Genomic DNA, 57,671 nt, shown 5'->3' on the forward strand with positions numbered 1-57,671 from the left:
CTGTCGATCGGCCGGCCGGTGTCGAACACCACGATGTACGTCGTCGATGCGGCCGGCCAGTTGTGCGCGCCGGGCCTGCTCGGCGAAATCTGGATCGGCGGCGCCGGCGTGGCCCAGGGCTACGTCAACCGGCCCGAGCTGACCGCGCAGCAGTTCCTGGACGACCCCTGGCGCGCCGGCGAGCGCGTCTACCGCACCGGCGACCACGGCCGCTGGCTGGACGACGGCCGGATCGAGTTCATCGGCCGTCGCGACCGCCAGATCAAGCTGCGCGGGTTCCGCATCGAACTGGGCGAGATCGAGAACCGCCTGCGCGAACACGCCGGCGTGCGCGACGCCGCGGTGCTGGCGCCGGGCGAGGGCGCCGACCGCCGCCTGCTGGCCTGGGTGGTCCGCCACGAGGACGCGCGCGCGCAACCGCAGGCCGAGTTCCTGGCCGAACTGCGCGAACAGCTGCGCCGCGCGCTGCCCGACTACATGCTGCCGCAGGCGACGATGGAACTGGCGCAGCTGCCGCTGACCGGCAACGGCAAGCTCGACGCCAAGGCGCTGCCGCTGCCGGAGACCGACGCGGGCGGGCGGGGCGAGTACATCGCCCCGCGCGATGGGATCGAAACCGCCATCGCCGAGGTCTGGGCTGCGGTGCTCAAGCTGCCGGCCAGCGGGATCAGCGCCGATGCCGATTTCTTCGCCATCGGCGGCCAATCGTTGCTGGCCATGCAACTGGCGCGGCGGCTCGCGGCCGAGTTCGGCTGCGAACTGCGCACCGGTGATGTGTTCGCGGCGCCGACGCTGCTGCAGCAGGCCGAACGCATTCGCTGCGGCGAGATCGGTCGCGAGCGCTTCGTGTCGTTGCAGACGCAAGGACTGCTGGGCGACGATTTTCCCGCCGCGCCGGAGTGGCTGGCAGCGCAATCGACGGATGCGAGGCCCCGCGCGAATCCGCGCGACGCCGCGGATGCGGCGATCCTGTTGACCGGAGCGACCGGATTCATCGGCCGCTTCCTGCTTCGCCGCTTGCTCGACAGCACGCCCGCGAAGGTGTTCTGTCTGGTTCGCGGCGGCAGCGAAGCCGAGGCTGCGCAGCGCTTGCGTACGACAATGCAGCGCTGGCGGCTGTGGAGACCCGAGGACGAGTCCCGCATCGTCGTCTGCCCCGGCGATCTGGCCAGCCCATCGCTGGGGCTGTCGGCGCGGCACCGGGCGAGGATCGGCGCCGAGGTCGGCACGGTGTTCCACAACGGAACCAGCATGAACCATCTCGAACATTACGCCAGCGCCAAACCGGCGAATGTCGACGGTGTGCGCGCGTTGCTGCGGCTGGCGATGCAGGGCCGGGCAAAGACGTTCCAGTATGTGTCCACGCTCGGCGTCTTCAGCCGCGCGACGCCCCGGCCGGCGCATGCACGGATAGACGAACACGCATCGATCGAGAACGAACGGCATCCGCAGGCGGAGGGCTACGCCGCCAGCAAGTGGGTCGCAGAGCGGCTGGTGATGCTGGCCGGCAGGCGCGGCCTGCCTTGCGGCATCTTTCGCTTGGGCCTGGTCGCTGGCGACTGCGACGAAGGTCGCTTCGATGAAAAGCAAGGGCTGCACCGCTTGATGCTCAGCGCCTTGGCGATGAAGGCGGGTTACTTCGACGACGGGGCTGGGGTCGCGCTGCTGCCGGTCGATTACGTCGCCAAGGCAATCGTCGCGCTCGCGCAGGCGCACCCGCACGGCGTTTTCCATCTCGCATCCGCCCGGCCGGTTGCGGTCGAGCGATTGTTCCGGGCGCACGCGACGGCGTTCGGCGAACCGATGGAACTGCTCGCCCATGCGCAATGGCTGCGCCGCGTTGCCGAATTCCGCGAGGCCGGCGTCTGTTTGCCGATCCTGCCCCTGGTTCAGGAAGCGATCGACGGGGCCGCACTACCGAAGAAAAACGGTGCCCCGGAATCGCGCGACTGCGACTTGCAGTTCGATTCCAGCGACACCGAAGCCGCGCTGGCCGCGTTGGGACTCGCCGCGCCGACGCTCGACGACGCGACGCTGGCGATCTACTGGCGCGGTCTGCGCAAGTGGAGCTAGCCGATCATCGAGCGGACGGCCTTATCGTTCCGGCCGGTGGAAGGCCGACGATTCCGACGCTGAACTGCGACCGCGCTCACACCATGTTGCGCGGCTTCGCGACAGGCGATTCATCAAAGCGATCCATCTGAAGATCCATTGCCTGGGCGCACCAGTCCGTCGGCACGAAGCCGGCCAGCACGACCGCGCGGATGGCTCGCGCCGCATCGGCGGCGAGGACGCGTCGAGCCGGCGTCGCGCGATCGCGGCACCGGGTCTCACTTTCTGAGAGCCCGATGGGGGCATGCTATGGCGACCGCAGGAGTTCAGTAGTCTCGTCCAGGATCAGGATGAACCCGTTACCCCTCGCTTTTCCCCCGCATACCTCCGCCGTACCCGGCAACGCCCATCGCGAAATCCCAGGCGCAGGCCCGGACGTGGCTTCGCTCCCGCGCATCGCACGCCGACAGACGCTCGTGTGCGAATGCCGAGCCATAGCGCGATGAGCACCGCAGCCGGAAGCCTCAGCGGCGCCCTGCAGGTGGCCCGCGTCCTCAGGCGTTTGCAGGCGCAGGTGCAGCCCGGCGAGCTGGGCGCGGAAAGCGTCGAGCAATTCGTGCGCCGCTACTCGCGCGTGCGTGCGCCCGAGCTGGACCTGAACTTGCGCAGCGGCTGCGATCCGACCTGGCCGCAGGCGTTCGCCGACGAAAAGCGGCGGTTGCTGGAGGCGCTGGCCGGCGAGGACGTGGCCGGCATCGAGCACATCGGCAGCACCTCGATCCCGCAGCTGGCCAGCAAGGACATCCTGGACATCGTGGTGGCGATGCGCGATCCGGCCGCGGTCGAGCGCGTGGCCCGCACGCTGGCCGCACTGGGCTACCAGGCCCATGGCGAAAGCCCGATCGACGCCGGGTTCTCGTGGCATTGGCGGATCGGGCGCGACGGCGGCCGGTCGTTCGTGGTGCACACCTGCGCCGCCGACAACCCGCGCTTGGCCGAGGTCAAGAACTTCCGCGACTTCCTGTGCGCCTTTGCCCAGGAGCGGCAACGCTACGTGGAGCTCAAGCGCGCGCTGGCGGCAACGCCGGGCCAGACCTGGCTGGAATACAGCGCGTTGAAGAAGGTCCTGGTGCTGCGCATCACCGCGCAGGCCAACGCCTGGCGCGCGGCCGGCGGCGGGGCCTGAGGCCGCATGCCGCGCCATTGCGACGGGGCCGGGTACGCCAAGGCATGACCGTCTCGACCGATCTGATCGCGCTGCACAGCATCGTGCGCCGCGAAGTCTCGCGCATCCTGCGGCTGTGGCTGCAGACGCTGGTGCCGCCTGCGGTCTCCACGGCGCTGTACTTCGCGATCTTCGGCAAGATCGTCGGCGACCGCATCGGCAGCGTCGACGGCGGATCGAGCTATCTGCAGTTCATCGCGCCGGGGCTGGTGATGATGTGCATCATCACCAGCAGCTACGGCACCGCCTCCAGCTCGTTCTTCTTCGTGCGCTTCAATCGCGCGGTGGAGGAGATGCTGGCGTCGCCGATGCGCAACTGGACCATCCTGCTCGGCTACGTCGTCGGCGCCGTGGTGCGCAGCCTGATGGCGGGCGCGATCGTGGTCGCCATCGCGCTGGCATTGTCGCCGTCGCTGCCGCTGGCGCACCCGTGGGTCGCCGGCCTGTCGGCGTTGCTGGCCGCGACGATCTTCTCGCTGCTTGGCTTCATCAACGCGCTGTACGCGAAGACGCTCGACGACATCGGCCACGTCACCCACTTCGTGCTCACCCCGCTGGCCTACCTGGGCGGCGTGTTCTTTCCGGTCGCCCTGCTGCAGGCGCCGTGGCGGCAGGTCGCGCAAGTCAATCCGCTGGCGCACATGATCGGCGCGTTCCGTTACGGCGTGCTCGGCACCGGCGCGCCCGGCGTCGGCGTGTCCATGGCGGTGATGCTCGGCCTGGCGCTGGGCCTGGCCGCGCTCGCGCTGTTCCTGCTCGGCCGCGGCGTGGGGACGCGTTCGTGACGCTCGCCGGCGCCGCGCTCGACCCGGCCCTGGTCGCTGCCGCCTACGCGCGGCCGGTGTACCGCGACGACCGCCACGACGTGCGCGTCGGCGACGTGATCGCCGCGCTCCAGGGCGCGGGCATGCGCGTGTTCATCGTCGGCGGCACCCCGCGCGACTGGCTGCTCGGCCAGCCGGCGAACGACATCGACCTGTGCGTGGATGGGGCCGTCGACGCGGCCCTGCAGCGGCTGCGCGAAGCGTATCCGGCCGTCGACGGCGTGCGCATGCACAACGAGCGCTTCGGCGTGTTGCGCTGGGGCGACGAAGCCTGCGGCGGCGTGGAGATCAACATACTGCGCAGCTGGAGGGACATCCGCAACGACGATATGTGGAGCACCACGTTCGTTCCGCGCGCCGATCTGGTCGAGGATGCGCAAATGCGCGACTTCTCGGTCAACGCGTTCTACTACGACTGCCAGAGCGGCGTACTGCTCGATCCGCTGGGTTGCGGCGCCGACGACGTGCGGACCCGCGCGCTGCGGCTGATCGCCCACCGTCGCGTGCTCGACACCGGCTACCGCATCAGCTTCCGTATTCTTCAATTCCTCAGCCGCGGTTACGTCGCCACCGAGGGCGTGCGCGCGTATCTGGACGAGCGCGCGGACCACGACATCCAGGGCATGGGCGCGCGCATCCAGACCTGGGTGTCCAACCATTTCCCCCGCGAAGACGCGCAACGCGCCGAGTTCCGGCGACGGCTCTACGCCCATGCGCGCCAGCCGGCATCGCGCGCAGTGCTGGACCGTTATTTCCAGGAGGGCGCGGGCCTGGATGCAACGGCCGCGACCACGCCTGCCGGGTTCCGCCGGGTCTTCCGCGCCGGCCAGCGCGATGCTGAAGGTCATGTCCTGGGCGGCACCGAGGTCCTGCACCTGGTGCCGCACCGCGGGCGATTGTTCGCCTCGCTGTCGTACAAGTTGAACGACTATCGGCCGGACGACCCGCACAACGGCGCGCAGATCGCCGTGCTGGACCGCGCGGACGGCGACTGGCGGCTCGCCCATGGCTATGAGCGCGTGCATTGGCGCGCGACGCTGGACTCGGTGACCTTCACCCGCGACACCCAGGGGCGCGGGCTCGACGCGCCGGTCGCGCTGCTGCTCGCCGCGCCCTCGGACAGCCGCGGGCATGTCTATGTCGACAGCTACGACGACGGCAGCGGCCTGTGGACGCGTACCCATCTGGGCAGCGGTTCCGGCGCGGCCAGCACCCGCAGTTTCTGCGTCCATCGCGATGCGGTGACCGGCCAGGAGCGCGTGTTCGCCGGCACCGCGCCGACCGGCATCTTCAGCGGCGTCTACGATCCGGACGCACCTGGCCGCATCCGCTGGGACGCCGCCGCGGAGCTGTCGGGCTATACCCGCCGGCCGATGTCGTTCACCGAGTGCAACGGCCAGTTGTACGCCAGCATCAAGCCCGACCTCTACCGGCGCATCGACGGCCCGGCGCCGCGTTGGGAAAAGGTCCACACCATCGCCCTGCCGCTGGTCGTCCCCAGCAGCGGCTTCCGCGGGCTGACGACCGTGCCAGATCCGGCCGGCCGCGGCGAAGTGCTGTTGGCCGCGCTGGAAGGCGACCTGTGCCGGGTGGTGCGCATCGACCCGAACGACGGCTTCCGCGAGACCCTCGAACTGGACGTCATCGATTTCCTGGCGGCGCACTGGGGCGAGCGTCCGACCTATGCCGTGGCCGCTTACGACGACTTCACTCCGGTGGCCGATCCGCGCGGCGGCGCGACGCGGCTGCTGTGCGGGCTAGGCGCCACCTACAGCACGCAACTCGATACCCACCCGGCGGACGCGTGGGTGCGCGATGCGTGGTATCTCGTTCGCCATGCCGACGAGGCGCGCTACACGCTGGGGCGGATCGACGATCCGGACGCGTCCGGCGCCGCCGATCTCGTCGCCGCACGAACGTTCGCTGCGTCGCCGTTCGCGCCGGGCACGCTGTATATCGGCGGCTACGATCCCAACGCCAGGCGGTGCCGGCAGACCGCCTGGATGTTTTCGGCCTCGATCGAAACCGTACTCGCTGAACGCACGCGATAACGATCACGCATCGGCCGATCCGCCGGTTCACAGCGAACGGATTCTCGCTCGGCGAGACCTGTTCGGCCTACGTTGTCGACAACAACGAATCGTTGCGTGCGTCTTCGGGGTTTCGTGATGCAAGCCCTTATCCACGGTGATCGCGATTAGACAGGTGTATTGAATTCCCAGGTTTTCGGTGCCTATAGTCATCACGCATCCACAACAAATCGAAGCGCGTCCATCGGCATGCAGGCCAACGGACGCGTCCGCTTTCGATCGATGCGCACATGCGTTGGCCGCCCTCGCGGCCGATGGAATTGCTTCTCGACACGGACGTCCATGAATCCCGATTTGCTAGCTCGCCAGCCAGCGCTTTCGGGCGCGGGGCCTGCTTCGTCAGACTCGCGCCCCAGCCCGGTCGAGACCGCACCGTCGCAGCGGCTCGCCGACTACCTGGCCTTGCAGGGCTCGACCACCTTCTTCCTACAGACCTTCTGCGGCCATCCGGTCGAAGTCGAAGTCCTGCACCAGTGCGTGCAGGCCCACCCCGGCCGCGGCGACGTCCTGCATCGTCATTCGCGCCTGTACGTGCAGCATGCGCGCAACATCATCCTGGTCGCGGAATCGCAGATCGCGCTGTCGCGGCTCGATCCCGGCCAGCGGCGCAAACTCATCGATGGCACGCACGGCATCGGCAAGCTGCTCGATCCGGGCAACCGCGGCCTGCTCGAAAAGGGCGACATCGAAGTCTCGCGCGTGCCGGCGCCGCGCAGCCTGCAGACCGCGTCCGACTGGGCCGTCTCGCGCTATTTCGCGCTGAAGCTCAACGGCGAGCGCTGCGGCGAGATCCGCGAAATCCTCAACAACGAATCGCTGGAGCGGGCCCGATGAACGCGGTCGAGCAAGCGACGCGGGGCGGCCGCGACTGGACGCAGGCGCTCGCCGGCAGCGGCAGCGCGATCCACCTGGGCGGGGACTCGGTTTCGGTACAGGCGTTGCTGGCGCGCGGCCGCGCGGGCTGGCAGGCGCATGCGGCAGTGCGGTTTCCCGCGCTGCGCGGGATCGGCGACTTCGACATGCTGGCGCTGCTGCTGGCCGCGATCGTGGACCGGCGCCCGGCGCTGCTGTGCGCTGCGGACGCGACCCCGCCGGCTGCGTGCGACGGTGCGATCGGCGCGGCGCTCGAGGCGCGTGCAGCGGATGCGGCCGACGAACGCGCGCCTGCCTCGGGGGAGAGCGAGCGCGGTCCGAGCGGGCTGGCGGTGCAGTCCTCGGGCACGCTGGGCACTCCGAAAACGATCTGGCACGACCCCCGCGACGTGCTCGCGACCGCGGCGCTGGTGATGCAGCGGCTGGGCCTGGGCGCGGACGACCGCGTACTGATCACCGTACCGCTCCACCACATGTACGGCCTCGGCGCGGCGTTGATTCCCGCGCTGCTGGCGGGCGCGCAGGTGCATCTGCTGCCGAAGGCCAACCTGCTCAGCTTCAACGGCGCGCTGCGCGCCGCCACGCCGACCTGGGTGTACTCGACGCCGCATCTGCTGCGCACGCTGGTGCAGCGCAAGCGCGACCCGCTGTCGCCGAGCTGCAGCCTGGTGCTGGCGGGCGACGGCATTCCCGAGCCGCTGCGCGCGCAGGCGCAGCAGGTGTTCGCGCGCGTGTTCGATCTCTACGGAAGTTCCGAACTGGGCGTGATCGCGATTTCCGGCGCCAACCAGCCGCAGGCGCTGGATCCGCTCGACGGCGTGCGCGCCTTCCCGGCCGAAGCGGGCGCCGGACAGGCCCGGCTGGTCGTGCGCCATCCGCACGCGGCCACGCACATCGCCCACGCGGGCGCCGCCGTCGCCCTGTCGCAGGCGTGGGATACGGGCGATATCGCGATCTTCCGCGACCAAGGCCGCTTCGCGATCCAGGGGCGGGCGGATCTGAGCCTCAATCGCGCCGGAAAGCTGCTGGTGCTGGCCGACCTGGAGCGCGCGATCATGGCCTGGCCCGGCGTCGAACTCGCCGTGGCGATCGCGCTCGACGAGGACACCGCGGCCGGCAAGGCCATCGCCGTGGTGATCCAGCCGTCGTCGCCGGCGCTCAGCCTCGACACCCTCAAACAGCATGCGGCCAGCACGTTGCCGGTCTTCGCGCGACCCGATCGCTACGCGCTCGCCGCCGAACTCCCGCGCCTGGGCAGCGGCAAGCCCGACCGCAACACCATCACCAAGGACTACCGCCATGGATAAATCCCAGGTCATCGACATCCTCAAGCAGATCATCGCCGAGGATCTCGACCTCAACATCGGCTACGACCAGGTCGACGACGCGGCCTCGTTCCTGGAGGACGGCCTGGCGCTGGATTCGATCAGCATGGCCGAGTTCATCAACCTTCTCGAAGGGCGGTTCCAGATCCGCATCCTGGACGAGGACCTGGAGACGGCGACGTTCCAGTCGCTCGACAGCGTGGCCGCGCTGGTCCAGAAACGCATGAACGAACGCGCCTGCGAGGTCGATGCGTGATGGAACCGCTCAAGATCGCGCTGCTCGACGCCGCGCCGCCGCCGCAGGCCGAAGCGCCGGCGGACTATCGCGGCGAAGCGCCCAACCGCAACGGATTCGTCGTGGCGTGGCCGCCGCAACGCTATTGGAAGTCCGCGAGCGAGACCGACCTGTCGTCCGAGAAGCCGCTGCACCTGTACTTCCATATTCCGTACTGCCTGCAGCGCTGCCGTTACTGCTTCTACAAGATCGAGATCCTGTCCGAATCCTCGCATGCGCAGCGCGAGCGCTACGTCAGCGCGCTGTGCCGCGAGATCGAACTGGTCGCCGACGCGCACCGCTTGCGCGGGCGCGCGGTGCGCTCGATCTATTTCGGCGGCGGCACGCCCAGCGTGATCCCGCCGGAGCAACTGGCGCGGATCAAGCGCACCATCGAGGAATGCTTCCGCCTGGACGATCCCGAGTTCGTGTTCGAGATCGAGCCGATCACGCTCAACAACCGGATGATCGACGGGCTCGCCAACCTCGGCGTCAACCGCATCAGCTTCGGCATCCAGTCCTTCGACGACCGCGTCGTCGCGCTGACCGGCCGCCACGACACCGACGAGAAGAACTCGCGCGCGATCGAGCGCGCGCTGCAGACCGGCGCGGTGGTCAACGTCGACCTGCTGGCCGGGCTCGAAGGCGAAACGATGGGCAGCTGGCAGCACTCGATCGACCGCGCCATCGCGCTGGGGGTCCATGCGGTCACCGTCTACAAGATGGAGCTGTATTCCAACGCGCACTACATGAGCGAGATCCGCCAGGGCAAGCTGTCGCTGCCGAGCGAGGACGAGGAGATGGCGTTCGCGCGCTGGGGCCTGGACCGCCTGCGCGACAACGGCTATTCGCCGTCGACCTATTTCACCTTCACCCGCGAAGGCAAGTATCCGCAGCACCACATCATCAGCCGTTGGCGCGGCGAGGACCTGTACGGTTTCGGCGCCTCCGCGTTCGGCACCGTCGCCGGGCAGGCGCGGCAGAACGTCAGCGAGATCGGGGTCTACCTCGAACGCGTCGAGAGCGGCCGCATTCCGACCCAGCGCGTGCTCGAACTGAGCAGCGCCGACCACATGATGCGCGACCTGGTCATGGGCCTGAAGACGACCTTGATCGATCTCGACGAGTACCGACGCCGGCACGGCCTGCGCCTGGACCACGTGCTGGCCGACGACATCGCGCATCTCTCGCGCGAGGGGCTGGTCGCCGTCGAGGACGGGCGTCTTCGCCTCACCGACGAAGGCATCGTCTACGGGGACTACAGCGGGCGCTACCTCGGCGCCGGCCTGCGGCGCGTCTTCACCGGCGACGCCAGGCCGCTCAGGGCCTGACCGATGTTGATCACTCCGGATTTCGTCTTCATCCACATGCCGAAGACGGGCGGCACCTTCATCGCCAGGATGCTGCAGAAGGTCTACGGCGAGGCGGCCGTGGAAACCGGCCGCAAGCACGCCACCTGCGACGAGATCCCCGCGGCCGAGCGCGGCAAGCCGATCGTGTCGGTGATGCGCTCGCCGTTCGACCGCTACGTGTCGCAGTACCACTACGGCTGGTGGCGTACGCAGCCGCAGGAGTATTGCGATCCCGCCGTGATCCGCGCGGATTTTCCTCAGTATCCGGACGTGGGCTTCGCCGATTTCGTGAAGATCGCCAATCGGTTCTTCGTCAACGTCCATCGCGGCGTCGCCAACGGTTACGAAACGCCGCGCCTGCCGCCGGCGCTCGCGCCGGGCTGGCATACCGAGCAGTTCGTCCGCTTCTTCTGTCGCGACTCCCGCCAGGCCTTCGCCAGCCTCACCGAGCCGGCCCTGCAGGCCGGCCGCGCGGAACCGTACGAGTATCCGGTCGAGTTTTTGCGGACGCAAACGCTCAACGACGACCTGGCCGACGTGCTCGCCCGCGTCGGCGTCGATGCCGCGCTCGTGGACGCGGTGCGCACGCACGCGCGGGTCCTGCCCGAGCAGGCGCACGAAGCGCGCGAGGGCGCGGACGCCGACGATTATTTCGACGAGCCGTTGCGCGACTTCGTCCTGCGCAAGGAAGCCTTCCTGTTCAATCGCTTCCCCGAGTACCGGGCGGTGACGGCATGAGCGGCGCCAGCGACGACACGCGCGTGGCCCTGGTCACCGGCGGCAATCGCGGCATCGGCCTGGCCGTGTGCGAAGGCTTCGCGCGGCGCGGCGTGCAGGTGTACATGGGCTGTCGCGACATCGACGAAGGGCGGGCGGCGGTCAAGCGCCGCGAACTCGTCGGCGTCGAGCCGATCGGGTTGGACGTGTGCAGCGAAGCCTCGATGACGGCGGCGGTCGACGCCATCGCCGCGGCGCATGGCCATCTCGACCTGCTGGTCAACAATGCCGGCGTGTCGGTGGGCGTGCGCGACAAACCCAGCGAGGAAAGCCTGGCGCAGGCCCGCGCGACCTTCGACGTCAATTTCTTCGGCCCTTGGCGCCTGAGCCAGCTCGCGCTGCCCCTGATGCGCGGCCGGCCGCAGGCCCACATCATCAATGTCTCCAGCGGGCACGGCAGCTCGACCCGGATCGAGGGCAACAACCTGGGCTATCGCAGCTCGAAGTCTGCATTGAACGTGCTGACCCAGTCGATGGCGCTGGAGCTGGCCGACAGCGGCATCCGGGTCAACTGCATGACGCCGGGCTGGGTGCGCACGAAACTGGGCGGCATCGCCGCGCCGCGTTCGCCCGAGGAAGGCGCCGATACGATCCTGTGGCTGGCGCTCGACGGCGGCGGCGAGACCGGGCGGTTCTACAAGGACAAGGCGGCGTTCCCGTGGTGAAGGCGCCCAACCTCTTCGTCGTGGGCGCGCCGCGCTGCGGAACGACCTCGCTGTTCGCCGCGCTGAAGCAGCACCCGGACGTCTATGCCTCGGTGCTGAAGGAGCCGCATTTCCACGCGCCGGACCTGCCCGCGCAACCGCATACGGTGTCCGATCCGGACGACTATGCGCGCCTGTTCGCCGCGGCCGGCGACCAGCGGATTCGCGCCGAGGCCTCGGTCTGGTACCTGTACAGCCAGCAAGCGCCGGTGCGGATCGCGCAGGCGCATCCGGACGCCCGCATCGTGGTGCTGTTGCGCAATCCGGTGGAGATGGCGATCAGCCTGTACGAGCTGTATCTGCGGACCGGCAACGAAGCCGAGACCGATCCGGAATCGGCGTTGTTGCGCACCCGGCAGACGCGCTTCGACACGAGCTATTTCCCGTTCGGCCTGCATTATCTGCACTTGCTCGACTTCGCCACGCCGCTGGCGCGCTGGCGCGAGCGCTTCCCCGGCGAGCGCATGCGCGTGGTGCTGTTCGACGAGTTCTATCGCGCGCCGGAAGCCGGTTTTCGCGCGCTCGGGCAATGGCTGGGGATCGATCCGCAGGCTCCGGTCAGCTTCGACGCCCGCCAGGCGCGCGAGGCGGTGCGGATGACGGCGATGAAGCAGCTGCGCGACCTGCCCGAACACCTGCGCCGCAAGCTCAATCCCAACGCGTCGCGGCTGCACGCCGGCAAGGCGTCGACGGCGATTCCGGCGACGCTGCGCGCGCGGCTGCGCGACCATGCCCGCGAGGTCAATGCCGGCTTCGCCGCGGCGGCCGCACGGCCCTGGCCCGAGGCCTGGTGACGGCCGGCCATCGCGCCCGTCCCCGCCGGTAACCGCGCAGCGGCCTCGAAGACGGGCGATGCGCCAGGACGCCGGGACATCGCCGTTCGTACCCAGGCTGTCCCGATTGGCCCTTTCGCTTTCGTCCACGCTGCGACCCGCACGGATGCCGCAAGCGCGCCTGCGGCAGAGCCGGCCATCCCCGCCGGAACAGCGTCCGGCGGGGACGGGGACTGCGGTCAGTAGAGAACGAGTTCCTCGCGGATCAGGCGCGGCGAAGCGCTCTTGACGCCGGCGATGGCGGACAGCTTCTGCATCGCCTGCAACGCCTGCGCGACGCTGGCGTACTCGATCACGCCGTTGCCGCCGAGCGCGGAGGAGTACTTCAACTTGCCGCCGGTGTCGCGCACCGCCTCATTCAGGGCGCCGATGTGGCTGACATAGACATCCAGCGACGAGGTCACCACGACCGGTACGCCGCTGTCGGACATCGCCACGGCCATGCGCGCATCGCCGCCGTCGGCCGCGGCCGACTTCGCCGTTCCCAGCTTGACGGCGTACTTGCCGATCACCGCCTGCTGGCGCGTGCCGGCCTTGCCGGTGGCCGGTTCGAGCACGGCGTCGGGCACGACGCGGAACCGCATCTGTCCGATGGTGAACGATTCGCCGGTAGCCGATTGCTGCAGAGCCTTCGCGGCCGGCCCGACCTGGGCCATGGCCGGAGCGGCCAGCATCGCGCCCAACAACGACAGATAAAGGATGGAGTTCTTCATGATCAATGCCCCAGGACGCGGATTTTGAAGGATTGCAGCGCACCCTTGGAGGCCGCGCCGGCGAGCGGAACGTCCGCGACCTCCAGGGTCCAGACCCCTTGCCCCGGCTCGTCGAGGAAGGCGTTGGTCGCGATGAACGGGATCGAATAGCCCGGCGAGAACAGATCGCCGGCGCCGTAGCTCATGGCCGGCATCACGTAGCTGCGGGTCCCGCTCGGCGAGATCAGCACGAACTGCAGGGGCAGCGGCGCGCCGCCGGTGATGGCGTAGTCGGTCGTCCAACCCAGCTGGATGCTCTCCACCTTGCGCACCGCGCTGTCGATGGAAATCTTCAGCGTCGCCGGCGCCGCGGGCGAGCCGATGGCGGGCGCGCTGGCCGGCTTCACCTGCTGCCAGCCGCTGTCGACGAGCGCGGGCAGGGGCTTGGATGCGCCCGCCTTGGTCACCGCGGCGGTCGCGTCCACCAGGCCATAGCCGTACCAGTTGCTGAAGGGATGTCCCGCCGCGTTGGTGACCCAGCCCGGAACCAGCAAGGTGCCGTTGGGATGCTTGACCGCGGGCTGGCCCGGATCGATCTTGCGCGCGGTGGCCGCCAGGATGTACTTCACATCGCGGAAGCTCAGCTTGGGGTTGGCCTGCAGCACCAGCGCGGTCACGCCGGCGACGGTGGGCGAGGCGGCCGAAGTGCCGTTCATCATGCCGGTGTAGTTGCAGCTGTCGTCGATGGTCGACTGCGCCGAATCCAGATCGTTGACCCGTTCCAGGTTCCACACGCTCTTGGGCAAGTAGTTGTTGAAGCCCTTGGCGCAGCCGGTCAGGTCGGTGGTGACGATGGCCGGATCGAAGCGGGTCGCCCCGGCGACGTTGGAGTACTTGCGTTGGTGGCCGTACTCGCCGCCGAGCCCAGACACCCACAGCGCGGCGCCGGGCGACGAGTAGCTGGAGCGCTTGCCGGCCGCGTTGACCGCGGCCACGGTCATCACATTGAACAGGTTGTTGCGCTGGTCCAGGCCGGTCTGGCTGCATCCGACGTTGTAGTCGATGACGTCCTGGCCGCATACGTTGAATCCGAGGAAGGACACGGTGGCATAGCCGTTGCCCGCGGCCTTGACGTAGACCGTGCCCAATCCGTTGCGGGTGGCCGACATCGGCCGCTCGTACGCCGCGACCTGGTCCTGGGTGAGGCCGAGCACGAACACCGGCGAGGCGCCCCAGCTGTTGTTGGACACGGCCACGTCCTTGGATTCGGCGCCGTCCCACCACGAATAGACGATCTTGTCGTCCGACAGGCCGCCGGATTCGCCGAAGCCGTTGAAGCTCTTGAGCCTCGCCGCCGGCGCCACGCCGCGCACGCCGATGCCGTTCCAGCCGACCGCGCCGATGATGCCGGCCACGGCGGTGCCGTGCCCGCTGCCGGGACTGGTCGGGGTCGGGTCGTGCGGCGGGCGGCCCGGATCGAAGTTCTTGGAACCGTTCGGCACCACGTTGGCCGCGAGGTCCGGATGGGCGATCTCCACGCCTTCATCGAGAACCCCGACGATCACGCCCTTGCCGCGGATGTTGTAGTCGTGCAGGTCGTCGATGCCCAGGTCGACCGCGAAGGCCGGCTTGCTGTCGCCCAGCACGCTCTGGCCGTAGTTCATCAGGTGCCACTGATACCGGTACAGCGGATCCGTCTGCTGCGCCGCGGCCGCGCCGCTGCAGGCGATGGCCAACACGCTCAGGCCGACGATCGCTCTCTTGTTCGAATGCTGTCGCATACCACCCGCTCCTTGTCTTGTTTGGGCATGCGCCGGCACGTCCGGGCGAAGCTCGCGCTTCGGCCGGCGGGCCGACGCCATGCCGCGAGGAATCACTGGTAGATCATGGTGAAGGTGACGCTGCTGTTCGCCGCGCCGGCGGTCGCGGCGGCGGTGGCGAAGTACTGCGCGTAGTAGCGCAGCGCGGCGCCGCCGGTATCGACCGAAACCTGCTGGCTGTTCTGCAGGCCCAGCGGATTGCCGAGCAGCACCTGCGAGTAATCGGCGTTGAGCACCTGCAGCTCGACGTTGCCGGCGCTGCCGGTGCCGCCCTGCAGGGTCAGGTTGTTGCTGCTGGTGTTGATGGTCGGCCCCGGCTCGAAGAACGTCTGGACCTGGGTGGTGCTGGCGTCGCAGTCGGCGACGCGGATGATGAAGGGCGTGCGGCCGGCGACCTCGCCGGCGGCCGACAGCGCCGACACCGCGACCGCGGGCAGCTTGACCCGGATGTCGGCCGGCGACGGCCCGTTGGTGAGCACGCAGGTCGGCGCGATCACCGAGCCTTCGAAGTGGATCGTACCGTCGCGCGCCGCCGCTGCCGAAGAGGCCGCCAGCAGCGCAATGCCGGCGAGCACATGGACCAATTTCATCGAATGATCTCCGTTTCCAGTGAATGTGAATGGTTCACGCCTGAAGGAATCCGCTTCCTTCTCGCTTACAAACGCGCTGCATCGATGCCACCCCAGCTTTCGCGTGTACTTATCGGTTGTGCAATTTGCGTTCCGTGCATTCACCCGTATGCGACGTCATGTACGCATACGAACTGACGATTAGGCACAGATTCTGTTCGTGCCCCGACGGCGCCGGTCGCAGCGCGCTTATCGCGGAGCACGCTTGCGTCCGCTTCATGAAATTCAGCGTCGACAGCGCGATCCCCGTCGCCGCCTCGCGACACTGCGCGGCCGGGTCTTCATGACGTAGGTGGACGGGAGCGAGCGGATGCGGTCTCGCTCGCTGCACCGGAGATCCGCGTTTGTGCGAGGAACGAACGAAACCGCGAAGGCGACGAAGGCGTCTGCCTGAGGTGCGGGCCTGCCGCGCCGGGGCTCACCGGTCTTCCGCCGCCGCAGGAACCAGGCCCGGCGAATGTCTGCGGCCGTCATGCGCTACGCGCGGCCGGATCCGGGCCGGATCGGATGGTGCAAGCGGCCATGGCAAAGCCGGTCAGGCCATGCCGGCTGCGCAAGCGCAGCGTCCGGTGCCGATGGCGGTTACAGCTGGAACTCCAGCAAAGTCTGCGGCGGCACCGGACGCCACGCTCGCGCGGGGGCCAGGGCGGGAACCACTTCGGACGCGATCACCCGCAGGCCTTCGCCGACGAACTCCTGCATGGTGAAGTAACGCGGCCAGTTATCGCCCGGCGAGCGCCAATGGACGAGATAGGCGCGCCCTTGCCTGACCGCGATGGCATTGCCCGAGTTCGCGCCGGGTTCCGGAATCGAACGCAGCCGTTGCATCGTGGTCTCGCGGTCCAGTTCGTCGGCGCCGGCGGGAATGAGGTAGTCGAAGTATTCGGCGGAATCGAACACCGAGCGCGCCAGGCCCAGGGCTTTGTGGACGGTGGGCTGGCTGCCGTTGTGCATGAAATGCCAGTCGTCCGCGGCGCGTTGCAGCGGATGGGTGAAGCGCAGGCCGACATTGTGCGCCGGCATGGCCCGGCGCACGTGCACGGCCAGGAAGTCGGTGCGGACCTCGCACAACGGCGAAGCCAGGGCGGTATCGGCGGCGGGGCGCGGATCGCGCAGGACGCGAATGCCGGTCGGCGATGCCGGGTCGCGCCACAGCGCGCCCCAGCCGTTGGGGTGTTCGCAGAACGCGCCGTCGTGGTCGGCGGTCTGGCCGGTCGCCATCGCGACCGCAGCCGCAACGATGCTGCGTACCTGGAAATGGCCGTGGGCGACGATCATCCGGCACATGGCATCAGGCTCGCGCGGAAACGGCGGGCGTTGCCGCGGCTTGCGCGGATCCGTCCTGGCGGCCCGGCGCCCGCGAGTGCGCGTCGCCTGGCCGCGTACGCAGCGCGTCTGCGTTGGCATGCACGCGGGCGAACGCTTCGGCGATATCGGCCATGTCGGATTCCTCGCCCAGCAGCGCACTGTGATGGAACACCACAGTGCGGCGCGCCGCGCGTTCGGCTTCGGGCAGGCGGAACCGGCGCGGGTCGAGCCTGTCCAGGTGCGCGGGATCGATATGGAAACGCCGCCGGGTCGATGGCGCGTACAAGACGTTGCGATGCAGGGGCGCGTAGATCGGACGGACCGGCAGTCCCAATTCGGCGCCGACCGCTTGCGCGAAGAGGGCCGGATCGATGTCGGCGAGTGCTTCCGGCAGCGCGACCGCATAGCCGAAGTAGGTCCGCTCGCTGGTTCCGGCCGCGGTTTGCTGGGGCGCGAACCCGATCTGCCGCAGGCGCGCGTCGAGCCAGGCCGCGTTGCGGCGCCGCACCGCGTTCTGCGCATCGAGCTGGGTGAGCTGTTCGATCAGCAAGGCCGACTGGAACTCCGACAGGGCGCGGTTGCTGCCCATCAGCTCGTTGCATTCCAGCAGTTCGGGCTGGCCGCGCGCGGGCGCGAGGTCGAGGTAACGGCGACCGTCGGCGCGCAAGTACTGCAGGCGCCGCGCCAACTCGGGGTCGGCGGTGATCGCCGCGCCGCCCTCGCCGCTGGTCAGGACCTTGGTGTGGTGCATGCTGAAGGCGCCGACCCGGCCGAACGTGCCGACCTTCCGGCCCTCGTACGCGGCGCCATGCGCCTGGGAGCAGTCTTCGATCAGCGCGATGCCGTAGCGCTCGGCCAGCGCCGCCAGCCCGCGCAGATCGGCCAGCGCCGAATACAGGTGCACGACCACGATCGCCCGCGTCGCCGGCGTGATCGAGCCCTCCGCCGAGGCGATGCTCATGCACAAGGTGTCGGGATCGATGTCGGCGAAGACCGGAATGGCGTTGACGCCGGCGATGGTCGAGGCCGAGGCCACCCACGACAGCGCCGGCGTCACGACTTCGTCGCCGGCGCCGATGCCGCAGGCTTCCAGCGCCATCATCAGGCTGGCGGTGCCGCTGGCCGCCGGTACGCAGTGGGCGATCCGGTGGTAGTCGGCGAAGCGGCGGGCGAAGCGGCGGTCGGCGCTGTCCGCGCCCTGGTACGGCCCGCTGATGGACCATCGTCCCGACCGCAGGACCTCGCGCAGCGCCGCTTCGGCGCCCGGCGCCGGTTGCGGCCAGGTCGGCCAGTCCCGCGTCCTTACTGCGGGCCCTCCGTGGATCGCCAGGCGGGCGGTCATGGCATGTCGCTCCTTGCTGGTGGACGGTGTGTACGCCGAAGCGGTTGCGGCGGGGGCGGCCGCGTGGGCGCCCATCGCGGCGTCGCGCTCATGCGTCGAGCAGTTTCAACAGCGGTTCGCGATAGCGCGCGCCCGCCGCCGCATCGGGCGGAAACGCGCCGTCCAGATCGGCCAATTCGTCGGCGGACAGCGTCACCTGGAGTGCGGCGAGATTCTCTTCCAGCGCGCGCACCCGCTTGGTGCCCGGAATGGGAACGACATGCGCGCCGCGCGCCAGCACCCAGGCCAGCGCCAATTGAGCGGTGGTGACCGCTTCGCCGCGATCGCGCTTGGCCTGGGCCAGCGCCTGCAGCCGGCTCACCAGCGCCAGGTTGCGGTCGAAGTTCTCGCCCTGGAAGCGCGGGCTGTCGCGACGATAGTCGTCGGCGGCGAAATCGGTCGGGCGCTCGATCGCGCCGGTCAGGAAGCCGCGGCCGAGCGGGCTGTAAGGCACGAACGCCACGCCCAATCGCGCGCATGCGTCCAGCTGGCCGTGCCGCTCGGGATCGCGCGACCACAGCGAGTACTCGGTCTGCAGCGCCGCGATGGGGTGGACGGCGTGCGCGCGCTCCAGCGTCGCTACCGAAACCTCCGACAAGCCCAGGCAACGGACCTTGCCTTCGCGCACCAACTCGGCCATGGCGCCGACCGTGTCCTCGATCGGTACGTCGCGGTCGAGGCGATGCAGGTAATACAGGTCGATGCGCTCGATGCCCAAGCGCCTGAGGCTGTTCTCGCAGCACTGCCGCACTCTTTGCGGGCGCGCGTCCACGCCGCGCGGCGCGCTGTCGCCGACCTCGCGGACCAGACCGAACTTGGTCGCCACGAACGCCAGCTCGCGCCGCCCGCGGATGGCGCGGCCGACCAGCGTCTCGTTGCTGTGCGGCCCGTAGACGTCGGCGGTATCGAGCAGGTTGACTCCCAACTCGAGCGCGCGCTGGATCGTCGCGACCGATCCGGCATCGTCGCGTTCGCCGTAGTAGTCGCTCATGCCCATGCAGCCCAGACCCAGCGCGGATACCGCGGGGCCGTGCGCTCCCAGGTTCCGATAGTCCATCATCGTCTCCGCTTCGCCGCGCCCCCGGCGCGGTCGCGATCAGTGCGCCCCGAGAAAATCCTCCAGGCCGACTTCGACGCCGTTGTTGCGAAGGATCAGGTACGCGGTCGAGATCTGGAAATAGAAGTTGGGCACGACGTAGTGCAGGAGGTAGTCCTGGCCGCTGTCGAAGTGCGAGGTGCCGTGGCGGGTCTTCGACACCACCGGCCGGTTCTCGCTGCCGTCGATCTGCTCGGGCTTGAAGGTGTTGAGGTAGTCGATGGTCTTGTCGATGCGCGCGAACAGCTCTTCCATCGTGGCGTCGTTGTCCTCGTAGACCGGCGGCTCGAAGCCGGACAGGCGCGCCGCGCAGCCCTTGGCCATGTCGGTGGCGACCTGGACGCGCCGGCGCAGCGGATACATGTCCGGGGCCAGGCGCCCGTTGAGCAGGACGGTTTCGTCGAACTTGCGCGCTTCGGCGGAGGCGATGCCTTTGTGCAGGATGCCCTTGAGGTGGCCGAGCATGCGGATCATGACCGGGACGGAGGATTGATACATCGAGATGTGCATGACCTCTCCTTGGTGGCGACGATGGAGTGCGTTGCGAGCCGATGCCGCGCCGCATCGCGCGGCTGAATCGCTCACTGCAAAACGGGTGAATCGTTCACTGCGGACGAGGCCGGATGCGGCAGGCATGCGATGCGATCGCCATCGATCCGTTCCGACGCGCCGTTTCGCTCCGCCGGAACTTTCGTCTTGTCGAAACGCAAATTCTCGGCCTGAAGTTCCAGAATTCGATATCGATCGGCGCTATCGGACGAGCGTCGACGAACGGAAAACGAGTTCGCGATCGCGTCGAGCGGAAGCGATCGGGCGAGACGAAAGGCGCTCGCTCCATTCACGTCGATGCGCGCGTTTTCGATGGTCAATCTAATCGGACGACAATCACGATCGACCTGTCGAAGTCGGTGTCGAATGCGAAGCGCGCGGATCCGAGTGATCGATTCGTTGACGCGCGACGCAGATTAACAATCGTCGCTGCGTAGTCTTGCGCTTCATTCTCGACGCGGCGGATTCAAGCGCGTCGATGCAAGGAACAGGTCTATTCTTCGGTGCGCCGCATCGCGCGGGCATCGCAAAGACAAGGACGTTCTCATGCGAACCGTCAGCCTATCCAATACGCATCGCGCCGCGAGCCGCGGGCCGATCGATTGCCCAGCGGCGCAGCGAAAGACGCAGGGGCCCGGCCGCTTTTCCGTTTCGATCCGAAGTTGCGGCGACGCCGAGGCGGCGCCGGCATAGGCGCATGGCCGGCGAGCGCGGTCGGGTCGACGCGCTCGCGGCCGGGTCCATCCGTGGTTCGACAACGCGTATCCCGCGGCGCAAGCCCGTGCGGGCGAGGAGGTCGTCCCTGAAAGCATCCGACATAGCAACTCCGTCGCGCTGAATCCGCGTCGTCGCGGTCGGCGCTTGTCGCCAACAACAACGGCACTCGTGGTGCGCCGCCGGCGCGCCGACGGGCGAGGCTTGGCATCGGATCGCGCTGCGGTCCACGGGCGCGCTCGGCCGTCACTTCATTCAGAGGCAGCGTCATGTCCGACAATTGGGATCGTGTGGTGTATCAGGCAGATGGTTCGGTCATCGGGTCGCAACCCTTGCGCGGATTGATCGACGGCGACTACCCGGTCGTGCTGTTGAAGGGGTTGCTGTCCGAGGAGCTGCTGTCCAGCGGGCGCGAGAAGATCTCGCAGCTCTACGACAGCGCGCTGATCACGCCCTACGTCAACGGTTCGCTGACCTTGATCGGGACGTTCCTGGTCAAGTACCTGCACAACGTCAACGAGTATTTCAGCGCCGCCAAGGGCGCCGAAGACCGCGCCCAGGCCGTCGGCTTCGACCTGGCCCGGCAGGCCCGGTCCAAGCTGCAGCACGCGCTCGGGCTCAAGCGGTTCGAGGTCGCCAGCGAAACCGACGGGCGCCAGTACGCCAGCTCCAACGTGCGCATCTGCAAGAACGACATCGACACCCCGCTGCACAACGACAACATCATGCGCGACGGGGCCTCGTCGCAACTGGTGCTGGCCAAGCTCAGGCACCAGCTCAGCTGCGTGGTCTGCGTGCAGGGCACCGGCGACGGCGGCGAACTGAGCATCTACCGCAAGCCGTGGTCGCCGGCCGACGAGGCCTACAAGGTCTCCAACGGCCTGGGCTACGACCTGGGCGTGGTCAAGGACGTGCCGGTGCATCGCTTCCGTCCCCAGACCGGCGACGTCTATCTGCTCAATCCGACCTACCACCATGCGGTCGAGCGCGTGCGCGGCATCGACCGCATCACGCTGGGGTTCTTCTTCGGCTTCTTCGACGACCGGCTCGAGGAAGGCGTCACCTGGGTCTGAGCGCGGCGCCCGCCGGGCGCGCCTCGGGTATCGGCTTGTACGCGCAACATTTCGGCAAGGACGATCGCTATGGATTCCTCGTTCGATGCAGGCGCCACCGTGCTGCGGGAGATCCGCTTCGGCGAGGTGCGCTACGACTTCTACGTGAGCGCCGGCGACGGCGCCTGGGACGAACTGCGGCGGCGGCTGTCGCTGCTGGACTGCGACCGCTTCATCGTGGTCGCCGACCAGGGGCTGCCGGCGGCGGTGGTGAACAAGGTCGAATCGGTGTTCGCCTCGGTCGCGCCGACCGTGGCGCTGGCCGCGACGCCGAGCGAGAAGGCCAAGAACATCGCCGCCATCGACGAGCTGGCCGAGCAGGCCATCCGCGCCGGCGCGACCCGGCGCTCGTGCGTGGTGGCGTTGGGCGGCGGCGTGGTCGGCAACGTCGCCGGCCTGCTCGCCGGCCTGCTGTATCGCGGCGTTCGCCTCATCCACGTGCCCACCACGCTGTTGAGCATGTCCGACTCGGTGCTGTCGCTCAAGCAGGCGGTGAACTCGCGCTTGGGCAAGAACCACCTGGGCGTGTTCCATCCGCCGACGCTGGTCTGGAACCAGCTGGAATTCCTGGATTCGCTGCCGGTCGAGGAGATCAAGTCGGCGCTGTGCGAGACGGTCAAGAACGTACTGGCGATATGTCCGGAGCGCTACGACTGGCTGGCCGCCAACCTGCGCGCCGACGGGCGCTACTCGCATGCGGCGATCGCCGGTTTCATCGATCTGTGCGTCGACGCCAAGACCCGGGTGATGGTCGACGACCGGCTCGAAAAGCAGGGCGGGCTGATCCTGGAATACGGCCACACCATCGGCCACGCCGCCGAACTGCTCAGCGGCGGCCGGCTCCGCCACGGCATCGCGATCGGCATCGGCATGCTGGCCGCCGCGCGCATCTCGCGCCTGCTGGGCTACCTGAGCGCGGCCGACGAAACGGCGCACATCGAGCTGCTGGCGCGCAACGGCGTGCCGATGGCCTATCCCGACGACATCGACGCGGCGGCGATCCTGCAGAAGGTCCGCTTCGACAACAAGCGCGGCTATGTCCGCGCGCGCGCGGACTGCTGCGATTTCATCCTGCTCGACGGGTTGGGCAAGCCGCACCTCAACGACGGCAGCCTGATCAGCCAGGTGGGCACCGACATCGTATGGGCGGGCCTGGAGGCGGTCGCCGCCACGGCCACATTGGAAGGAGCGGCGTGATGGGCACGGTAGTCAGCGGGCAGCGGCGTCCCTTCGGGCCGATCGCCAACACCATCGACGGCCTCGCCGTCACCCACAGCCAGATCGGCGGAAAGGGCATCTGCCGCTGGAAGATGCTCATGAACGGCATGCACCTGGAAGGCCGGTGGAACTGCGTGGAGTACGTGGTGATCGAGCCGGGCGGCGCGGTCGGCGAGCACGTGCATACGCGCACCGAGGAGATCTACTACATCATCGGCGGCGAAGCGGTCATGACCGTCAACGGCGCCGAACTGCACTGCGCCGCCGGCGACTTGATCACCACGCCGATCGGCACCTCGCACGCCATCGAGAACCGCTCCGGCCGCGACATGCAGTTCTTCGTCGTCGAGGTGTTCCCGGGCGAAGGCGCCGCGGCCGAGCCGATGCGCGTGCGCATTCCCGAGTGCGCGCGCAACGCCGCGGACGGTTCGGTCGAGGTCGATCTGCAGCCGCATTTCACCGGCGACTGGCGGCGCTTTCGCTGGATCGAGATCGCCGGCGCCGGCGCGCAGCGGGACACGCCGGCCGATTCGCAGGTGATCCACGTGCTCGAAGGCGAGGCGGAGATCGAGGTGGACGGCGCGTCGCGCTACCACGGCGGCCCGGGCCTGTCCGTTGCCGTGCCGCCGAAGCTGTCGCGGCGGATACGCAATACCGATCCGGCCCGGCCGCTGCGCGCGATCATCACCGAAGTGGGGGCCGCGTGAATCTCAACCTGCAAGGTCGGGTGGTGGTCGTCACCGGCGCGGCCAGCGGCATCGGCGCCGAGACCGCGCGGTGCTTCGCCGCCGAAGGCGCGGCGCTGGCGTTGGTGGATCGCGACGGCGACCGGCTGGCGCAGTTGCAGCAGGAGCTGCGCGCGCAGGCGCGGGTGTACAGCGTGGTCGCCGATCTCTCCAGCGCCGCCCAGGTGGAAGCGGCGATGGCGACGGTGCTGCGCGAGTACGACGGCGAGATCGACGTACTGGTCAACAACGTCGGCCAATGCCTGGCGCGCAGCTTCGACGAGCTGAGCGATGCGGACTGGCTGGCGACCTTCGAGATCAACTTCCTCAGCGCAGTCAGGGCCGCGCGGCATCTGTTGCCGGTCATGCGCCGGCGCGGCGCCGGCGCCATCGTCACCAACGCCTCCGATCTGGCCCGCCAGCCGGAGGCCAGTCCGCCCGACTACCAGGTATCCAAAGTAGCGCTGGTGAGCCTGACCAAAAGCCTGGCGCTGGCCGAAGGCCCGGCCGTACGCGTCAACGCGGTCGCGCCAGGGCCGGTGTGGACGCCGTTGTGGACGCGCCCGGGCGGCTTCGCCGACACCCTCGGCCATCTGCACGGCCGCGACGCCAAGGCCGCGGTCGAGTACGAACTGAGCAAGCGCCAGCTGCCGCTCGGGCGCATGGGCGAGCCGCGCGAGATCGCGGCGGTGATCGCCTTCCTCGCATCGGACGCCGCGTCCTTCGTCACCGGCAGCGTCTGGGGCGTGGACGGCGGCAGCATCCGCGGGCTGCTGTGATGACCCGGACCCCGCCCAGCATCGACCCTGCCCTGCTGCACGCAGGCGCCGAACGGGTGCTCGACGCCGTCGGCCGCGCCGGCATCGAGCTGATCCGCTTCCTGTGGGTCGACCACAGCGGAATCGCGCGCGGCAAGGCGGTCGCCCGCGACTACCTCTGCGAGCGCATGACCTCCGGGATCGGCGTCGCCAAGTGCCGCCAGGCCGCCGACCTGCTCGACGCGGTGCAGCCGCTGCCGGGATTCGGCGCGGTCGGCGAAGCCCGGCTGCTGCCCGACCCGGATACGTTCGTCGCCTTGCCGCATGCGCCGGGCTCGGCGGCGATGTTGTGCGACCTGGTCGAAGCCGACGGCCGGCCCTGGGGCGCGTGCCCGCGCGAGTTCCTCAAGCGCGCCGTCGCCGAGGCCGCGGAACTGGGCTTCGAGGTGGTCGCCGCGTTCGAGCCGGAATTCACCCTGTGCCGCGGCCGGCCGGGCGCGGACGGGCTGACCTTGTTCGACGAATCGCTGTGCTTCGACAACGCCGGTTTCGACCTCGCCAACGATTTCGCCGTCGATCTGGTCCGCGCGCTGACCGGGCAGGGCATCGGCGTGGAGCTCTACCATCCCGAGTTCGGCGCGGGCCAGCACGAGATGACCTGCCGCTACCAGCCCGCGCTGCGCGCCGCCGACCACCACGTGTGGCAGCGCCAGCTCACCCGCGCCGCGGCGATGCGCCACGGCTGCTGGGCGACGTTCGCGCCGGCGCCCGGGCCGGGGCTGCGCGGCAACGGCAACCACGTGCATCTGTCGCTGTGGCGCGAGGGCCGCAACGCGTTCGCCGATGCCGACGACGGCTGCGGGCTGTCGCCGCTGGCCTACCGCTTCATCGGCGGCCTGCTGGCGCATGCGGCCGCGCTGAGCGGCTTGACCTGCGCGAGCGTGAACAGCTATCGCCGCTTGCGGCCCGGCATGTGGTCCGGCGCGCACGCCTGTTACGGCCTGGACAACCGCGAAGCCTGCATCCGCATTCCCTCGACCCTGCGCGGGCGCGAGAACGATTCGGTCAACATCGAATTCAAAGGCTGCGATGCGACCGCGAACCCGTATCTGGCGCTGGGCGCGCTGATCTTCGCCGGCCTCGACGGCGTCCGCCGCGACCTGCACCCCGGCGCGCCGGCGACCCAGGACCCCAACCGCATGAGCGAGGACGAACGCCGCCGCGCCGGCATCGGCCGATTGCCGGCCTCGCTGGGCGAGGCGGTGGCCGCGCTGGAGCGCGACGAACTGCTGATGGACCGGCTCGGCGCGCTGCGCCACCAGCCGTACCTGGCGATCAAGCGCGCCGATATCCGCAGCTTCGAACGCGAGACGGAGGACTTCGAATTCCATGTCCATGCCACCCGTTACTGATCGCAGGGCGCGGACCGTCGGTCCGCGCGAAAACCCATCGAACCCAGGGGCCGACAATGAACGTACATAAGGATTCGGTGCTCGACGCGCCGGCGCCGCAGGCGGCGGAGTCCGCCGCCGCGGCAAACGGCGAAGCGGCGACGGCGATCGGCCTCCCGCGCGCGGCCTGCGGGCGAAGCGGCCCGCACCCGGCGCTTTGCGCCGAGCTGTCGGCGTACGTGCGCGAGACCTTCCTGCCGCTGCGCCCGGACCACCCGCTGGCGCAGGACGACGACCTGATCGAGACCGGCGTGCTGGATTCGCTGGCCTTCATCGAGCTGGTGGCGCAGATCGGACGGCGCTACCGCATCGAGGTCGCCGATACCGACGTGACCGGCGAGAACTTCGGCTCCATCGCCGCGATAGCGCGCTACGTCGATGACCGGCGACCGCGCTGACTTCGGCTCGCTGAGCCACGCGCTGGAGCGCAGCGCCGCCGCGACGCCGGAGCGCATCGCGGTGGAGAGCGGCGGCGAGCGCATCGGCTACGGCGAATTCGCCGCCGCGGCCCGGCGCTGCGCGGGCGGGCTGGGCGAACTCGGCGTGCGCCGCGGCGACCGCGTGGCCGTCGCCCTGCCCAACGGCATCGCCGCGGCCGTGGCCCTGTACGGCGCATTGCGCGCCGGCGCGGCGATCGTTCCGCTCAATCCCGGCATCAAGGGCGACAAGCTCGCGGCGATCCTCGAGGACTGCCAGGCCAAGGTCCTGATCGGCACCGCGGCGCTGGCCGCGCAGCTGCCGTCGGCGCGCGCGCAGCCGCTGATCGTCGCCGCCGACGGCGCCGCGCCCGCGGCGCATGCCTCGCTCGACGAACTGATGCGGGCGCCCGAACGCGGTGCGCAGGTGCTCGAGGTCGACCTGGCCGCGGTCATCTATACCTCCGGCTCGACCGGCGTGCCCAAGGGCGTGGTGCTGAGCCACCGCAACATGGCGTTCGCGTCGGCCTCGATCTGCGCCTACCTGGGCATGCATGGCGACGACAGGATCCTGTCGACCCTGCCGCTGTCGTTCGACTACGGCCTGTACCAGCTGCTGCTGTGCGCGCACGTCGGCGCCAGCCTGCTGCTGGAGCCGGGCATGGGCTATCCCGGCGAACTGGTGCGCATGCTGCACGAGCGCGGCGTCACCGGGCTGCCGGGCGTGCCGACCCTGTTCCGGGTGCTGTTGTCGCTGCCGGGGCTGGACAAGCGCGACTGGCCGCAACTGCGCTTGATCACCAACACCGGCGCGGCGCTGTCGGGCGATACCATCCAGTCGCTGCGCAGGATCTTCCCGCAGGCGCGGCTGTATTCGATGTACGGGCTCACCGAGTGCAAGCGGGTCAGCTACCTGCCGCCGGAGGAGCTGGACCGCCGGCCCGACTCGGTCGGCATCGCGATTCCCGGCACCGAGGTCTGGATCGAAGGCGAGCGCGGCGAGCGCCTGCGCGCGGGCGAGGTCGGCGAGCTGATGGTGCGCGGTCCGCACGTGATGCAGGGCTATTGGAACGCTCCCGCGGCCACCGCCGAGCGCCTGCGCGCCGGCCGCTGGCCGTGGGAGCGGGTGCTGGCCACCGGCGATCTGTTCCGCCAGGACGCGCAGGGCTTCCTGTACTTCGTCGGCCGCCGCGACGACATCATCAAGTCGCGCGGCGAAAAGGTCTCGCCGCGGGAAATCGAGAACGTGCTGCTGGCCGCGCCCGGCGTGCTGGATGCGGCGGTGCTCGGCGTCGCCCACGAAGTCCTCGGCCAGGCGATCTGGGCGCACGTGTCGCCGAGGCCGGGCGCGGCGCTGGACGCGCGCGAGCTGGACCGTTTCTGCCGCGAACGGCTGGAGCCGCACCTGGTGCCGGCGCGCTTCGCGATCCACGCGCAACTGCCCAAGTCGGCGAACGGCAAGATCGACAAGCGCGCGCTCGCCCAGCCCCTTCCACAACCGGAACACGACCATGGGTGAGGTTTCGTTCGAATCCGAAACGCTGCAGCGCAAGGCCGGCGAGATGCCGTGGCTGGCGCAGCGCAGCCGGCGCCTGCTCGGCGGCGCCGCGCTGGACGTCCCCGCCGGCGTCGCCGTCGCCGACTGGCTCGCGATCTCGCGCTATGTGGCCGCCACCGGCGACGACAATCCGCTTTACCTCGACCCGGTCTACGGCGCCGGGTCGTGGTGGCGCACGCAACTGGCTCCGCCCGGATTCGTGCTGTCGATCGCGGTGCCCGAGTCGGTCGGCGCGTTGTACGAGGAAAGCGTCGACGCGGTGGAATGCCTGGACCGGGTCGAGCTGTGGTGGAACGACCACATCCGCCTCGGCGACCGGGTCGGCGCGCGCAGCCATATCGTCGAAGCCGGTCCGGGCGAGGATGCCGACGCCGATGCCGGCGTCGAGGTGGTCACCGAGGCCGACTATCGCAGCGAAGGCCGCCGGATCGCGCGGGCGCGCGGGCGCGTGCGGATCCGGCCGTTGCGACTGGGATCGCAGCGGCTGGTCGAGCGCGACATGCACCGCTACACGCCCGAGCAGGTCGAACGCATCGAGGCCGGCCTAGCGGCGGAGCCGGCGCCGCGCGGCGGCTTGCCGCGGTTCCATGGCGAACTGGCCGTGGGCGAGGCGTTGCCGCCGACGGTGCGCGGGCCGATGACCTGGTCGGAACTGCAGAGCTGGATGGTCGCCGAAGGGCGGCCGGCGCCGGCCGGCAATCTGCGCCATCGCGAACTGCTCGCGCAGCCGGGCAATATCCGCGCCCATGCCGCCACCGACTGGGCGGTCTGCGACCGGCGCCAGGCGCGCGAAGACCTGTCGGCCTGCGCCGACGTCGGCTTCCCCGCGCCCAGCATCCGCGGCTCGATGGCGGTCGCGCTGGCGACCCAGCAGGTCACCGCCTGGATGGGCGATGCCGCGTTCCTGCGGCAGATCTGCGTATCGCTGCCGGCGCCGGTGCTGTACGGCGACACGCTGTTCCTCGGCGGCCGGGTCGCGGACAAGTATGTGCAGCGCATCGACGGGCGCGAGTTCTTCGCCGCCGCGCTGGAACTGCACGCGCGCAACCAACTCGACGAGACGGTGATGCGGGCCACCGCCATCGTGTTCCTGCCCGAACGCGGGCGCCCGCTGCAGCTTCCGATCGAAGCGGAGATGTTCTGAGCCATGGCCATCGCCTTCCAGTTCGACACCGTCATCGACGAATTCCTGGCCCGCAGCCGCGAGTTGATCGGCTTGGAGAGCCGCGAGGACCGGCCGCCGCGGATCGGGCCCGCGGCGGCGAACGAGCCGATGCCGGGCGAGCGCATACGCAGCCTGTTCACCCTCGACGAGGACAGCATCCGCCGCTACGCGCGGACCATCGGCGACGACAATCCCTTGTTCACCGACCCGCAGTACGGGCGCGCCTCGATCCACGGCAGCCAGATCGCGCCCGGGCCGATCCTGGTCCACTGCCGCTATCCCGCCGACCACGGCGCCAGCCGCGAACACGGCTATCCGCTGGCCAACTTCATCGGCAACGTCGCCTGGGAGTTCTACGACGTGGTCCGGCCGGGCACGGCGGTATCGACTTCCAAGGTCCTGCGCGAAGTGCTGGAACCGCGCGGCGCGCGCGGCGGCCGGATCCTGCTGCTGGTGTGCGAGGTGGTCTACAGCGACGAGTTCGGAAAAGCACTGGCCAAGGCCTACGGCACGCTGGTGCAGGTGCCGATGAAGAGCATGGGCGAGAGCCGGGCGATGCCGCTGGAATCCGTCGACGACAGCCAGTTGTACGAGCGCCGGCCGCATCGTTACCAGGCCGGCGAAACCGAGGCGATCCTGGCCGGGATGCAGGACGAGGCGCGCCGCGGCGCCGAGCCGCGCTATTGGGAGGATGTCGCCGTCGGCGAGGTGCTGGCGCCGATCGTGCAGCCGCCGTATGCGCTGCCGGACGCGCTGAGCTACCAGTCGCTGCACCAGGGGCTGGTGGCGGGCTACGGCGGCGGCGTGCTGGGGCGTTCGTTCGCGCCGGCCTATCGGGCGATCAAGGCCGGGTGGGGGTACCCCGATTTTTCCCGGCTGCATCCGGTCACGCAGTGGCCGCACACGCCCGGCGACGAGCATGAGGACGCGTGGCTGTGCGGATTCCGCGGTCAGCCGCTGCCCTTCGATTTCGGCATCCAGCGCGGCCAGATTCCGCAGCGTCTGATCGGCAACTGGGCCGGCGACAGCGGCTTCTGCCGCAAGCTGTCGATGGCGATGGGCCGCCCGCTGTTCCACGGCGACGCGTTGACGGTGCGCGGCCGGGTGATCGCCAAGAGGATCGACCGCGAGGGCGAATCCGGTCAGCGCTATCACTGCGCGGTGGTCGCGATGGACGCCGCCAACCAGCGCGGCGAAACCGTCTCGCGCGGTTACGCCAGCGTGTACCTACCCAGCCGCGGCGAAGGCGCGCCGGCGCTGCCGATCCCGCTCGCGCGCACGCCACCCTATGTTCCGTATGATCGCCACCGTTCGCAGGAATGGTTCTGACGATGTCCGCCGGAGGCGATATGCAGTTGGAAACGATCACCGACCCCGCACGACTGGAGCCGGAGCGCTGGGACCGGCTCGCGCATCCCTCGCTGTATCTGTCCAGCGATTGGCTGCGCGCGCGCAGCCGCACGGTGAAGGCGGCCGGGCGGCTGGCGCTGCTGTCGGACCGCGACGGCCCGCTGGCCGCGGCCGCGTGCTACCTCAGCGACGAAAACGCCCACCCGGGCTATTTCCCGCCGCGACTGCTGGGCATCGATTGCCTGGACGAGGCGGCGCTGGGTTCGCCCGCACAGGCGCAGGCGCTGGCGCAGTTCCACGCCCAGCTCAAGCAAGGCGCTGCGGACTGGAGCCCGTCGCTGGTGGTCGCCGCCCCGGGCCGCTACGGCGGCGCCAGCTTCCGCGCCGGCCTCGATGCGCAGGCGGCGGCGCGCGCACGCGCGCAGTTGGTCGAGGCGATCGAGGACCGGGCGCAGCGCGACGCGGCGCGATCGCTGTGCTGGCTGTATCTGATCGAAGGCGAAGACCCGCTGCTGGAAGCGGCCCTCGCCGAACGCGGCTATGGCCGGCTGATCCTGGATGCGGAATGCTACATGCCGTTGCCGTGGGACGACTTCGACGGCTACCTGGACAGCTTCCGCGCCGAGTACCGCGGCACGGTCAAGCACGAAATGGCCGCGTTCGACGCCGCCGGGGTGCAGGTGGAACTGCGCGGCGCCGATGCGCTGGACGCGGAACTGGCGGCGCTGGAGCGGCAGTGGCGGTTGAAGTACGGCCGCACCCCGGAGCTGGAGGAGATCGTCGCCGACTACGACGAACTGCGCGCGCACCTGTCCGACCGGTTGCGGGTGTTCGTGGCCGTGCAGGACGGCCGCGCGATCGGGTTTTCGGTGTTCCTCGACGACGGCGAGACCTGGTACTCGCGCTTCGGCGGCTTCAGCTACGACGAAGGCAACCTGTTCTTGTACTTCAACCTGCTGTTCTACCGTCCGCTTCAGGCGATGATCGAGCGCGGCGTGCGGGTCGCGCGTTATTCGCTCAAGTCCTACGAGGCCAAGCGCAGCCGCGGTTGCCTGTTGCGCCATGTGCTGGCCTTCGTCAAGCCGCCCCCGGATTGGCCGTCGATGCGGCCGGTCCTGGACCTGCTCGACCACGCCCAGGCCGAGCGCTTCGCGCAGATATCCCGCCGCCGCATCAGCAAGCGCTGAGCCCGGCGGGGCGCGGCCGCGTGGGCCTTCCTTCCACCGCGAGACCAACGGAGCGAGCACCATGTCCACGCCCCAGCCGACCGCCCATGTTCCGCTGCCCAACGGCTTGACCCTGTACCTGCAGTCGGCGCACATGCGCGCGGCAGCCGAGTACGTCGTCGACGAGATCTTCGTCGAGAAGCAGTACCAGCGCGAGGGATTCGAGATCGGCCATGCCGATACGGTGGTGGACATCGGCGCCAACATGGGCGTGTTCGCGCTGTGGGCGTCGCCGCAGGCGCCGGCGGGGCGCGTGATCTCGGTCGAGCCGGTGCAGGAAATGATGGATTGCCTGCGCAGCAACCTCGACGCCAACCGCATCCGCAACGTCAGCGCGGTACAGGCGGCGGTGGGGCCGTCGGGGCAGAAGATCGAACTCACCTATTATCCGGGCTTCAACATCATCTCCCATCGCTCCGACTTCCGCCGGCCGGCGTATGCGCGCCTGAAGATGTACTTGAAGAACTGGCGGGTCTGGCGCGCGCCCGAGCGGGTCCGGGCCGCCTGCATCTCGGTCGGCGAATTGCTCGACGAGCATGGCGTGGACCGGGTCGACCTGCTCAAGATCGATTGCGAGGGCGGCGAGTACGAGATCGTCCGCGGCATGAGCGAGCGCGACTGGAGCCGGATCGACCGCATCGTCATGGAGTTCCACGAGTACCACAAGGACCAGCGCCACGAGCAACTGGTCGAACTGTTGCGCAACCGCGGCTTCGAGGTCGAGGTGGAGAAGGATGCGATGACTTACCGGTTGATGCGCTTCGGCACCCTGTGGGCCAGGCGCGCGCATTGACCGCGCGCGCGTCGCCGGGCCGCGCGCCCGGGACGCGGCCGCCGCCGCGGCTGCGGCTGCGGCGCGTCGCCGCCGCCGCGATGCGGGCGTGACCGCATGAGGCCGGACGCGCCCGCGGACAAGCGCCATCCCCTGCTGCCGCTGGTGCTGTCGTGCGCCTTGTTCATCGAGAACATGGACTCGTCCGCGCTCGCGACCTCGCTGCCGGCGATCGCCGCGGACCTGGGAACCGATGCCATCTCGTTGAAGCTGGCGTTGACCGCATACCTGCTCGCGGTCGCCATGTTCATGCCGGTCAGCGGCTGGATCGCCGATCGCATCGGCGCGCGGCGCGCGTTTCTGGCTGCGGTCGGCCTGTTCCTGCTGGGTTCGGCGGCGTGCGCGCTCAGCGCCAGCGCCCAGGCTCTGGTCGCCGCGCGCTTCCTGCAGGGAACCGGCGGCGCCTTGATGGTGCCGGTGGGGCGGTTGGTGTTGCTGCGTGCGGTCCCCAAGAGCGAGCTGGTCAGGGCGATGAGCTGGTTGACCATCCCCGCGTTGATCGGGCCGATGATCGGACCGCCGCTGGGCGGCTTCATCACCACCTATTTCGACTGGCGCGGGATCTTCCTGATCAACATTCCGATCGGCCTGCTCGGCATCGCCCTGGCGAAGCGGGTGATTCCCGACGTGCGCGAGCCGCCGCCGCCGCTGGACCGGCTGGGGCTGGCGCTGACCGCGCCGGGGCTGGCGGCGGCGATGTTCGGTTTCGCCAGCCTGGGCCAGCGCGCGGTGCCCGTCGCGGCGTCCGTGGCGGCGCTGGCAGTCGGCGCCGGCTTGCTGGCCGGGTACGCGGTGCATGCGGCCAGGCACCCGCATCCCTTGCTGGAACTGCGGCTGCTGCGGATCGAAACCTACCGCGCCGGCGTGGTGGGCGGCTCCTTGTTCCGCGTCGGCGTCGGCGCGACCGTATTGCTGGTGCCGCTGATGCTGCAATTGGGGTTCGGCCTGGATCCGTTGCAGACCGGCTTGCTGGTGTTCGTCTCTTCGATCGGGGCGATGTCGATGAAGCTGGTGGTGACGCCGCTGCTGCGCCGGTTCGGTTTTCGCAGGGCGCTGCTCGGCAACGTACTGGTCGCATCGGCGCTGGTCTGCGGCTTCGGCCTGTTCCGCGCGCAAACCCCGCATCTGTGGCTGGCGGCGGCGTTGTTCGCGGTGGGCTGCTCGCGTTCGCTGCAGTTCACCAGCCTCAACGCGATCAGCTTCGCCGAGGTGGATGCGCGCGCCATGGCGTCGGCGACGAGCCTGGCCGGGACCATGGTCCAGCTGTCGCTGAGCCTGGGCGTGGTCGTCGGCGCGCACGCGCTCGAACTCTCCGCCGCGGCGACCGGCCGGCCGGTCGCCGACCCGCTGGGGTTCCGCATCGCCTTCGCCGTGGTCGCAGCGATATCGCTGGCTTCGGCGTGGTCGCTTTGGCGCCTGCGCGACGACGCGGGCAGCGAACTCTCCGGCCATGTGCGGGCGGGCGCGCACGACGATGCGGGCGCCAAGCCTTAGCCTGGATCGCTCAAGTCGGGGCGCTTGTGCCGGCCGGCTCCACGGGCGGGCGCCTGGGCGGATCCGCGGCGATTCGGTCATCGGCGCGGCAACGCATGCGCAGGCGAAGCCGCCGCGGATTGTGCGGCGCGCGAGACCGAAGCGGAAATCTGCGGCGTTCATTGCGTTGCGCTGCAGCGGCGAGCGTCTCGGCCGCTGCGCGACATCGATGCGCATCCATCTGGAAAACTGCGAGGAAACACACAATTCAGATGCAACGCCCATCGCCTGCGAACGGACATCGCGCGAAATATCGGGTATCGATACATTCGACCGATTGCATCGGGTTGCGCATCGCGCATTGCATCGTCAGCCCGAAGCGCCGAAGCCGGAGGCGGGCAGAACCGCTGGATGTCCGTTCCGATCGTGCGGCCGCGTGCCGCAGGCTGCGCATTCGCCGCCAGGCGAGCGCGATTCCAGCGACATCACGTCATGGAGTAAACAGTTCATGTATCGAACGAAGATGAAGTTGATGGCCGCCGCGGTGTTCGCGATGGGCCTGGCGATCGGCGGCATCGCCAGCGCGCAGGCGCCCGTGCCCGGGCAGAGCTGCAGCCCCAACGGAAGGTCGGTGAACGACGTCAAGAACGGTTGGCGCTACTACTACCGGTGCACGGGCGGCAAGTGGATCCTGGAAAAGGTCTGCCCCGTCGGCGGCGGCATCTGCTACTCGCCGTAACCGCTGCGGCCGGCTGAGGCCGCAACGCGCATGGACCCAGCGCCGCCGATGCGCGGCGCACCCCCGGCACCGTCGCCCATCGCCGGTGCGGCCATGCGTTCTCGAAAGCGTCCCGCGTGCGCGGGGCGCTTTCGAGCGACGGACGCGAGGCCGCGCGTCGCGGCCATCTGTCGGGCCTGGGCGAGGGCAACATCGCGCGCGTCGCCGCGCAAGACATGGCCGGTCGAACGGCCGCGCCAGGGGGCGGGCAGGCAAGGCATGCCGCGCGCCGGGCCGCCAGCGTAAAGTAGCGGACCGGATTCGCCCGTACGCAAGGAGTCGCCATGCCCGCTGCAAAGATCCCGCCGGTTCCCGGCGCGGGGCGAGGGTGGCTGCGCATCGCCGCGCTGGGACTCTTGTCGACGGCGATCCTGGCGGTCGCCGCCTGGGGCGCGGGCTTGATCGCGTTCCAGGGCCCGGCCGCGGCGCCGCTGCGCAACGGCTTGATCGGCGCGTGGTGCCTGCTCGGCGCGGCCGCCTGCGCGGCGTTGCCGTGGCGACGCGCAAGCGCGGCGCGGCGGGCGGCGCCGATCGCCTTCGCGGCCGGCTTCGCCGTATTGCTGGCGTGGTGGTTCGCGCTGGCGCCCTCGCAGGACCGCGACTGGGCCGACGATGTCGCCCGCCAGTTCGATGCGCAGGTGCGCGGCGACCGCGTGGTGCTGCGCAACGTGCGCGATTTCCAGTGGCGCAGCGAGACCGACTACACCCCGCGCTGGGAGACGCGCGAATACGACCTGTCGAAGCTGTCCAGCGCCGATCTGGTGCTGTCGTACTGGATGGGCCCGAACATCGCCCACACGCTGGTGTCGTTCGGCTTCGACGACGGCCGGCGGCTGGTGTTCTCGCTGGAGATCCGCAAGGAGCGCGGCGAAAGCTTCTCCGCGCTGGGCGGTTTCTTCCGCCGCTTCGAGCAGGTGCTGGTGGCCGCCGACGAGCGCGACATCGTGCGCACCCGCAGCAACGCCCGCGGCGAGGACGTCTACCTGTATCGCCTGAACCTTCCGCCGCAGACGCTGCGGCCGATGTTCCTCGGCTTTCTCGCCAAGGCCGATGAGTTGAAGCGCAAGCCGGCGTTCTACAACACCTTGACCAGCAACTGCACCACGGTGGTGTTCGAGATCGCCCGCCACGTCGTCCCGGACCTGCCGCTGGACTATCGCCTGCTGGCGGCCGGGCACTTCGCCGAATACGTCTACGACCAGGGCGGGCTGGTGCCGGGGTACAGCTACGCGCAGTTGCGCGAACGCGGCTACGTCAATCCGCGCGCGCGCGCGATCCCGGCCGACGCCGCGGACGCGGGCGCCTACTCGCGCGCGATCCGGCGCGGCGTGCCGGGCATCGCCGCGTCCGAACTGGCGCGGTGAGCCGGCCGGTCAGCCGCACTCCAGCAGCAGCGGCGACTGCGGCCGCGCGTGCGGGTGCATGCCGGCCAGGCCGTGGACCGCGCCGGCCAGCCCGGTCATCAGGCCGGGGGTGAACGCCTCGCGGGTCATCCCGCCGACCATGCCGTGGTGTTCTTCCAGCGCCGAGACGACCTGCGCGGTCGCGTCGGCGCAGTCGCTCGCCGAGCCGTCCGGATCGAGCGCGGACGCGCGCGCCAACAGCGCCCACAGCGAAAAATCGCCGTGGCACAAGGTGTGCGAAAGGCCCCAGTAGCCCTGCGAAGCGGCGACGGCGCGGCGCAGGTCGCGCAGATGGCGCGGCGCGGCGGTGCGCGCGTACAGGTCGGCCGCGGCCAGGCCGATGCCGACGCTGCCGCCGCACCAGGTGTGGATATCGGCCTTGCCGGAGATCGCTTCGCGCCAGTTGCCCGAGGACGCGTCGAACAAGCCGTCCTGGAACGCGAATCCGGCCTCGGCCAGCGCGCTCCAGCGCTGGCGGTCCCCGGGGCTGCCGGCGCCGGCGAGCGCCAGCCGCGTCAGCGACCAGGCGATGCCGACCGCGCCATGGGCGAAGCCGCCGACCGGTTCGGCGAACGCCGCGGCCGGCCAGCGCGCGCCGCGTTCGTCGACGATGGCCATCGATTCCAGGTGCCGGCCCGCGCGCGCGGCCAGTTCCAGCCAGCGCGGATCGCCGCTGCGCCGGGCGAGGCCGAGCAGCGGCACGATCGCGCCGCTGCAGCCGTCGATGAGGTCGAGGGAGCGGTCGGCGTCGAAGCCCTCGGCTTCGAGCCTGCCGGCGTAGGCGAGCGCGTGCTCCAGCAGTTCGGGGCGTTCCAGCAAGTCGTGCAGCAGCAGCCAGGACCAGATCCGGCTGCCGTAGCCGCTGAAGCCGCCGGCGCTTTCCAGGCGCTCGCCCGCGGCCATGCGGGCGAGCACGCGCAGCGCGCCGTCGATGGCCTCGTCGGTGCCGGCGACCGGATCGGCGCGGCCGTGGCCGACCTCGCGCCGATAGCCGGCCAGCGCGACCGCGACGCCGCCGAGCCCGGAGTAGATGTCCGATTGCAGCGGGTGCACGTGCCAGCCGGCGCCGCTCGCGCCCGGCGTGATCCAGGTCGCGGAGCGGTCATCGCCGTATACGGCCAGGCTCAGCAGGCGCTCGACCGCCTGCGCGGCGAGCGTGCGGCGGCGCCGTTCCAGGTCGTCGGCGTGCGGCCGGCGCGCGTGGTAGCGCCGCTGCGAGTCGTCCATCGGCGCGTTGGCGCGGTGGTTCAATTCGGTCACCACCAGCGCGCTGCGGATCGTCATTTCTTCCAGGTCGATGCGCATCGCGCGCCAGCCGGCGAGCGCGGCATCGACCCGCTGCGGCGTCAGCGACGAGGCGAACACCGGAATGTCGGCGTGGCGCAGATCGTCGATTTCCCGGTCGATCTCCTCCGCCGAGGACGGCGCAGCCGGCATCACCGCCGCGTTGCGCACGAACAGGTCGCGGGCGCGTGCGACCGCCTTGGCTTCGTCGTGCAGCGACGCCGGGTGCCACAGCATCCGGCCGATCTCGAGATAGGCCTTGGTGGTGCGGCGGATGTCGCGAACGCTGCAGCCGACGAATTCGCCGATCAGCGGCGCCAGCGCGCCGTCGGCGTCGAGCCGGCGCAGGCGCTCGCTGGTGTCGAGGAAGGCGCTGCTGATGCCGTCCCAATAGCGCGACAGTTCCGGCTGCGGGCTGGGATGGTTCTGGGCCAGGCCGACTTCGACGCTGATGATCTCGACGTGGGCGTCGGTGGTGCCTTCGCCCGCGATCACCGGCGCGAGCACGCGCGGCTGCTCGCCGGGCAGGGCGCCGGCGGCGGACAGGTCGACGTTGTCGAAACCCAGCGTCGGCGCGCGCGAGGGCACGATGCCGGTGCGCAGCACGGAACTGCGGATCAGCTCGCGCGCCAGGTCGTGGGCGTGGCCGTATCCGGACGGCGCGGTGGCGTGGGTGTGCGCGAACAGGCTCTCGACATCGACCACCACCGGCGTCGGGCCGACCGCGATCAGGTTTTCCAGGTGGATGTCGGTGCCGCCGAGCAGGCGCAGCACGGCCAGCCATTGGCCCAGGCCGGCATAGAAGCGGCGCAGTTCGCCGTCGCCGTCGCAATAGCGGTGGGCGACGTGCTCGGCCCAGCCGTAGTCGCCGCGATCCACCACCGCGGGCACGCGGATGCGGTGCGGGTCGGCCGGGAACAGGCGCTGGAGAAACCGGTCGAGCGCCGCATCCACGCGCAGCGAGCGCGGCTTGTACATGACCTGGCCGCCCTCGAACGAGAGCCGCGCCACCGCCTGGCCGTGCGCGTGCAGGTCGCCCAGGCCGAGCGCGATCGCGCTCAGCCGCCCGGCGTCGCCGCCGAGCAGCGGCGCCAGCGCAGCGCGGTCGCGCGCCAGGCGCGCGGCCAGCGCCGTCGTCCCGGCGCATTGCTCGTAGAGCACCCGCGCCAGGCGCGCGCGCAGGTTCGGATAGCGGCGGTCGAGGTGGCGGCCGAAGTCGTCCTGCCGGCAGCGCTGGACGAACCGTTCGAAGCGCGCGGCATCGTCGCCGCCGCCGAGTTCGTCGGCGCACTTGGCCGCGTACAGCTCCAGCAGCAGCACGCGGTTGAGCTTGAGCCGCGCATTGGCGTGCAGCGCTTCGACCGCGGCGTCGCGGATCAGCCGGATTTCTTCGGGGTCCAGGGCCGGCGCGAGTTGCGCCAGCGACGCGGCGAGCCGGTCGCGGGCCGCCGCGCAGAAATGTTCGACGATCGGCGCGAAGCCGCCGACGGAGCCTGCATCGGTCATCGTGTCGTCCATGAGCGGGAAGGATCGGGCCCCGCCGCCGCGAAGGCGCGGGGCGGCGCGCAGCCTAACGCGGCTGCGCGCCGTTGCTTGCGGCAGAACTCAGGCGCAGATGCAGCAGGCGACACCCGAGCAGGTGATCGCGGTGCGGGTCGAGAACATATTGGCTTCGTTCGGGGACGTCAGCGCATCTTCGGTCGCCGCGGCGCCTTCGATGTAGAGCGGGCCGGCGGGATTGCCGCGGCCGTCGACGCTGTCGGCGCCGTTGAGCCAATCGGACACATGGTCGTCGTTTTGCATGTCGCCACTCCTTCGGTTGTGGTGTCGGAAGAAGCCCTGCGAACGGAGGCTGTCCAACACACACAGCGCATCCTTGCCGGGCATCGGTCTGCAACTTCCTTGAGCATCGCGGCGTCCGTCGTGCGGATGCGGACGTGTGGTCCGGTGCGGGAAAACGCCGCATCCGCATCGTCGCGCAGGTCGAAAGCGTTTGTCCATATTTGGTGCGGCGCGACAATGAAACTGACAGTGCCGCGGCGAACGTTCGGCGACGAACTGTGATCGTCGTGCGCATGGGCGTACTCGCAGTTCACAAACGTCGAATCGCGCGCGCGGCACTACGTACGTTCGGTCGTATCCGAGCGAGCGCCGCGGTCCGCGCCGGCTTCGCGCTTGCCGACACGGTCGCCCGCACCCGAATCGAAGGCGCCGATGGCCGCTGCGCAGTCGCTTTTTCGTGGCGCACGATCGCAGCGCGACCATGACTTGTGGCAGGCGTCGCGGCGCGCGATCGGCGCACACTCGCCAGGCGTCGGCCGTTGCGCGGAGCCGTAACGATGGCGCGCCCGGGTCCGACCTCCATGGAGCAAGCGATGCGCTGGTTCGAAATCGCACTGGTGTCGCTCACCGCCTTCACCGGGCTGGTGTGGCTGCTCGACAAGCACTGGCTGGCCAGGCGCCGCGCCGCGCACGCGGGCCTGCTCGACGAAGGCGACGAGCCCTGGGTGGTGGATTACTCCAAGGCGTTCTTCCCGGTGCTGCTGGTGGTGCTGTTGCTGCGCAGCTTCGTCGCCGAGCCGTTCCGGATTCCGTCGAATTCGATGATGCCGACGCTGCTGACCGGCGATTTCGTCCTGACCAACAAATTCGTCTACGGCCTGCGCCTGCCGATCAGCAACACCAAGGTGCTGCCGATGGGCGAGCCCGCGCGCGGCGACGTGGTGGTGTTCCACTCGGTGCAGCGCGCCGACGTCAACCTGATCAAGCGCGTGGTCGGCTTGCCCGGCGACCGCGTCGAGTACCGCGACGGGCGCCTGACCATCAACGGCGCCGCGGTGGCCTACACGCCGATCGGCGCCTACACCGGCCACGGCAGCGGCGCGGAAGCGACCGGCGCGCAGGAGCTCAGCGAAACCCTCGGCCGCCATGTCCACCGCGTGCTGCTGCGCCGCGACCTGCCGCAGCCGTTGCTGGCCGAAGGCGAGTGGACGGTGCCGGCGGGGCAGTACTTCGTCATGGGCGACAACCGCGACAACAGCGAGGACAGCCGCTACTGGGGCTTCCTGCCCGAACGCAACCTGGTCGGGCGCGCGTTCCTGGTCTGGCTCAATTTCGACGACGGTTTCGACTTCGAACGCATCGGCACGTCGATTCCCTGACCGCGGCGGCGCATGCGCAAGTCATGACTTGCGGCAGTGAGCAGGCACGGCCAGCGGGCGCAGACTCGGCGCTGTCCGCGCAGCCGCGCCACCGAAATCCGCCGCCCATGCCGAAGCCGTCGCTCGCCCCGCCCGCACCTGACCGCCGTCGTCGCCTGCGCGCCGCCGTCTGCCTGGCCCTGCTCGCCATCGCCGCGGCCGCCAACGCGGCCGGGCCGGCCGGCGAGCCGGACATCCGCACCGACGACGTCGACCGCTTCTACGCGCTGTACGCCGCCACCGACGGCAAGCCGAGCGTGGCGCAACTGGACGAATACCTCGCCCAGGGCAGCCCCAGCCTCAAGGAGTTCGCCCAGCTGCGAAGGGTCAGCGGCGAGCGCATCGCCGCGCAGATGGCGGCCGATCCGGCGATGTACCGCGACGCGCGCGAATGCATGAAGCTGCTGCCGCAGGTGAAACGGCGGGTGGCGGCGTCGCTGCGCACGCTCGGCGAGCTGTATCCGCAGGCGCGGTTTCCGCCGGTGGCGATCGTGGTCGGCCGCGGCAAGCCGGTCGGCATCACCAACCCGGCCGGCGTGACCGTCGGGCTGGAGGCGCTGTGCGCGGCGGACTTCATGAATCCGGACCCGGAAGACCGCTTCGTGCGGGTGATCGCGCACGAGTACGCGCACATCCAGCAGCCCGCCGCCGCCCAGGATCTGGCGCCCGACGACCCGCGCGCGAGCGTGCTGGGCATGTCGCTGACCGAGGGCGGGGCGGAGTTCGTCGCCGAACTGATCGCCGGCGGCGTCGCCAATCCGGGCCTGGCCGTGCGCGTGCGCGGCCGCGAGCGGGCGATCGGCGAAGCGTTCCTGCGCGAGCAGGACGACCGCGATTTCAGCGGCTGGATGTTCAATTACCGCAAGGGCTCGGACGAGCCTTACGACCAGGGCTACTGGGTCGGTTACCGCATCGCCCGGGCCTACTACCAGCGCGCCGGGGACAAGCGCGCGGCGTTGGCCCGGATCCTGGAAATGCCGGATACCAAGGCGTTCCTGCGCGACAGCGGATGGGCGCCGGGGCAGTGAGCGCGGGGCGCGGCGTGGCGGCGGCGCGCGGGCGTGGGCGCGGCGACCGCAGCGGAAAGCATCGGGTCTGAAGGCCCGGCCACGGCGCTGCTTTGCCGTATCTGTCCGCACCCGGCGTTCGCCCGCGCCGATCGCGCCGCGCTGCGCACAGGGCCTGAAACTGGCGTGAAACACAGGTGACATACCTTGCCGCGGCGCGGAGAATACCGCCCCCGCTGCCGGCCCCGCGCCAGCCGGACGCATTCGCAGCCAGGCGCCACGAAAGGATCCCACCCCCATGTCCGTTGTTTCCGCCGCACGCCTGCCGCAGCGCAGCCGCGTCGCCACCGACCATTCCCGTCGCCCGCTCGCGCGCACCGCGCTGGCCAGCGCCGTCGCCAGCCTGCTGCTGCTCGGCGCCGCGCTGCCGGCCGCCGCGCAGCAGGCGGCGGAGGCCGACGCCGCGCCGGCGCGCGCCACGGAAGGCAACGCCACCCAGCTCGACGCCATCACCGTCACCGCCGAGCGCCGCGAGCAGAACCTGCAGGACGTGCCGGTCTCGGTCGGCGTGGTCCAGGGCGATGCCATGCGCGTGTTCACCGCCGGCGGCGACGACACCCTGCTGGCGCTGTCGGGCAAGGTCCCCAGCTTCTACGCCGAGACCACCACCGGCCGCATCTTCCCGCGCTTCTACATCCGCGGCCTGGGCAACATCGACTTCTACCTCGGTGCCTCGCAGCCGGTGTCGATCATCCAGGACGACGTCGTGCTCGAACACGTCGTGCTCAAGTCCAACCCGGTGTTCGACGTTGACCAGGTCGAAGTGCTGCGCGGCCCGCAGGGCTCGCTGTTCGGCCGCAATACCACCGCCGGCATCGTCAAGTTCGACAGCATCAAGCCGAGTCAGGACTACTCCGGCCGCCTGAGCGCCAGCTACGGCACCTACAACACCGTCTCGCTCGACGGCGGCGTCGGCGGCCCGATCAACGACGTGCTGTCGTTCCGCGTGTCGGCCCTGTACCAGCACCGCGACGACTGGGTCGACAACACCTACAACGGCCCCAGCGCCGACGGTACCGTGTCGCCGAAGAAGGACACGATGGGCGGCTACGACGACCGCAACCTGCGCGTGCAGTTCCTGCTGCAGCCCAGCGAGAACTTCTCGCTGCTGGCCTCGGCCCACGCCCGCGACTACGACGGCACCTCGACCCTGTTCCTGCGCAACGCGCTGCGCAAGGGTTCCAACGAAGTGTTCGGCGCGCGCGACAAGGTCGCCTACGACGAAGCCGGCGACAACCCGCAGGCCTACAAGACCTATGGCGGTTCGGTGAAGGCCACCTGGCGCTTCAACGAGATGTCGCTGACCTCGATCAGCGCCTACGAGACCACCTCCGGCTACAGCCGCGGCGACACCGACGGCGGCGCCGCGGCGAACTATCCGGTCAACGGCCAGCCCAACGGCTACGGCCAGTCGATGGGCCAGGTCCGCGACCTCGACCAGCTGACCCAGGAAATCCGCCTGGCCAGCGAAAACGACGACGCCCTGCAGTGGCAGCTCGGCGCGTTCTACTTCGACGGCCGCGACACCACCGACTTCTACCAGCGCGCCTGGTTCCTCAGCGGCAACGCGCGCAATCCCAACAACTGGGTGCGCCTGCGCAACAGCAACACCTCCTGGGCCGCGTTCGGCCAGCTGAGCTACAAGTTCGGCGACAAGTTCACCGTCACCGCCGGCGTGCGCGAGACCCGCGACAGCAAGCGCACCCGCCTGCTCAAGACCGCCGACAGCGCGGCCGGCGTGTCCACCTACAAGGGCCGCCGCGACGTGGAGATGGCCGACACCACGCCGAGCTGGGACCTCAGCGCGATGTACGAGATCAACCCGCAGGTCAGCGTCTACGGCCGCGTCGCCCGCGGCTTCCGCGGCCCGACCATCCAGGGCCGCTCGGCGGTGTTCAACGCCGACTTCACCACCGCCGAGTCGGAAACCATCCTGTCGTGGGAAGCCGGCGTGAAGTCGAGCCTGTTCGACAACCGCCTGCGCCTGAACGCGGCGGCGTTCACCTACACCGTCGACGACATCCAGCTCAACGGCAACGACTCCAACGGCAACGGCGTGCTGTTCAACGCCGACAAGGCCCGCGCCTACGGCGTCGAGGCCGACCTGGACTGGCGCCCGATTCCGAACCTGTCGATCACCGCCGGCGCCAGCTGGCTGCACAGCGAGATCCAGGACAAGCGCGTCTACGCCCAGGTCTGCGGCTTGAACGGCCAGGTGGTGTGCACGGTCAACGATCCGACCATCAAGATCGGCTCGAACGTGTTCGCCCAGGTCGACGGCAACCCGCTGCCGAACGCGCCCAAGTACAACCTCAGTCTCGGCGCGCGCTACGACATCCCGGTCAGCGACGCCGGCGCGTTCTTCGTCGCCACCGACTGGAACAAGCAGGGCTACACCAGCTTCGTGCTGTACGACTCCAAGGAGTTCAACTCGCGCGGCAACTTCGAGGGCGGCCTGAGCGTGGGCTACACCGGCGGTTACGGCGCCTACGAAGTGGCGCTGTTCGCGCGCAACATCACCAACGAGAAGAACCTCAAGGGCGTGATCGAGAACTACATGGCGGCGGTGTACAACGAGCCGCGCGTGGTCGGCGTGTCGCTCAACCTCAAGTGGCCGTGATCGCGCGCCTGGGTTGACCGCAACGGCCCGGCCGCGGCGGGGCTTGCGAAAAACGGGGCTCTTCGGAGCCCCGTTTTGCGTTGCGCGCGGCCAAGGCCGCGGCGCAACCGCCAGGAAACGGACTTGTCCGCGGGCCCGCCAGGCGCCAAGCTCGGGCGCTGTCCGTCGCCGCACCGGAGATCCCTTGGACGCATCCGTTCCCGCCGCCCGCCGCCGGCGCCTGGGCCTGGCGCTGTACGCCGCCTGCCTCGGCAGCGCGGTCGCCGCGCCGCCGCCGGCCGCGCCGCCGGCGCCCGCCGCCGAAGCCGCCTTCGACGACGGCCCCTACATCCGCTACGCCGAGGGCGCCGTGATCGCGCGCTGGGTCTGCGCCGGCAAGGTGCTCGAGCGCCGCTACCCGGCCGCGCGCTGGCCGGTGCGGGTGCCGCCGCGCTGCGGTTTCGAGCGGCCGATCCTGGTGCGCGCGCCGGCGCAGCCGCAGGCCGATGCGGCGGACGCGCCGGTGGCGCGGATCGCGGCGCTGTCGGACGTGCACGGCCAGTACGACCTGCTGGTGCGGCTGCTGCAGGCCCACGGCATCGTCGGCCGCGACCTGCGCTGGCGCTACGGCCGCGGCCATCTGGTCGTGGTCGGCGACGTCTTCGACCGCGGCCCCAAGGTCAACCAGGCGCTGTGGTTGCTGTACTCGCTGGAACAGCAGGCGCGCGACGCCGGCGGCGGCGTGCATTACCTGATCGGCAACCACGAGGCGATGGCGCTCGGCGGCGACCTGCGCTACGTCAATCCCGGCTACCAGCGCAGCGCCGCGGCGCTGGGCGAGACCTACCCGCAGCTGTACGGCCCCGACAGCGTGCTCGGGCAGTGGCTGCGCACCCGCCAGGCCATCGCACGCGTCGGCGGCATGCTGTTCGTGCACGGCGGCATCTCGCCCGACTACCTCGCCGGCGACGTCGACACCGAACGCAGCAACGCCGCGTACCGCGCCTCGCTCGGCACGCCCAAGGCGGTGTGGCAGGACGATCCGCAGCTGTCGCCGCTGTACAACGGCAAGACCAGCCCGATCTGGTACCGCGGCTATTTCACCGATCCGGCGCTGCAGCGCGAACAGGTCGATGCGATCGCCGCCAGGCTCGGCGTCTCGCGCATCGTCGTCGGCCACACCACCCACCACCACATCGCCAGCTACTTCGACGGCCGGGTGATCGGCGTGGACAGCGGCCTCAAGAACGGCGAGAGCGGCGAGATCCTGCTGGTCGAGGACGGCGAGCCCACTCGCGGCGCGCTCGACGGCGGCCGGCTGCCGCTGCTGCCCGGCGAGCGGCTCAAGGACGAAGACTGAACGCGGTCGCGCGGCCGCCGTGCATCGCGCGCGCCGCGAACGTGCGCGGCGTCGGGCCGGCGCGGCGAAGCTGATCGGAAGATGAGCGGACGGCCCGAAACTGCAATCTGCCGTTCGCATGCCTGCGTTATTCTCGCGCCGCTTGCACAGGCGACCTCTCGCCGCGCATTCATACGACAGGAGCGGCAAGGATGAACATGCGCAAGTCGGCTCGGGCCGCGGCGATCGCGGCGATGTGGGGCCTGGCGCTGGCCGCCGCGGCGTTGCCGGCGGCCGCGGCCGACTGGGTCCACAGCGGCCGCTACCAGTACTTCAGCGAAGGCCCGCTCGGCGGCAACGGCTCCAACGGTTGCCAGAGCGGCGCCACGCCGCTGCCCTCGGGCGACTGCGTCGCCGATCCCGGCACCGGCTGGGCCGCCAACTTCAACGCCGCGATGGCCGCGGCCGACGCGGTCGAAGCCACCGGCGTGTGCGTGCTGGGCTACCAGTACCCGTCCTCGTGCCGCTTCGCCGGCTACGCCCTCAACGGCCAGGGCGTGTCGGCGAGCGAGACCTTCTACGCCCCCAACGACTTGCCGCGTCCCTGCGTCGCCGGCACCCACGCGGTGGGCTACGTGATCTTCCGCCGGGTGGTCGACGCCCAGGACGGCAGCCCCGACGACCGCGGCATCGAAAGCGACTACTCCGCCGACGAGTACCAGTGCCGCTGAACGGGCCAGCGCCCGGCCGCGGACCGGGCCTCGGACGCGATCGGGGCTGATCGCATCGGCCTGCGGGCGAAAGCCCGTGCCGCGTCAACCGCGCCTCACGCCTGCGCGCCGGCCGCCAGGGCCGTGGCGATGCGCACCTCGCCGGTCAGCACCTTGTGGATCGGGCAGGCGTTGGCGATCTGCAGCAGGCGTTCGCGCTGTTCTTCGCTGAGCTCGCCGCGCAGGACGATCTCGCGCTCAATGTCGGTGCCGGCGGCGGGCTTGCCGGCGGGGTTGAAGCGCAGCGTCACTTCCACTTGCGCCAGCGGCCATTGCTTGCGCTCGGCGTACATGCGCACGGTGATCGCGGTGCACGCGCCCAGACTCGACAGCAGCAGGCGTTCGGGCGAGGGCGCGCTGTCGCCGCCGCCGACCTCGGCCGGTTCGTCGGCCTGCCAGCGGTGCTCGCCGTCGTCGACGAAGCTGACCGCGTAGGGCGCGGATTCGCCGCGGGCGTGGACGCTGGGGACGGTCGATGCGGTCATGCGGGTTTCCTCGGGCGGGGACGGGGCTGCGCTGCGGCGAACACGACAGTAAGCCCGCAGGGCGGGCGACGACAGGGGGCGCGAACGCATGCAGCGTTTCATGCCGCGAACGCCGCGGCGTCGGCGGATGGGGTAGGCGCGGCGCAGCGGCGTTGTGGTGCGGCGGACGATCCGCGCCATCGTTGCGGCAAGGCCGGAATCCATGTCGATGTTGGCCGGATCGTCGCCTGGGCGCGTGTGCGTGCGGACACCTCGCAAGCCGGCACGCTACAGGATCATCGCGATGCAGCCCTGGGTTCTCGCCTTCGCGGGAACGACGCAGGGTGGGGTCGCCGCGTCCTGGCCCGCCGTGATCCCGCGAAGCCGGGGCCGAAGATTTCAGCATCGCGCTTCGACCGAATCGGGTTCTGGCCCTCGCGGAAACCACGCGGGTGGACTCGCCGCGTCCTCGCCTACCGTCATCCCCGCGAACGCGGGGATCCACAGACTTCAGCGCCATGCTTCGACGGATCTCGCGTTCCCGCCCCGCAGCCACGATGTCCCGCCGCGCCGACTTTGCGTTTCCGGGCCGATCGCCGGTTTCCCGCGTGACCGCTTGTGCTTTTCCGAGCGCACGGCGCGCAACCTGAAGCGCGGCGTCGCCGCGAACTCGCGCAGGCCGGAGCCGGCGTGCGATCATCCCTCGCAGCCAGCGCAAGCCCGTAACCAGAGCAGTAGGCAATGTTCGACCGCAGTCATTTGATCGCACACTGGCGCCAGGCGCCGCCGGCGCCCGCAGGCGCGCTGGACATCGTGGAATTCGGCCCCGGCGACTTCTCCCAGCCGGCCTCGGGGCAGGCCATCGGCGTGGTCCGCGGCGAGCGCGCGACGTTCGCCGAACCGCTGCATTTCTGGATCGCCGCGCAGCGCGCGGGCGAGCGCTTCGGTGCGCGCGTGGACGGCGCGCAAGCGCATCCGGGCGAGACGCGCTACATCGAGGCCGCACTGTGCCAACCGATCGATCGTGCGGTCTTCGCGCGCATCGTCGGCGAGTACGCGGCGATGCTGCGCGCGCCGCTGCCCGCGTTCGTGCGCGAGCCCGAGGGCTGGCGCCGCGGCCTGCGCATGTATCAGCAGTTCAACGACGTGGCCGCGCTGGTCGAGACCGACCGGCACTACTTCGTGTTCGCCTGGACCTTGTCGGGCTGAGCCTCGGCGCCGGGCCCGGCGCCGCATCGCGAATCCGGTATTGCCGATCCGCAGCCGCGAACCTCGTTGCGCCAACCACGCGGAACCGCGATCCGAAACTTCGATTCGGAATCTCGAACCGAAGCTTCGATCCGGACCCTCCCAACACACCGTCATTCCGGCGAAAGCCGGAACTCCTCTTGATCGTGCCCTTGCCGATCGCGCGTTCGCGAACGAATCACTGCACCCGGATCGCCAGATCCCGTCGCCCCACCGCCTCGTTGCCGCTGTAATCGCGCGCCACCACCCGCAAGGTGTAGTCGCCGGCCGCGAACTCGCCCGGCAGCCACAGCCCTTCGTTCACCCGGCCGCCGCGCACCGCATTGCTGAGCACATAGCGAAAACGGGTGATCGCGCTGCCGTGCACGGTGATGCCGCTGCCGGGCGCGTAGATCGTCTGGGTCGCATCGTCCGGCGGCAAGCGGTCGAACTCGATGTTCATGCGCGGGCTCTCGTAGCCCGGCAGCGGCGCGCCCTGCGCATCGAGCCACTGATAACCCAGCGCATACAGCCCCAGCCGCCGCCGCGGCAGATTGTCGTCGACCTGGTCCCAGCCCTCGGCCACGATCTGCAGCCCCGACAGCGCGCGCGACACGATCAGGCGGCCCTCGCGCTTGTCCTTCAGCGGCTGGCCGAGCGCGTCGATCAACTCGATGCGCTCCAGCCGCGGCGGCACGTGGTCGGCATAGCCGACGAAGTCCAGCGCGATCGCGTTGCGCTCGAAGCCGCTCGGGCCCAGGCTCAGGTGCACGTGCGCCATCGGGTTGATCGTGCCCAGCGTGTCGCCGACGGCGAAACGGGTGCCGCGGCGCAGGCGCATGCGTTCGAGCGCGCCATCGTCGCCGTAGACCGGCTGGAAGCGGTCGGTGTCGAGCGGCTCGCCCTGCGCGTTGCGGCCCACGCGCATGTGGATGTAGGCCAGCCGGCCGAGTTCGGCGCCTTCGCCGAGACCGCCGAAGCCCCACGACGCCACCGGCGCGGAGACCTTGGCGTCGGCGATGGCCAGCACCGGCTGGCCGATGTCGCCGCGGATGTCGAGGCCGCCGTGCAGGTGATGGCGGCTTTCGCCGCGGCCGTCGCCGCGCACCTCGCCGAGCGTGCCGACCACTTCGTGCCAGCCGTCCTGCGGCTTCAGCGGCCAGCGGCCTGCGGTGTCGGGCAGCGGGTCGTCCGCGGCCGGGCCGACCGGGCCGTTGGCCGGCGGCGCCACCGCCGGCGCGGCGGTCGCGATGCGGTGCACGCGATGGCCGTTGGCGTCGTTGAGGTACAGCGATCCGTCGCCGGCCAGCGCCAGACCGGCGGGACGCGACAGGCGCTGGTCCTGGGTGCCGCCGCTGATCAGCGCCCACTGGCCGTCGGGGCGGATCTGCAGCACGCCGCCGAGCGCCTGGTCGGCGACATAGAACCAACCGTCGTGGGTGATCGCCAGCGCCGCCGGCCGCACCAGAGGGCTTTGATTCAACTCGCCCGGCGCCAGCGCCAGGGTCGCGACATCGCCGTCGGGCTCGACCCGGCGCAGCGCCTTGTTGCGCGTATCGGCGACCCACAGCACGCCGCGCGCATCCAGCGCCAGCGCGGTGGGCGTGTCGAACTGGGCGATCGCCGCGGCGCCGTCGGCGAAGCCCGGCCGGCCGTTGCCGGCCAGCGTGCCGACGCTGCCGTCGGGCTCGATCACGCGGATGCGGTCGTTGTAGGTATCGGCGACGAACACCCGCCCGCGCCGGCTCACCGCCACGCCCATCGGCCCGTCGAACTGCGCCTGCGCGCCGGGGCCGTCGCGATAGCCGGGCGTGCCGTCGCCGGCCAGCGTGCTGACCACGCCCTGCCGGGAAATCTTGCGGATCGCGTGGTTGCCGGTGTCGGCCACGTACAGATTGCCGTCGCCGTCCAGCGCCAGCCCCGAGGGCGTATCGAACGCGGCGGACAGGCCCGAGCCGTCGACGAAGCCTTCCTTGGAACCGGCCACCGTGGCCACGCGTCCGTCGGCCGTAACCATGCGGATGCGGTTGTTGTCGCCGGCATCGGCGATGTAGAGCGTGCCGTCGCCGGTGCGCACCAGGCCGTAGGGATCGTCGAAGCGCGCCTGCGCCTTGGCGCCGTTGCGCAGCCCGCGCACGCCGTCGCCAGCGATCCATTCCACCTGCGAACTCCAGCCGAACGCGGTCGGCGGCGGTGCCGGCTTGGGCGCGAGCAACGCGCCGGGCCTGGGTTCGAATACGAAAGTCGCGGCGAGCGCGAGCGCGGTGACGCCGACGGCGAGCAGGATCCAGGGCTTGCGGGACATGCGGTTCCTCGTGGCGCGCGCCGCGCTGCGGGCGCGGCGCGCTCAAGCGCCCGATTCTATGCCAGCGCGGCGCGCATCCGCGCTGCGCGCCGGGTTGCGGCGGCGCAGTGTCGCGCCGCCGCGCCGCCGCATGGCCGCAACGTCGCTCAGGCCGCGCCGATCCAGTGCGTGGCCAACGCGCGCGCCGCATCGGCCAGCACCGCGTCGCGCGAGGCGTCGTCGCCGCGGGCGCCGGTGAAGTAACCGGCGATCAGCACCGGCGCGCGCCGGCCCGGCCAGACGATGGCGATGTCGTTGGCGCTGTCGCGGCTGGTGCCGGTCTTGTGGCCCACGCGCCAGCCTTGCGGCAGGCCCGCGCGCAAACGGCGCGGGCCGGTGGTGGCGGCGAGCAGCCAATCGCTCAGGCGTTGGCGCGAAGCGGCGTTCAACGCATCGCCGAGCAACACCGCGCGCATGGTGGCGAGCATCGCGTCGGGCGTGGTCACGTCGCGCGCGTCGCCGCCGGGCAGCGGCGCGCCGGGCGTGCGCTCCACCTGGGTGACCGGATCGCCGAGGCCGCGCAGGAATCCGTTCAGGCCGGCCGGATCGCCGACCAGCGGCAGCAGCAGGTTGGCGGCGGTGTTGTCGCTGACCGTCAGCGAGGCTTCGCACAGGCGCGCGACGCTGGCGCTGCCGCCGCTGCGCGCCAGCGCCGCGGTGGCCGGCGAGTTGGGCACCAACGCGGCCGCCGGCACGGCGATGCGCGCGTTCAGGTCGATCTGGCCGAGTTCGGCCTTGTGCAGCACCGCGGCCACCAGCGGCAGCTTGTAGGTGCTGCACATGCCGAAGCGCTCGTCGCCGCGCATCGACCAGTGGCGGCCATCGGCGGTGTCGAGCACCGCCACGCCCAGGCGCCCGCCGCTGCGTTGTTCGATCGCGGCCAGGCGCTCGCGCAGCGCCGTGGCGCGGTCGGTGCCGGGGTCGCCAGCGTCGCGGCCGGAAGCGCGGCCCGCCGCCAGCACGCCGGCGAAGGGCGCGGCGCCGGCGGCGAGGGTCAGGGCGAGGGCGCTGTGGAGGAAGTTGCGTCGTTGCATGTTCGGCTCCTTGCGGTGAGGAGCCTGGATTATTCGAAGCGATCCGCGCGGCCACAAACGAAGAATTCTCGCCCCAGGCAAAAGATTTCCTCGCAGCGCGCCGGCGCGGACGGCGGCGCCGCGTTCAGGCCGCGCCGATCCAGTGTTCGAACAACGCGCGCGCGGCATCGGCCAGGATCGCGCTGCGCTGTTCGTCCTCGCCGGTGGCCTGGGTGAGGTAGGTAACGATGAACACCGGCTTGCGTCCGCTCGGCCAGACGATGGCGATGTCGTTGGTGGTGCCGTTGCCGCTGCCGGTCTTGTCGCCGATGCGCCAGTCCTTCGGCAGGCCCGCGCGCAGGCGCTTGTCGCCGGTCTTGTTGGCGATCAGCCAATCGGCGAGCTGCGTGCGCGAGGCTGCGCTGAGCGCATCGCCGAGCAGCAGCGCGCGCATGCTGGCGAGCATCGCGTTGGGCGAGGTGGTGTCGCGCGGATCGCCCGGGATCGCGGTGTTGAGCTCGGGTTCGTTGCGGTCCAGGCGCGTGGTCGGGTCGCCGATGCCGCGCAGGAAGCGGGTCAGCCCGTCCGGATTGCCGACCAGCGGCAGCAGCAGGTTGGCGGCGGGGTTGTCGCTGAGGGTCATGGTCGCCTCGCACAACTGGGCGACGCTGGCATCGCCGCCGGCCTCGGCGAGCGGGCCGGTGAACGGCGCGTGCGGCACCAAGGCCGACTTCGGCACCGCGATGCGCTGCTGCAGGTCGAGATCGCCGCGGTCGACCTTGTGCAGCACCGCCGCCGACAGCAGGAACTTGAAGGTGCTGCACATGGCGAAGCGCTCGCCGCCGCGCACATCGAAACGGCGGCCGTCGCCGCTGTCGAGCGCCGACACGCCCAGGCGGCCGCCGCTGCGTTTCTCCAGTTCCGCCAGCTTCGCGCGCAACGCGGCATCGGCGGCGGCCGGCTTCGGGCCCAGCGCGGCGGCGCCGAAACTGGCGACGGCGCCGCCGGCGAGCAGGGCGGCGCCGGTGAACTGGAGGAAATCGCGACGTTGCATTGGGGGAACTCCTTGGGGCGAACCCCGATTATTCGCAGCGCCCGCGCGCTGCCGCAAACGAGGAATTCTCGCGGGAGGCAAAAGAAATCCTTGCGGCGGGGCGCGCGACGGGCGCGAGTTTGCCCATGTTGGCCGATGGGGCGCGAATGTTGCGTCGCGACCGGCAACCGCGCGGTCGCGGCTCGCGTACGCAGCCGCCACGCGAAGCAGACGCGCAACCAAGCGACTGTAGGAGCGGCGCAAGCCGCGACCGCGACACCCCGACTACGACGCAAGCACCGTCACACCCGCCAACCGCCGAGTGGGAGGGCCTTCGGCCCCGATGCCCTCCGCTCCGATCGCCGCGACCCGAAAAACCCCGCGGTCCCAAGGCCCCCACGTCAATGCGCCTTGACCCCCGCCGCCACCGGCACCACCTCGCCGCGCGCATGCGCACGCCGCTGCTGCGCGAACAACCGCCAACTGCACGCCGCCAGCAGCAACACCCCGAACCCGCCGTACCACCACAGCCAGGCGAAGCCGTGGACCAGCGCCGCATGCGCCACCGCGCCCGCGTCGCCGCCCAACCCGAGCGCGTGCGCGGCGTCGAGGTCGCCGACCGCGATCCGCGCCGCCAGCGCGCGCAACTGCGCGCCATCGAGCGCCGCGCCGACCGCGCCGCGCAGGTGGGACGCGATCCCGGCGATCAGGATCACGCCCATCAACGCGATGTTGATCGCCAAGGTGATCAAGCGCGCGCTCATGTCGATGCCCGAGGCCATGCCGGTGCGCGAGGCCGGCACCGATCCGGTGGTGGTGTTGCTGACCAAGGTGTTGGTCAGCCCCAGCCCGATCCCCGACAGCACCGCGCCCGGCAACAGCGTCTTCCAGCTCGCGCCGGCCGGCAGGCTGCCCAGGTACATCGCCATGAACCCGAGCCCGATCATCGCCAGCCCCAGCGGAATCACCCGTCCGGCGCCGTAGCGCTGCGCCCAGCGCTCGGCCAGCGGCGGCATCGCCAGCGTCGGCACGGTGTAGGCCAGCAGCGCGCCGCCGGCCGCGACCGCGTCGTAGCCCAGCGCGCTCTGGAAGTAGATCGGCAGGTAGATCATCAGCGGCCAGAAGCTGAAGTTCATCCCGATCGAGCCCATGATCGCGCCGGAGAACGCGCGGATGCGGAACACGCCGAACTCGAACATCGGATGCGGATGGCGCCGCTCGACGCGCACGAACGCGGCCAGCCCGGCCACCGCCGCGGCGAGTACGCCGAGCAGCATCGTGTCGGCATACCCCGTCTCCGGCGCCTGGGTGATGTAGAAGGTCAGCCCGAGCACCGCCAGCGACAAGGTCGCCAGCCCGGCGACGTCGAGCCGGTGGCTTTGCGCCTCGCGCGATTCCTGCGCGCCGGCCATCACCATCGCCCAGGTCAGCGCCGCCAGCGGCGCGTGCACCAGGAACACCCACGGCCAACTCGACAGCGCGACGATGCCGCCGCCGATGATCGGCCCGAACCCCAGGCCGAAGCCGAACACGATGCCGAACACCGCGAACGCGCGGCTGCGCTCGCGGCCTTCGCGGAACTGGTGCGAGAGGATCGCGAACTGGCTGGTCAGCATCGCGCCGCCGGCCAGGCCCTGCAGGAACCGCCCGGCGATCAGCACCGGCATGTTCGCCGCCAGCCCGCACAGCAGCGAAGTCAGGCCGAACGCGATGGTGCTGATCACGAACACGCGCCGCCGCCCGTAGCGGTCGGCGAAGGTGCCCGCGGCCATCAGCACCGTGGTGCAGGCCAGGGTGTAGGCGTTCATCACCCACTGCAGGTCGCGCAGGCTGCCGTGCAATTGTTTTTCCAGGGTCGGCAGGATCACCGGCACGCTGGAGATCTCCAGGCCGAACATCAGCGCGGCCAGGCTGATCGCGCCGAGGGCGAGCGCGTTTCGTGTCGAGGCGGACAAAGTCATGGGGACATCCGTTGGCAAGATTCGGCGAAGCGCGGGCGAGCGGACGCGCCGCGGGCCCGCGGGCTTCGCGTGTGGGGCAGGGCGGGGCGGAAGGGCGCGGCGCGGCCTCAGCCTTGCGCAAGGCTGCGGCCAGCGTCGTGGCGGTGGCGCGGCGGCGGCGCGCGAACCGGCGGCCGCGATGGCCGGCCGCCGCAGCGCGCGGCGCAGCGTCCCGGCAGCGAAGCCATTGTGTTCCCCCACCACTCATGAGGGAAATGATTTGATTTTGTAGAATCCATCAACGGCCATCATCAATCGCGAGGCGCGTGCGTGGACTTCGACCCGACCCTGCTGCGCACCTTCGTCGCCGTCGTCGAAACCGGCGGCTTCACCCGCGCCGGCGAGCGCCTGCACCTGACCCAATCGGCGATCAGCCACCAGATCCGCCGCCTGGAAGACCAGGTCGGCCGCGCCTTGCTCCACCGCACCACGCGCCGGCTGACGCTCACCGAAGACGGCGAAGACTTCCTGCGTCACGCGCAACAGATCCTGCACTCGCTCGAAGCGCTGTCGCGCCGCTTCCAGCCCTCGCCGATCGCCGGCAGCGTGCGCTTCGGCGTGCCCGAGAACTTCATCGGCGACCGCCTGCCCGGCCTGCTGCGCCAGTTCGCCTGCGCGTTCCCGAACGTGCGCATGGACGTCAACGTCAGCATGAGCATGGACCTGCGGCAGATGGTCGACAACGACGAACTCGATATCGCCGTGGTCATCGGCCTGCCCGGCCGCAACGGCGAACAGGTGCTGCGGCGCACGCGCTTCGTCTGGGTCGCCGCCGACCACTTCGACGTCGCCCCCGGCCGCTCGCTGCCGTTCGCGTTCTTCCCGTCGCCCTGCGTCAACCGCCACATCGGCGTGTCCGCGCTCGACGGCACCGGCGTGGACTGGCATGTCGTGTTCACCTCGCCGAGCCAGCAAGGCCTGCTCGCCGCCGTCGCCGCCGGCCTGGGCATCACCGTGATGATCGAAGACGACGTCGAAGCGGGCATGCGCATCGTCGACGGCCACTACGGCCTGCCGAAACTGCCGCCGGCCGAATTCGTCCTGCTGCGCCGCCCCGGCGCCTGCACCCCCGCGGTGGCCGCGTTCGGCCGCATGATCGAAGAGCTGCCCGACAGCGCGCCGACGCCGGCGCGTGCCCTGCGCAGCGCCTGATCCAACGCCCAGGCAACTGCTCTTGTGGGAGGGCCTTCAGGCCCGACGCTCTGATCGCCGCGACCTGAGCGAAAGGCATCGGGCCTGAAGGCCCTCCCACAACAGCCGGGGCCGTTCCCCACAAGAGGTGACGCAGCCGCGCTTACCCCTGTAGGAGCGGCGCAAGCCGCGACCGCGCCACCGCAAACACCGGCGCCGCCATCAATCCCGATGCCCCCCGCGAAAATCGCCGCACGATCGCGCCTGCCGCCACCCGCCGCACCCCCGCGGCCGCGGCCCGCGCCGCGCCTGCAGGCGCTTCCGCCGTCCCCGCGAACCCCATCCCAAGAACCAATAGACCCGTCACGCGACCCTGGCTAGTATCGGCCGACCACCCCTGGGGCCCCACCTATGAAATTGAGCGCCACTCCGCTGGCGGTGCTTTGCGCCGCGATCCTGTCGATGCCCGCCTACGCCGCCAAGCCGGCCAAGGCGCCGAAAGCGCCGAAGGCCCCGACCTTCGACACCAAGCGCCTGTCCGAGGAAGTGAAGACGCTGTCCTCCGACGAGTTCCAGGGCCGCGGCCCCGCCACCGAGGGCGAGACCAAGACCATCGATTACCTGGTCGCCCAGTTCAAGGCGGCCGGCGTCCAGCCCGGCGGCGACCTCAAGGACGGCAAGCGCCTGTGGACCCAGGCCGTACCGCTGCTGCGCTCGCAGATCGCCGGCACCCCGACCCTGTCGTACTCGATCAAGAAGAAGGCCCGCCCGCTGACCCAGGGCAACGAGATCGCCGTGCGCGCCGCGCTCGACGGCTCCAAGACCGTCGCCATCAAGAACGCCCTGCTGGTGTTCGCCGGCTACGGCGTCAGCGCGCCGGAGCGCCAGTGGGACGACTTCAAGGGCGTCGACCTCAAGGGCAAGATCGCGGTCGTGCTGATCAACGACCCGGACTTCGAGACCGGCAGCGGCGACTTCGGCGGCAAGGCCATGACCTACTACGGCCGCTGGACCTACAAGTACGAAGAAGCCGCCCGCCGCGGCGCGCTCGGCCTGCTGATCGTGCACGAGACCGACCCGGCCTCCTACGGCTGGGCCACGGTCAAGAACTCCAACACCAACACCATGTTCGACGTGGTCCGCGACAACCCGCGCGCGACCCACCCGACCCTGGAAGGCTGGATCCAGCGCGACACCGCCGTCGCCCTGTTCAAGAGCGCCGGCCTGGACTTCGAAAAACTCAAGCAACAGGCCCAGACCCGCGAGTTCAAGCCGGTGACGCTGAAGAACATCAGCTTCTCGGCCAACTACGCCGTCGACAGCGAAGTGATCACCTCGCAGAACGTCGTCGGCCGCGTCGACGGCAGCAAGCGCCCCGACGAAACCGTCATCTACAGCGCCCACTGGGACCACCTCGGCGTCGGCCAGCCGGACGCCAAGGGCGACACCATCTACAACGGCGCCGTCGACAACGCCACCGGCACCGCCGCCCTAATCGAAATGGGCCGCACCTTCGCCAAGGCCAAGAAGCCGCAGCGCTCGGTCGTGTTCCTGGCGGTGACCGCCGAAGAAAAGGGCCTGCTCGGCTCCGAGTACTACAGCGCCAAGCCGCTGTACCCGCTGGCCAAGACGGTGGCCGTCATCAACACCGACGCCCTCGACCCCACCGGCCCCGCGCGCGACTTCACCACCTCCGGCAGCGCCAAGCAGGAACTGCTGGACGAACTGATCGCCACCGCGCAGAAGTGGAACGTCACCTACGCGCCCGACCCCAAGCCCGAGGCCGGCCACTTCTTCCGCTCCGACCACTTCCCCTTCGCCAAGCGCGGCGTCCCGGCGGTGTCGTTCGGCTCGGGCGAGGACAAGGTCGACGGCGGCCTCGCCGCAGGCAAGGCGGAGGGCGAGGCCTACGTGAAGGATCGCTACCACCAGCCGGCGGACCAGTGGGAAGCCAGCTGGAACTTCACCGGGATGGCGCGGGATCTGCAGATTCTCTACACGCTCGGCAGCGACCTCGCGAATTCGACACGGTGGCCGAATTGGGCGGAGGATTCGGAGTTTCGGGCGGCGCGGGATGAGAGTGCGGGGGAGCGGGCGGCTAAGTAACGAATCGTTCGCTAGCGTCGGTTGATGAATTTTGAGAACCGCGGTGGAGCTCGTCTCCCCGCGGTTCTTATTTGAACAAGATGCCGCCTGTGAGTGTTTGGCCCGGAGTTG

The 57,671-nt window shown here is 70.2% G+C and carries 50 protein-coding genes (1 of these 50 running past the window's edge); 33 read left to right on the top strand and 17 right to left on the bottom strand.

Translation table 11 applies throughout. The features are described from left to right. The coding region (locus BLV01_RS26890; RefSeq protein WP_254782668.1) for a hypothetical protein at nt 1–321 on the bottom strand (321 nt) is incomplete at its 3' end. A 6-nt stretch (nt 322–327) separates the two neighbouring features. Between BLV01_RS26890 and BLV01_RS16685 the strand changes: the two genes are divergently transcribed. From BLV01_RS16685 to BLV01_RS16735, 11 genes are all read left to right on the top strand, one after another. After that, nucleotides 328–2,073 (top strand): thioester reductase domain-containing protein, encoded by a 1,746-nt coding sequence (locus BLV01_RS16685; RefSeq protein WP_254782669.1) that lies wholly within the window; start codon nt 328–330, stop codon nt 2,071–2,073. Between the two features lie 481 nt (nt 2,074–2,554). Further along, nucleotides 2,555–3,238: a GrpB family protein gene (locus BLV01_RS16690; protein ID WP_091802512.1), complete on the top strand. Its 684-nt coding sequence runs from the start codon at nt 2,555–2,557 to the stop codon at nt 3,236–3,238. Between the two features lie 44 nt (nt 3,239–3,282). Then, entirely contained in the window at nt 3,283–4,062 is a 780-nt protein-coding gene (locus BLV01_RS16695) for an ABC transporter permease (RefSeq protein WP_091802181.1), read from the top strand. Beyond that, on the top strand, nt 4,059–6,152 hold the full coding sequence (locus BLV01_RS26895) for a nucleotidyltransferase family protein (RefSeq protein WP_254782670.1): 2,094 nt from the start codon (nt 4,059–4,061) through the stop codon (nt 6,150–6,152). The genes BLV01_RS16695 and BLV01_RS26895 overlap by 4 nt, the downstream gene beginning before the upstream one ends. A 159-nt stretch (nt 6,153–6,311) precedes the next feature. Continuing rightward, nucleotides 6,312–7,025, top strand: a complete 714-nt coding sequence (locus tag BLV01_RS26350) for a chorismate--pyruvate lyase family protein (protein WP_175486026.1) — start codon at nt 6,312–6,314, stop codon at nt 7,023–7,025. Further along, complete coding sequence (locus tag BLV01_RS16710; RefSeq protein WP_175486028.1) at nt 7,022–8,371, top strand: AMP-binding protein; 1,350 nt, start codon at nt 7,022–7,024, stop codon at nt 8,369–8,371. Before BLV01_RS26350 ends, BLV01_RS16710 begins: the two co-directional genes overlap by 4 nt. Next, entirely contained in the window at nt 8,364–8,645 is a 282-nt protein-coding gene (locus tag BLV01_RS16715) for an acyl carrier protein (RefSeq protein WP_175486031.1), read from the top strand. The genes BLV01_RS16710 and BLV01_RS16715 overlap by 8 nt, the downstream gene beginning before the upstream one ends. Beyond that, nucleotides 8,645–9,994, top strand: a complete 1,350-nt coding sequence (locus BLV01_RS16720) for a coproporphyrinogen-III oxidase family protein (protein WP_091802190.1) — start codon at nt 8,645–8,647, stop codon at nt 9,992–9,994. Before BLV01_RS16715 ends, BLV01_RS16720 begins: the two co-directional genes overlap by 1 nt. A 3-nt stretch (nt 9,995–9,997) precedes the next feature. Then, nucleotides 9,998–10,753 (top strand): hypothetical protein, encoded by a 756-nt coding sequence (locus BLV01_RS16725; RefSeq protein WP_091802193.1) that lies wholly within the window; start codon nt 9,998–10,000, stop codon nt 10,751–10,753. Beyond that, nucleotides 10,750–11,457, top strand: coding sequence for an SDR family NAD(P)-dependent oxidoreductase (locus BLV01_RS16730; protein ID WP_091802196.1), 708 nt, complete (start codon nt 10,750–10,752; stop codon nt 11,455–11,457). The genes BLV01_RS16725 and BLV01_RS16730 overlap by 4 nt, the downstream gene beginning before the upstream one ends. Next, nucleotides 11,451–12,290: a sulfotransferase family protein gene (locus BLV01_RS16735; protein ID WP_175486033.1), complete on the top strand. Its 840-nt coding sequence runs from the start codon at nt 11,451–11,453 to the stop codon at nt 12,288–12,290. The genes BLV01_RS16730 and BLV01_RS16735 overlap by 7 nt, the downstream gene beginning before the upstream one ends. Before the next feature lie 218 nt (nt 12,291–12,508). On the opposite strand, the gene BLV01_RS16740 is transcribed toward BLV01_RS16735, so the two are convergent. The 8 genes from BLV01_RS16740 to BLV01_RS25600 all read right to left on the bottom strand — a co-directional run bounded on the left by BLV01_RS16740 (nt 12,509) and on the right by BLV01_RS25600 (nt 20,124). Beyond that, nucleotides 12,509–13,042: a hypothetical protein gene (locus BLV01_RS16740; RefSeq protein ID WP_091802202.1), complete on the bottom strand. Its 534-nt coding sequence runs from the start codon at nt 13,040–13,042 to the stop codon at nt 12,509–12,511. Between the two features lie 2 nt (nt 13,043–13,044). Next, nucleotides 13,045–14,802 (bottom strand): S8 family serine peptidase, encoded by a 1,758-nt coding sequence (locus tag BLV01_RS16745; protein WP_091802205.1) that lies wholly within the window; start codon nt 14,800–14,802, stop codon nt 13,045–13,047. A gap of 92 nt (nt 14,803–14,894) precedes the next feature. After that, on the bottom strand, nt 14,895–15,431 hold the full coding sequence (locus BLV01_RS16750; RefSeq protein WP_091802208.1) for a fimbrial protein: 537 nt from the start codon (nt 15,429–15,431) through the stop codon (nt 14,895–14,897). Between the two features lie 621 nt (nt 15,432–16,052). Next, on the bottom strand, nt 16,053–16,757 hold the full coding sequence (locus tag BLV01_RS16755; RefSeq protein ID WP_175486034.1) for a class II glutamine amidotransferase: 705 nt from the start codon (nt 16,755–16,757) through the stop codon (nt 16,053–16,055). Between the two features lie 4 nt (nt 16,758–16,761). Then, nucleotides 16,762–18,195, bottom strand: coding sequence for a DegT/DnrJ/EryC1/StrS family aminotransferase (locus BLV01_RS16760; RefSeq protein WP_343124247.1), 1,434 nt, complete (start codon nt 18,193–18,195; stop codon nt 16,762–16,764). Nucleotides 18,196–18,208: 13 nt separating this feature from the next. Next, entirely contained in the window at nt 18,209–19,216 is a 1,008-nt protein-coding gene (locus BLV01_RS16765; protein ID WP_091802518.1) for an aldo/keto reductase, read from the bottom strand. Nucleotides 19,217–19,255: 39 nt separating this feature from the next. Next, nucleotides 19,256–19,765: a DUF1993 domain-containing protein gene (locus BLV01_RS16770; RefSeq protein ID WP_091802216.1), complete on the bottom strand. Its 510-nt coding sequence runs from the start codon at nt 19,763–19,765 to the stop codon at nt 19,256–19,258. Between the two features lie 71 nt (nt 19,766–19,836). Continuing rightward, nucleotides 19,837–20,124, bottom strand: coding sequence for a hypothetical protein (locus tag BLV01_RS25600; RefSeq protein WP_139178799.1), 288 nt, complete (start codon nt 20,122–20,124; stop codon nt 19,837–19,839). 663 nt (nt 20,125–20,787) lie between these two features. On the opposite strand from BLV01_RS25600, the gene BLV01_RS16775 reads away from it, so the two are divergent. The 14 genes from BLV01_RS16775 (at nt 20,788) to BLV01_RS16840 (ending at nt 35,944) form a co-directional block, all read left to right on the top strand. Further along, on the top strand, nt 20,788–21,591 hold the full coding sequence (locus BLV01_RS16775; protein ID WP_139178801.1) for a 2OG-Fe(II)-dependent halogenase WelO5 family protein: 804 nt from the start codon (nt 20,788–20,790) through the stop codon (nt 21,589–21,591). A 69-nt stretch (nt 21,592–21,660) separates the two neighbouring features. Then, nucleotides 21,661–22,827, top strand: a complete 1,167-nt coding sequence (locus BLV01_RS16780; RefSeq protein ID WP_091802223.1) for a 2-deoxy-scyllo-inosose synthase — start codon at nt 21,661–21,663, stop codon at nt 22,825–22,827. Continuing rightward, on the top strand, nt 22,827–23,555 hold the full coding sequence (locus BLV01_RS16785) for a cupin domain-containing protein (RefSeq protein ID WP_175486036.1): 729 nt from the start codon (nt 22,827–22,829) through the stop codon (nt 23,553–23,555). Before BLV01_RS16780 ends, BLV01_RS16785 begins: the two co-directional genes overlap by 1 nt. Beyond that, complete coding sequence (locus tag BLV01_RS16790) at nt 23,552–24,352, top strand: SDR family NAD(P)-dependent oxidoreductase (protein WP_091802230.1); 801 nt, start codon at nt 23,552–23,554, stop codon at nt 24,350–24,352. The genes BLV01_RS16785 and BLV01_RS16790 overlap by 4 nt, the downstream gene beginning before the upstream one ends. Continuing rightward, nucleotides 24,352–25,743 (top strand): glutamine synthetase family protein, encoded by a 1,392-nt coding sequence (locus tag BLV01_RS16795; protein WP_091802233.1) that lies wholly within the window; start codon nt 24,352–24,354, stop codon nt 25,741–25,743. Before BLV01_RS16790 ends, BLV01_RS16795 begins: the two co-directional genes overlap by 1 nt. 56 nt (nt 25,744–25,799) lie before the next feature. Further along, nucleotides 25,800–26,180, top strand: coding sequence for an acyl carrier protein (locus BLV01_RS16800; protein ID WP_091802237.1), 381 nt, complete (start codon nt 25,800–25,802; stop codon nt 26,178–26,180). Then, complete coding sequence (locus tag BLV01_RS16805) at nt 26,161–27,717, top strand: class I adenylate-forming enzyme family protein (protein WP_091802239.1); 1,557 nt, start codon at nt 26,161–26,163, stop codon at nt 27,715–27,717. The genes BLV01_RS16800 and BLV01_RS16805 overlap by 20 nt, the downstream gene beginning before the upstream one ends. Continuing rightward, a complete protein-coding gene (locus BLV01_RS16810; RefSeq protein ID WP_091802242.1) occupies nt 27,710–28,900 on the top strand; it encodes an FAS1-like dehydratase domain-containing protein in 1,191 nt (396 codons plus the stop codon). The genes BLV01_RS16805 and BLV01_RS16810 overlap by 8 nt, the downstream gene beginning before the upstream one ends. A 3-nt stretch (nt 28,901–28,903) precedes the next feature. Beyond that, nucleotides 28,904–30,250, top strand: coding sequence for an FAS1-like dehydratase domain-containing protein (locus BLV01_RS16815; protein WP_091802244.1), 1,347 nt, complete (start codon nt 28,904–28,906; stop codon nt 30,248–30,250). Between the two features lie 20 nt (nt 30,251–30,270). Continuing rightward, on the top strand, nt 30,271–31,458 hold the full coding sequence (locus BLV01_RS16820; protein WP_175486038.1) for a GNAT family N-acetyltransferase: 1,188 nt from the start codon (nt 30,271–30,273) through the stop codon (nt 31,456–31,458). 61 nt (nt 31,459–31,519) lie between these two features. Beyond that, a complete protein-coding gene (locus tag BLV01_RS16825) occupies nt 31,520–32,290 on the top strand; it encodes an FkbM family methyltransferase (protein WP_175486040.1) in 771 nt (256 codons plus the stop codon). 96 nt (nt 32,291–32,386) lie between these two features. After that, a complete protein-coding gene (locus BLV01_RS16830; RefSeq protein WP_091802253.1) occupies nt 32,387–33,823 on the top strand; it encodes an MFS transporter in 1,437 nt (478 codons plus the stop codon). 208 nt (nt 33,824–34,031) lie between these two features. Further along, the gene (locus tag BLV01_RS25605) at nt 34,032–34,541 is read left to right on the top strand and encodes a hypothetical protein (protein ID WP_139178803.1); all 510 of its coding nucleotides are present in this window, start codon (nt 34,032–34,034) and stop codon (nt 34,539–34,541) included. 323 nt (nt 34,542–34,864) lie between these two features. Next, nucleotides 34,865–35,944: an Lnb N-terminal periplasmic domain-containing protein gene (locus tag BLV01_RS16840; protein ID WP_091802259.1), complete on the top strand. Its 1,080-nt coding sequence runs from the start codon at nt 34,865–34,867 to the stop codon at nt 35,942–35,944. Between the two features lie 9 nt (nt 35,945–35,953). On the opposite strand, the gene BLV01_RS16845 is transcribed toward BLV01_RS16840, so the two are convergent. Beyond that, complete coding sequence (locus BLV01_RS16845) at nt 35,954–38,773, bottom strand: type 2 lanthipeptide synthetase LanM family protein (protein WP_175486042.1); 2,820 nt, start codon at nt 38,771–38,773, stop codon at nt 35,954–35,956. A 99-nt stretch (nt 38,774–38,872) separates the two neighbouring features. Beyond that, nucleotides 38,873–39,154, bottom strand: a complete 282-nt coding sequence (locus BLV01_RS16850) for a DUF6229 family protein (RefSeq protein WP_139178805.1) — start codon at nt 39,152–39,154, stop codon at nt 38,873–38,875. Between the two features lie 488 nt (nt 39,155–39,642). On the opposite strand from BLV01_RS16850, the gene lepB reads away from it, so the two are divergent. The 5 genes from lepB to BLV01_RS16875 all read left to right on the top strand — a co-directional run bounded on the left by lepB (nt 39,643) and on the right by BLV01_RS16875 (nt 46,203). Next, nucleotides 39,643–40,428 (top strand): signal peptidase I, encoded by a 786-nt coding sequence (gene lepB / locus BLV01_RS16855; protein WP_091802521.1) that lies wholly within the window; start codon nt 39,643–39,645, stop codon nt 40,426–40,428. A gap of 107 nt (nt 40,429–40,535) precedes the next feature. Beyond that, on the top strand, nt 40,536–41,495 hold the full coding sequence (locus tag BLV01_RS16860) for a DUF2268 domain-containing putative Zn-dependent protease (RefSeq protein ID WP_139178807.1): 960 nt from the start codon (nt 40,536–40,538) through the stop codon (nt 41,493–41,495). Between the two features lie 277 nt (nt 41,496–41,772). After that, a complete protein-coding gene (locus BLV01_RS16865; protein WP_091802268.1) occupies nt 41,773–44,154 on the top strand; it encodes a TonB-dependent receptor in 2,382 nt (793 codons plus the stop codon). A gap of 184 nt (nt 44,155–44,338) precedes the next feature. Then, on the top strand, nt 44,339–45,493 hold the full coding sequence (locus tag BLV01_RS16870; protein WP_175486044.1) for a metallophosphoesterase: 1,155 nt from the start codon (nt 44,339–44,341) through the stop codon (nt 45,491–45,493). Between the two features lie 191 nt (nt 45,494–45,684). Next, the gene (locus BLV01_RS16875) at nt 45,685–46,203 is read left to right on the top strand and encodes a hypothetical protein (RefSeq protein WP_091802273.1); all 519 of its coding nucleotides are present in this window, start codon (nt 45,685–45,687) and stop codon (nt 46,201–46,203) included. A gap of 95 nt (nt 46,204–46,298) precedes the next feature. Here the strand turns inward: BLV01_RS16875 and BLV01_RS16880 are convergent, their stop codons facing one another. Next, nucleotides 46,299–46,727, bottom strand: a complete 429-nt coding sequence (locus BLV01_RS16880) for an OsmC family protein (RefSeq protein ID WP_091802276.1) — start codon at nt 46,725–46,727, stop codon at nt 46,299–46,301. A gap of 720 nt (nt 46,728–47,447) precedes the next feature. On the opposite strand from BLV01_RS16880, the gene BLV01_RS16885 reads away from it, so the two are divergent. Next, nucleotides 47,448–47,915 carry a hypothetical protein gene (locus tag BLV01_RS16885; protein ID WP_091802279.1) on the top strand — a complete coding sequence of 156 codons (468 nt, stop codon included), beginning with the start codon at nt 47,448–47,450 and terminating at the stop codon, nt 47,913–47,915. A gap of 217 nt (nt 47,916–48,132) precedes the next feature. Here the strand turns inward: BLV01_RS16885 and BLV01_RS16890 are convergent, their stop codons facing one another. From BLV01_RS16890 to BLV01_RS16905, 4 genes are all read right to left on the bottom strand, one after another. Further along, nucleotides 48,133–50,238, bottom strand: a complete 2,106-nt coding sequence (locus BLV01_RS16890) for an NHL repeat-containing protein (RefSeq protein ID WP_091802282.1) — start codon at nt 50,236–50,238, stop codon at nt 48,133–48,135. Nucleotides 50,239–50,384: 146 nt separating this feature from the next. Then, complete coding sequence (gene bla / locus BLV01_RS16895) at nt 50,385–51,311, bottom strand: class A beta-lactamase (protein ID WP_139178809.1); 927 nt, start codon at nt 51,309–51,311, stop codon at nt 50,385–50,387. 124 nt (nt 51,312–51,435) lie between these two features. Continuing rightward, entirely contained in the window at nt 51,436–52,344 is a 909-nt protein-coding gene (gene bla / locus BLV01_RS16900) for a class A beta-lactamase (RefSeq protein ID WP_091802287.1), read from the bottom strand. A 380-nt stretch (nt 52,345–52,724) separates the two neighbouring features. After that, complete coding sequence (locus tag BLV01_RS16905; protein ID WP_091802290.1) at nt 52,725–54,284, bottom strand: MFS transporter; 1,560 nt, start codon at nt 54,282–54,284, stop codon at nt 52,725–52,727. Nucleotides 54,285–54,593: 309 nt separating this feature from the next. Here BLV01_RS16905 and BLV01_RS16910 point away from each other — a divergent pair, with 309 nt between their 5' ends. Beyond that, nucleotides 54,594–55,475: a LysR family transcriptional regulator gene (locus BLV01_RS16910; protein ID WP_091802293.1), complete on the top strand. Its 882-nt coding sequence runs from the start codon at nt 54,594–54,596 to the stop codon at nt 55,473–55,475. A gap of 441 nt (nt 55,476–55,916) precedes the next feature. After that, nucleotides 55,917–57,560, top strand: coding sequence for a M28 family metallopeptidase (locus BLV01_RS16915; protein WP_254782674.1), 1,644 nt, complete (start codon nt 55,917–55,919; stop codon nt 57,558–57,560). A gap of 67 nt (nt 57,561–57,627) precedes the next feature. On the opposite strand, the gene BLV01_RS25610 is transcribed toward BLV01_RS16915, so the two are convergent. Beyond that, a protein-coding gene (locus BLV01_RS25610; RefSeq protein ID WP_139178811.1) for a hypothetical protein crosses the window boundary here: on the bottom strand, nt 57,628–57,671 show its final stretch. Its footprint extends 199 nt past the window's final position; 44 of the gene's 243 nt are visible here — the last part of the coding sequence; its start codon lies off the right edge, out of view; its stop codon occupies nt 57,628–57,630.

Origin of the sequence: Lysobacter sp. yr284 (genome assembly GCF_900107375.1) — a bacterium.
Taxonomy (GTDB): domain Bacteria; phylum Pseudomonadota; class Gammaproteobacteria; order Xanthomonadales; family Xanthomonadaceae; genus Lysobacter.

Excerpts from the sequence above, each read along its gene's own strand:
- BLV01_RS16695 (WP_091802181.1), top strand. The coding sequence starts at position 3,283 with ATGACCGTCTCGACCGATCTGATCGCGCTGCACAGCATCGTGCGCCGC.
- BLV01_RS25605 (WP_139178803.1), top strand. The coding sequence starts at position 34,032 with ATGCGCATCCATCTGGAAAACTGCGAGGAAACACACAATTCAGATGCA.
- BLV01_RS16780 (WP_091802223.1), top strand. The coding sequence starts at position 21,661 with ATGGATTCCTCGTTCGATGCAGGCGCCACCGTGCTGCGGGAGATCCGC.
- BLV01_RS16750 (WP_091802208.1), bottom strand. The coding sequence starts at position 15,431 with ATGAAATTGGTCCATGTGCTCGCCGGCATTGCGCTGCTGGCGGCCTCT.
- BLV01_RS16825 (WP_175486040.1), top strand. The coding sequence starts at position 31,520 with ATGTCCACGCCCCAGCCGACCGCCCATGTTCCGCTGCCCAACGGCTTG.
- BLV01_RS16765 (WP_091802518.1), bottom strand. The coding sequence starts at position 19,216 with ATGGACTATCGGAACCTGGGAGCGCACGGCCCCGCGGTATCCGCGCTG.
- BLV01_RS16915 (WP_254782674.1), top strand. The coding sequence starts at position 55,917 with ATGCCCGCCTACGCCGCCAAGCCGGCCAAGGCGCCGAAAGCGCCGAAG.
- BLV01_RS16715 (WP_175486031.1), top strand. The coding sequence starts at position 8,364 with ATGGATAAATCCCAGGTCATCGACATCCTCAAGCAGATCATCGCCGAG.
- BLV01_RS16690 (WP_091802512.1), top strand. The coding sequence starts at position 2,555 with ATGAGCACCGCAGCCGGAAGCCTCAGCGGCGCCCTGCAGGTGGCCCGC.
- BLV01_RS16760 (WP_343124247.1), bottom strand. The coding sequence starts at position 18,195 with ATGGGCGCCCACGCGGCCGCCCCCGCCGCAACCGCTTCGGCGTACACA.
- BLV01_RS16880 (WP_091802276.1), bottom strand. The coding sequence starts at position 46,727 with ATGACCGCATCGACCGTCCCCAGCGTCCACGCCCGCGGCGAATCCGCG.
- BLV01_RS16725 (WP_091802193.1), top strand. The coding sequence starts at position 9,998 with ATGTTGATCACTCCGGATTTCGTCTTCATCCACATGCCGAAGACGGGC.
- BLV01_RS16720 (WP_091802190.1), top strand. The coding sequence starts at position 8,645 with ATGGAACCGCTCAAGATCGCGCTGCTCGACGCCGCGCCGCCGCCGCAG.
- BLV01_RS16800 (WP_091802237.1), top strand. The coding sequence starts at position 25,800 with ATGAACGTACATAAGGATTCGGTGCTCGACGCGCCGGCGCCGCAGGCG.
- BLV01_RS16875 (WP_091802273.1), top strand. The coding sequence starts at position 45,685 with ATGAACATGCGCAAGTCGGCTCGGGCCGCGGCGATCGCGGCGATGTGG.
- BLV01_RS16905 (WP_091802290.1), bottom strand. The coding sequence starts at position 54,284 with ATGACTTTGTCCGCCTCGACACGAAACGCGCTCGCCCTCGGCGCGATC.
- BLV01_RS16830 (WP_091802253.1), top strand. The coding sequence starts at position 32,387 with ATGAGGCCGGACGCGCCCGCGGACAAGCGCCATCCCCTGCTGCCGCTG.
- BLV01_RS16885 (WP_091802279.1), top strand. The coding sequence starts at position 47,448 with ATGTTCGACCGCAGTCATTTGATCGCACACTGGCGCCAGGCGCCGCCG.
- BLV01_RS16770 (WP_091802216.1), bottom strand. The coding sequence starts at position 19,765 with ATGCACATCTCGATGTATCAATCCTCCGTCCCGGTCATGATCCGCATG.
- BLV01_RS16730 (WP_091802196.1), top strand. The coding sequence starts at position 10,750 with ATGAGCGGCGCCAGCGACGACACGCGCGTGGCCCTGGTCACCGGCGGC.
- BLV01_RS16755 (WP_175486034.1), bottom strand. The coding sequence starts at position 16,757 with ATGTGCCGGATGATCGTCGCCCACGGCCATTTCCAGGTACGCAGCATC.
- lepB (WP_091802521.1), top strand. The coding sequence starts at position 39,643 with ATGCGCTGGTTCGAAATCGCACTGGTGTCGCTCACCGCCTTCACCGGG.
- BLV01_RS16740 (WP_091802202.1), bottom strand. The coding sequence starts at position 13,042 with ATGAAGAACTCCATCCTTTATCTGTCGTTGTTGGGCGCGATGCTGGCC.
- BLV01_RS16850 (WP_139178805.1), bottom strand. The coding sequence starts at position 39,154 with ATGCCCGGCAAGGATGCGCTGTGTGTGTTGGACAGCCTCCGTTCGCAG.
- BLV01_RS16805 (WP_091802239.1), top strand. The coding sequence starts at position 26,161 with ATGACCGGCGACCGCGCTGACTTCGGCTCGCTGAGCCACGCGCTGGAG.
- BLV01_RS16840 (WP_091802259.1), top strand. The coding sequence starts at position 34,865 with ATGCCCGCTGCAAAGATCCCGCCGGTTCCCGGCGCGGGGCGAGGGTGG.
- bla (WP_091802287.1), bottom strand. The coding sequence starts at position 52,344 with ATGCAACGTCGCGATTTCCTCCAGTTCACCGGCGCCGCCCTGCTCGCC.
- BLV01_RS16815 (WP_091802244.1), top strand. The coding sequence starts at position 28,904 with ATGGCCATCGCCTTCCAGTTCGACACCGTCATCGACGAATTCCTGGCC.
- BLV01_RS16845 (WP_175486042.1), bottom strand. The coding sequence starts at position 38,773 with ATGACCGATGCAGGCTCCGTCGGCGGCTTCGCGCCGATCGTCGAACAT.
- BLV01_RS16745 (WP_091802205.1), bottom strand. The coding sequence starts at position 14,802 with ATGCGACAGCATTCGAACAAGAGAGCGATCGTCGGCCTGAGCGTGTTG.
- BLV01_RS16785 (WP_175486036.1), top strand. The coding sequence starts at position 22,827 with ATGGGCACGGTAGTCAGCGGGCAGCGGCGTCCCTTCGGGCCGATCGCC.
- BLV01_RS16775 (WP_139178801.1), top strand. The coding sequence starts at position 20,788 with ATGTCCGACAATTGGGATCGTGTGGTGTATCAGGCAGATGGTTCGGTC.
- BLV01_RS16810 (WP_091802242.1), top strand. The coding sequence starts at position 27,710 with ATGGGTGAGGTTTCGTTCGAATCCGAAACGCTGCAGCGCAAGGCCGGC.
- BLV01_RS16795 (WP_091802233.1), top strand. The coding sequence starts at position 24,352 with ATGACCCGGACCCCGCCCAGCATCGACCCTGCCCTGCTGCACGCAGGC.
- bla (WP_139178809.1), bottom strand. The coding sequence starts at position 51,311 with ATGCAACGACGCAACTTCCTCCACAGCGCCCTCGCCCTGACCCTCGCC.
- BLV01_RS16865 (WP_091802268.1), top strand. The coding sequence starts at position 41,773 with ATGTCCGTTGTTTCCGCCGCACGCCTGCCGCAGCGCAGCCGCGTCGCC.
- BLV01_RS16710 (WP_175486028.1), top strand. The coding sequence starts at position 7,022 with ATGAACGCGGTCGAGCAAGCGACGCGGGGCGGCCGCGACTGGACGCAG.
- BLV01_RS16820 (WP_175486038.1), top strand. The coding sequence starts at position 30,271 with ATGCAGTTGGAAACGATCACCGACCCCGCACGACTGGAGCCGGAGCGC.
- BLV01_RS16890 (WP_091802282.1), bottom strand. The coding sequence starts at position 50,238 with ATGTCCCGCAAGCCCTGGATCCTGCTCGCCGTCGGCGTCACCGCGCTC.
- BLV01_RS16860 (WP_139178807.1), top strand. The coding sequence starts at position 40,536 with ATGCCGAAGCCGTCGCTCGCCCCGCCCGCACCTGACCGCCGTCGTCGC.